This is a genomic window from Acinetobacter sp. BIGb0102 (assembly GCF_003815055.1).
Classification (GTDB): domain Bacteria; phylum Pseudomonadota; class Gammaproteobacteria; order Pseudomonadales; family Moraxellaceae; genus Acinetobacter; species Acinetobacter vivianii.
Genome location: NZ_RKQE01000011.1, coordinates 461,371 through 519,041, shown reverse-complemented (window position 1 = coordinate 519,041; position 57,671 = coordinate 461,371). Strand labels below are relative to the sequence as shown.

The window sequence follows — 57,671 nt, the reverse complement described above, 5'->3', positions numbered from 1 at the left end:
CATAAAGCCTGAATTGACCCCACCATTGGCAACCAAGAACGGTGGCAGCTGTGACATGTGACGGTCCATCATCATTGAAATACGGCGTTCAGACAGTGAACCAATTTCTGCAATTGCCAATGCCAAGTTATCCGCTGCCATTGCAACAGGTTCCGCATGGAAGTTACCACCTGAAATCACGTCGCCTTCTGCTGCAAATACCAATGGGTTATCTGACACTGCATTTGATTCAATTTCCAGCACTTCTGCCGCTTGACGGATTTGCGTCAAGCAAGCGCCCATGACCTGTGGTTGGCAACGCAGTGAGTACGGATCTTGAACCTTGCTGCAATCTTCATGTGAATGTGAAATTTCACTTGATTCAGTCAATAAGTCACGATAAGCAGCAGCCACATCAATTTGGCCACGTTGACCACGCACTTCATGGATACGGGCATCGAATGGCGCACGAGAACCCAACATGGCTTCAACGCTTAATCCACCGCATACTGTTGCAGCAGCAAATAAATCTTCTGCTTCAAACAAACCACGTAAAGCGTATGCTGTTGAAACTTGAGTACCATTTAACAGTGCTAAACCTTCTTTCGCCGCTAAAGAAATAGGTTCTAAGCCTGCAATTTTAAGTGCTTCAACGGCTGGCAACCATTCACCTTTATAGCGTGCTTTACTTTCACCTAGTAATACCAAAGACATATGTGCAAGTGGTGCCAAATCACCTGAAGCACCCACAGAACCTTTTAATGGAATATGTGGATAAACTTCCGCATTAATCAATGCCAGAATGGCATCAATCACATTACGGCGAATACCTGAAAAACCACGTGCCAAACTGTTTGCTTTGAGCAACATAATCAGACGCACCATCGCATCATCAAGCGGCTCACCTACGCCAGCAGCGTGGGAAAGTACCAATGAACGCTGTAATTGCTCTAGATCTTCCGGTGCAATTTTAGTTGAAGCAAGTAAACCAAAACCTGTATTAATACCGTAGGCTGTACGGCCTTCATTGACGATTTTTTCGACACAAGCAACACTTGCATTGATGCCAGCAGAAGCGCTGTCATCGAGTTTCACTTTGATTGGATTTAAATAAGCGTGGCGGAGATCTGCTAAGGTAAGTTTGCCGGGTTGAATTAGAAGTTCCATTGTTGGTGTCCTGTTTTGCACTCTATTGTTCTCTTACGATGCTGTTTACACAATTGCAAAAAGCATCGTAATGTCCTTGTCTGTTTATTGCGTGATCATTGGCAAGTTCAAGCCTTGCTCTTTGGCACAGTCAATTGCGATGTCATAACCCGCATCGGCATGACGCATCACCCCTGTTGCAGGGTCATTGGTCAGTACACGTGCAATACGTGCTGCTGCTTCATCTGTACCATCACACACAATCACCACGCCTGAATGTTGAGAGAAGCCCATACCGACACCACCACCATGGTGCAATGACACCCAAGTCGCACCGCCTGCTGTATTGAGCAAGGCATTCAATAACGGCCAGTCAGATACGGCATCAGAACCATCTTTCATTGATTCGGTTTCACGGTTCGGACTAGAGACTGAACCTGAATCCAGATGGTCACGGCCAATCACGATTGGTGCTGACAACTCACCACTACGTACCATTTCGTTAAATGCCAAGCCTAGTTTTGCACGTAGACCTAAACCCACCCAGCAAATACGTGCCGGCAAACCTTGGAAGCTGATGCGTTCACGCGCCATATCTAACCAGCGATGTAAATGTTCATCATCTGGAATGAGTTCTTTTACCTTAGCATCTGTTTTATAGATATCTTCTGGATCACCTGAAAGTGCAGCCCAACGGAATGGACCAACACCGCGACAGAACAATGGACGGATATAGGCAGGAACGAAGCCTGGGAAATCAAAGGCATTTTCTACGCCTTCATCTTGCGCCATTTGACGGATGTTGTTGCCATAGTCAAAAGTTGGCACACCCATTTTCTGGAAATCCAACATCGCTTGAACATGCTGCGCCATCGATTGTTTCGCTGCTTTCACTACAACTTCTGGCTCAGTTTTCGCACGTTGACGGTATTCTTCCCATGTCCAGCCAATTGGCAAATAACCATTTAATGGATCATGTGCACTGGTTTGGTCAGTCACCATATCTGGATGTACACCACGGCGAACCAATTCAGGTAAAATCTCAGCGGCATTGCCATGCAGTGCAATCGAAACCGCCTTGCCTTCTTTGGTATATTTTTCAATACGTGCTAACGCATCATCCAAATCAGTTGCTTGCTCGTCGACATAACGGGTACGTAAGCGGAAATCGATACTGGTTTGCTGGCATTCGATATTGAGTGAACATGCACCTGCCAGTGTTGCAGCCAAAGGTTGCGCACCGCCCATACCGCCTAAACCAGCCGTTAAGACCCAACGACCTGTTAAATCACCATTGTAGTGTTGGCGACCTGCTTCTACGAAAGTTTCATAAGTACCTTGTACAATACCTTGGCTACCAATATAGATCCAAGAACCAGCCGTCATCTGACCGTACATTGCCAAACCTTTGGCATCCAGTTCATTGAAATGTTCCCAAGTTCCCCAATGTGGTACAAGATTCGAGTTTGCAATCAAAACACGTGGTGCATCTTTATGAGTTTTGAATACACCTACTGGCTTACCCGATTGAACCAATAAAGTTTCATCTGTTTCTAAGTTCTTTAGCGTTTCAACGATCTTGTCGAAACATTCCCAGTTACGTGCAGCACGACCGATACCACCGTAAACAACGAGTTCTTTTGGATTTTCTGCGACATCTGGATCTAGGTTATTCATCAACATACGCAGTGGTGCTTCTGTTAACCAGCTTTTGGCATTGAGCTGTGTACCACGTGGTGCGCGAATTTCTACATCACGAAATTTTGTTGTCGTTGTTGTCACAATCGGACTCCTTCCATTGAGTTTGAACCAGCAAATTAATCTGCTTTTACTGTATAGCAATGTATCAACTTGTATATACATCCATATACTACACAAAACTTTTTTATTGAAAAGATGCTTTTCAAATCTTTTATGAAAATAAATCACAAGCTAATGAAATAAATCGATTTATTTTTTATAGACAATAAAAAAACACATACAACCTAAGACTGTATGTGTTCTCAAAAATACAAGAAAACTAGATTTTTATGAGTTCAATGAGACAAGTTTGCTTTAAAATCTGTGGATTCAGAACCACCTTTTTGAGTGATTTTTCCTGCTCAATGTGAAGACTTTCCTGATGCTGCAATTGAAAAATCTGCCCATCAATTTCAATCTCTAATGGCTCTGTACTCTGGTTAAATATAAAAATCAGATCAGCCGAACTAAAAACCTCGGACCTTGTCGGTTCAAAATACCATTGCAAACGCGCATGAAACTGCTTGGGATCATAAATCAGATTAAAATCCCGAATCGGGCCATCAATCAACTCACAACGGGTCGCACGATCACCGCTAAACTGCACCGATTGCAAAGTCGTTAGAGATTCATGCTTATCCTCAATATAAAGCTCGATGCCCTGACCTTCCAGCACGGTTAAGATACGCTGCATCCCGTTAAATCTGGAAAAATCGCCTGCGCTTTTGACATCAGCCATGGAAATACGCCAGTCAAAAGTATCCAGATTTTCACCCGCACTACGCGCCAGTTCAACCGTATAACCTGCACCATTTTTCCATAGCATCTGCCGATAATCAGCGCTGGTAAACTGCTTGATCATTGGGTAAATTTACCTTCTAGATAATAACGGCTACCCGGATAAATCAAACGTGCGCTGGAAATCAGTTGTTTATTCGACCAAGTTCTACGACGAATCAATAAACACGGTTCGGTCTTGTTAATTTTCAGCCATTTACATTCTTGCGCTGAGGCTAGAATTGCGGTCACTACATGTTCGCCTTCGGTCACAGGTGCTTTCGACATTAGATACGCATTGGGTGTAATGGATTTAAAATCCTGTGCCAAGTAATCTGGGATCAACATTGGATCGACCAAACGATCTTCAATCTGTACAGGCACATCATTTTCATAATGCACAATGATCGAGTGAAACAATTTTTGGCCTTCCCGAATCTGCATCAACATGCTTTGTTCAGCATTGGCCTGAATCTGTTCCAAAACCAACACTTCGGCATGATGTTTATGATTTCGGGCAATAATTTCTTCGGCAATATTATTGACATGGAATAAAGCCGTTCGACCTTGTCCTTCGGCCACAAAAGAACCGACACCTTGGATACGCACCAACAAACCTTCGCTGGTGAGTTCACGTAAAGCACGGTTCACGGTCATGCGACTACAACCGAGTAAATTGACCAGTTCACTTTCAGAAGGAATCTTTTTATTAACAGTCCATGTTCCTTCATAAATCTTTTGCGAAATCATTTGTTTCACACGTAAGTACAAAGGAACTGGACTATCTTCTTCTAGAGACAAATCCAAATCATTTTGCTTTGTCACTCTTGACATTGGCTAAAACTCATACTAAATATTCTAAGTCATTGTATATTGAATTAATGCAAATTGTATATACAAGCCTATACAAATAAACATTTTAGCTTAAACCCTCTTCTAATCCTCCAAATTTATATTTAAAAAAATCCCTCTTTCACTTATACCGTATAGCGTTTACTTAAACCCCATTCCGCCAAGATACGACGGTACATGGTCGAAGAACGATCCGCTTCAAAATGTGCCTCCATACCAATATCTAAAGGCAATTCTTCGGGTTTCTGTGCCTCTACCATCTCTTGATCTTCGGCGAAAATCTGCGCATTAAAATCATAGACGGCCTGTAAATCCCCCGTAGTATCGAAATTACGGGTTAAAGGTACAAACAAACGGGTCTTGTTATGTGAGATTGGGCAGCAGGCATTTAAAATCTTGAGCACGCCATCATTTGGAAAATGGATCGTCAGTAGCGCTGAAAATGGTGGATAAACATCAAAAATCCGCTCCCACACAAAATCATCTGGCGCGAGATGCTGCATCCCATGCGGATAATTGCTGACATTGCTGGTGTAGTTTGTATGTAAGCCATAATCAGTACGTTCAGTCGAGTATTTGGGTACGACTGGATTATCTCGGTCTGCAAAAGCCTGATGATGTACCCAAGCAAAATGTGCCACATCAATAAAGCCCTCTAATTGACGACCACTTGAGCCAGCAATATCCACGGATGGCGGCAAAATGGCTTGATGCTCCTCCTGTTCCCACGTGTCCAACACAGGAAAATTAGCCAAACTTTCATCTCTGCCAAGAATACTGGTCCAGACCAATCCATATTTTAAAACCACAGGAAATTTGGTCAGAGAAAAACGCTCTGAGATTTTCGTTAAATCAGGTTGAGCTGGGATTTTGATACATTTGCCATCTTCATTAAAATGTAGGCCATGATAAGGACAGATAATGGTTTCACCTTCCACCCAACCTTTACTCAACGGCACACCTCGGTGCGGGCAAATATCCCGAGCCAGATGAATCTGTCCTGTTTCAGTTTTATACAAGGCCAAATTCATATCCAATAAAGTGACTTGCTGTGGTTTGTGAGTTACGTCTTTAATGCGTGCGACCGGATACCAATGCTGCGCAAGAATTTGCCAATCCTGATCATCAAATTGGCTGTGACATGGCTTATTTGGAAGATTGATGAATGGAATTGCGTTCATATCCTGTGCTCATTTTTAATGTTTTCTCTGTTATTTGCAGTGTGGAATAGATCATTATTTTCGTCTATTAGAATGAATTACATGCATCATTCTAAAAATTAGAACAGTATCGGCATTAAAATTGCTTTTGTATTTGCACCAGTTTTTTATATTGAGAGCACGTAATGGCCCTGCCATTTTCACGTTTTGCAGAATATTTTATGGCTGTAGCCAAAACAGGAAGCTTGAGAAAAGCAGCCGATCAACTTTTCATTTCTGTATCCGCAGTCCATCGGCAAATTGTTCTGGCAGAAGAAGAACTTGGCGTGAGTCTATTCGAACGGCGACCCAATGGATTAAAACTGACCTTGGCTGGTGAGCTGCTCTACGCCGATTTACGTACTTGGCAAAAAGGCTTTCAAATCACGCAAAAACGTTTAGGTGAAATTCAGGGCTTGCAGCGAGGCTCGATTGAGTTTGGAATGATTTCTGCATTGAGCGAAAGCTTTGTCAGCACCGTTATTCAGTCGATTCACCAACAATATCCATGGATTAATTTTCAGATTCGTGTATTGGACAGTGACAATGTGGCTGATCTAGTGATGAATGCAGATCTCGACTTTGGCTTGATTCTTAATCCCAAACATCAGCATCAGTTACAGATCAGTGCATTCATAGAAATGCCCTTAGGCTTTGTGGTTCCAAAGCAACATCATTTAGCCCATAAAGAAAAAATCTATTTCTCGGATACACTGGAGTTCAATCATATCCTGCCTGCCGAACCTTTGATTATTCATGATCATGTTACGGCCCTATATAAAAAACAGGACTTTCATCCACAGCATAAAATTGAATGCAATGATATTCGTATGATGATTGCCTTACTCAGACAAAACTTGGGTATTGGCCTGATGAGTTATCTGGATGCCGCGCCATACATTGAAAATGGTGAATGTGTATTTAGAACAATTGACGATAATGGACTGCATCCGATTACGGTTGCATTATGTGTTGCACCAAAACGGCAACTTTCCCGGATTGCGCAAATCATGATGAATCAAATCATTGCAGAAATGGAAGCACTAAAATTGCGCATGTATAAACATATTTAGCAAATAAAATTGTATTTTTGCACCAAAACAAATCAATCAAGCTATTGATTTTAATAAATATAATATTTGACACCCGATTATTCTATCGAGTAACTTGATGTGAAGATTCAATGATTTCACAATTCAGGCATTGCTATGGTTCAGTCCAATACAGACATTGATTTTACGACCAATTATCCTCGAGATATGATTGGTTATGCTGATCGCCCTCCACACGCCAAATGGCCTAATCAGGCAAAAATCGCTGTCCAGTTTGTGCTGAATTATGAGGAAGGTGGAGAAAAACATATTCTGCATGGCGATGAAGGTTCAGAACAGTTTTTGTCTGAAATCAGTGGTGCCGAAAGTTATCCTGCACGACACCTTTCAATGGACTCAATCTATGAATATGGTTCACGAGTAGGTTTCTGGCGGATTCAGCAAGAATTTGCCAAACGTCAATTGCCCATGACTATTTTTGCTGTTGCGATGGCGTTGCAACGAAATCCACTGGTGGTCGAGACGATTAAACAGCACAACTATGATGTGGTCTCACATGGCTTACGCTGGATTCATTATCAAAATATTGATCTTGAAACCGAGAAGCAACATATGGCTGAAGCCATGTACATCCTCAAAGACCTGTTTGGTAAAATGCCAACGGGCTGGTACACAGGTCGCGATAGTCCGAATACGCGTCAATTACTAGCTGAATATGATCATGTGCAATATGACAGTGATTATTACGGCGATGACTTACCTTTTTGGACAACACTCAGTAATGAAACGGGCACAACACGTCCGCATTTAATTATTCCCTATACGCTCGATACCAACGATATGAAGTTTGCTTCACCGACTGGTTTTAACCGTAGTGAGGATTTCTTTGAATATTTAAAAGATGCTTTTGATGTCCTGTATGCAGAAGGTGCAACGAGTCCGAAGATGCTTTCGATTGGCATGCATTGCCGGATTTTAGGACGGCCTGCCCGCTTCAAGGCGTTACAACGTTTTCTAGACTATGTACAAAATCATGATCGGGTCTGGATTTGTACCCGTCAACAAATTGCTGAGCATTGGTATACGCATCATCCTTATAAAGCTTTGATTTATTAAAGCGACACTCAGTGTCGCTTATGCGACTTAAAAAATTTATCTAAATAAACATCCGTTTTAAGATACTCCTTTATATAAAGGAGATGATCAGGATGAAAGTACAATATTTTGCAGCGAGTAGCCTAGACGGATTTATTGCTACTGAAAATGATTCTTTAGAATGGTTATTTACTTTAGGTGAACTGGATAACTCAAGTTATCCGTCATTTATTAAAAATGTTGGTGCTTTAGTGATGGGATCAGCAACTTATGAATGGATATTAAATAATTCTGAAGAGGTTGCTGCTGAAACAGGTTCATCTTGGCCTTATACTCAGCCAGCTTGGGTGTTTTCCAGTCGTGAACTACCCTTAATTGAAGGGGCAAATATCCATTTTGTGCAAGGAGACATCACTCCCGTTTATGCTGAAATACAATCCATAATCGGAGACAAGAATATCTGGATTGTAGGTGGTGGAGAATTGGCTGGACAGTTCTACGATGCAAATTTACTTGATGAACTCATTATACAAATTGGTTCAGTCACCCTTGCACAAGGTAAGCCCTTATTTCCCCGCAGAGTGTTTGCCCCGACACTTAAATTGATCTCTGTTCATCAAATGGGTGAAGGCATGGTTGAACTGCATTATACCGTTGAGCGTAGTACAACGATTTGATGGGTAGAATTTTGAACCCTTTAAACAGCCTGTTTTACCTACGATGTAGATCGCACTAGTCAATCGAAGAACACACCTCAACCCAATCTAAATAACCCATTCTGTTAAATAAAATGGGTTGTTCGGAAGATTTTTCCAATTTTTTAGCTGATACAATTTTATGACCTGATTGCAAATTGATGAAATGCGTTTATACGACATTTCTTAATACCCAAATGGAAAATAACTAAACACGATAAAACTAAAATTTAAATCCATACCATTATTTAATGATAAGTAATGATGATTTTTTTGGAGATTTGAATCATGAAATATGATGATGCTTCTTTATAATGAATTAGAGGTGTTTAGTGTCTTTATATCAAAAAGGAAAATATTGGTATGGTATAAATCGAGATGATTTACGTTTAGAGATGATTCGTTATAGCCGCCTAAATGGCTATGAAACAAAAGAATTTGCATCAAGTTTTTGTCGATGTGGAAACTATATTTTCTATTTAGAAAGTGATGAAAATGAAGGTGTTGCTAGGCGGATCTGTACTCAATGTCACCACTCACATTTAATGGGAGATAGCGTTAAATATATTGAGGATGCTGAGCTAGAAGAACATATTTGTATTTGTGACAATCAACAATTTGAACTGGAATCTGCTGTTGCACTTTATGATGGATCAAATGATGTCCGCTGGTACTACATAGGCGGTCGCTGTACAATTTGCTCACTTATTGGTGTATTTGCAGATTGGAAATGCGAAGGCGGAAATGCAACCGAATTTTTAGTTAAAATATAGACACTCTGATTTTAACTCTTGGATAGTTACTATTTAAGAAAAAGTACTATCCAATTTCATAAGGTAATCCATTATTTTAGCTTAGGCTATTTTTGCCATTTCCATACTCCGCTGTTGTAAGAGTTTCACCGCTTGCTTTGCTTGCCAAGCCAACTCCCTCATGTCTAGATCAGGAATCTGATCATTCTCCATCACCATTTTCCCAGCAACAAACATGGCCTTGATATGCGCCCGTCCAGCACTTGCCACAGGCCCTATCGCCATGTCATGTAAACCGAAATAACGTGGATCGTCCAATTGATACACTACCAAGTCGGCCTGTTGCCCCACCTCAATTGTACCCACTTGATCAAGCCCTAAAATATTGGCACCACCCGCCGTTCCCCAACGGGTCACATCCTCAATACTGGCAGCATCTGCACCCCCTTCAAATTGCCCGCCCTCATATTGTGGTGTCGCCAACATGCCCTTTCTGGCCCGTTGCAACAACCATGCTGCATGGGTTTCAGACAACATATCTGCGGCTTCGTTAGAACCTGCACCATCGACGCCAATCGAAATCGTCATGCCTGCCTGTTCCAGTGCAACAAGATCAGCAATGCCACTACCCAAACGTGCATTACTCTGCGGACAATGCGCGATTCCTGTTTGAGTTTGCCCCAACAACTGAATTTCTTCAGGCAATAATTTCACCAGATGCGCAAACCAGACATCATTTCCGATCCAGTCCTGTTCAGCACAAAACTGGACGGGGGTCATACCAAACTTGGCTTTGGCGGCATCTAGATAGTCCACCGTTTCAGATAAATGACTATGCATCCGAATCCCCAATTGTCTGGCGATTTTGGCACTTTCCCGCAATTGTGCCGCTGTGGTCGAATGCAGGGTTGAAGTCGGTGCCATCACAATTTTTCGAAATGCATCTGAACCTGATTGATGATATTGCTGCACCAAACGCTCAATATCCATCATATAATCTTCAAACTTTTCAGGACGCAATGCTTGTGGCAATTCACTTTCCAAACCGCGCGTGAGCGTTGCGCCACCACGACACAACACAAAACGCATGCCTAACTTTTCGGCTTCATCAAATAAAATTGCTGCACCATCGAACGGCATCTTTGGCCAATACAAATAATGGTGATCCGCCACTGTTGCGCAGCCTGAACGCAATAACTCGATTAAGCCAATCCGTACCGCAACCCTGAAAGTGTTTTCATCAAATGCACCACGAAACCGATACGGCGTACTGGCAAGCCATGAGGTCAGGTTTTGATTCAGTCCTTGTGGCTCGCCCTTCAATAAAGATTGGAATAAATGATGATGTGTATTCACCCACGCAGGATAAATTACACATTCTTTGGCATCAATCACCTGTTCATTCGGCTGGGCAGTTAACTGGCCGAGTTCAGTGATTTTACCTGCCTGAATACGAATATCACTGAATGAGCAACGCGCTGCATTGCCAGATAACCCTGTCAAAATGGCATGTGCATTTTTAATTAAATAACTATGATTCAGAGACATTAGACTCATACTTGCTCACTCTCATGCCATTTGTTTAAAAAAAACTGACTTAATAAGGACATCAGAACAAATAAGCCTAAACCTGTGCAGGTAATCAGGAATAATGCAGCAAACATCAGAGGTAAATCTAACTGAAAGCCTGCTTGCAAGATTTGATAAGCCAAACCTGCACTGGTTCCACCCGCTCCAGCAACAAATTCGGACACCACAGCACCGATCAGTGCCAAGCCACAGGAAATACGTAAGCCACCAAAGAAATAAGGCAAAGCGTTCGGTACACGTAAGCGCATCAGAATTTGCCAGCGACTGGCTTTATTGATTTGAAAAAGATTGAGCAAGCCTTTATTGACACTACGCAAGCCCAAAGTGGTATTGGTCAGTATCGGGAAAACCGCAACCAGCATGGCGCACACCACCAATGCCAAAGTTGTATTTTGAATCCAGATAATAACCAATGGCGCAATCGCAACAATCGGCGTGACCTGAAATAAAATGGCATAAGGCATAAAGCAGGCTTCGACCACACGACTTTGTACAAACACAAAAGCGACCAATGTGCCGATAATCACCGCACAGACAAAAGCCAATAAGGTGATTTTTAGCGTGACCCATAAACTGCCAAATAACACACTGGACTGATTGACCATCGCCATAACGATATCACTCGGCTTTGGCACCACATAAATAGGCACTTCTAGCTGTTGAAAACTCAACTGCCAAAACAACAGGAAGATCAAACCAAGCCCAAGTGGCGCAGCAATACGTTGTACAGTTGGATGTTGTATCAAAGGTTTAATCATGGTGATGTCCTCCACTTGCCTCAGCCAATAATTGCGATAGATGCGAACATTGTTGAATAAAGATGTCTGAACTTCTAAAGGCTTCGTCACGCAAATAAGGCCCTTCAATTTCCAGATCGGCGACCACCCGCCCAGGTCGCGCGCCCATAACAATCACGCGCGAAGATAAATAAACCGCTTCATAAATACTATGCGTGACAAAAACTACGGTTAAATCACGTTCAGACCATAATTGGCGAATATCGCTATCCAGTTTATGGCGGGTAAACTCATCCAATGCGCCAAAAGGTTCATCCATTAACAATAAATCTGGTTCCGTCACCAGTGCCCGAGCCAATGAAGCGCGCATTTGCATCCCCCCTGAAAGTTCACGTGGATAAGCTTTGCTAAACTTCTCTAAACCCACTGCTGCTAAAGCCGCGATCACTTTCGGGGTACTAATCGATTTTGAAATATGTTGTAAATCGAGTGGCAAACGAACATTGTCTTCAATATTGCTCCACGGCATGAGCGTTGCTTCCTGAAACACCATAGCCATTTTGCATTGGGATTGAATATCAGCTTTACCATTCCAGCGCACTACTCCGGCAGATGGGTGCTCCAGATCAGCAAACATTTTGAGTAAGGTACTTTTACCGCAACCTGATGGCCCGAGTAATGAAACAATCTCACCACGTGCAATATTTAAATCTAAACGCTGTAATGCATTGGTGCCATTCGGATAAGTTTTCTCTACGCCTCTGGCCATGATCATTGGCGTGACAAAGCTTGAAGATTCATGGATTGGCGTATCCATTGGTAAAGCAGAATTCATATGGTTTCCCCTTTGTGCCAGTGCCCTATTTTTTAACCCTAAAAAATCCTGATCGACATTCCAGATTATTTGGCTGGTTTAATAAATTGCGTGGTATAAGCGGTTTTCCAATTGGTTTTAGTGTTCAGCAACCCTGCACTCACCATAAAATCTCGCGTTGCTTTCCAACGTGCATCCGTCATGACGCCAATGCCTTGAGTCTTGGCATCGCCACCATCAATCAATTTCAATTTCCGCATTTGCCCTACAGCAAACGTGAGTAACTCATCATTCATATTCGGATTTTCTTTTTTAATGATGCTATTGCCCAAACGTGGATCAGCTAAATAGTTTTTCCATCCCTCCATCGAAGCTTGGACAAAACGGCGCAGCACATCAGGTTTGTTTTGAATCACATCATTTCGTGTCACTAAAATACCGCCATAAGCTGGATAGCCAGCATCAGCAAATAAAAAGAAATTACTCGATGGTTCTGCTTTTTTGGCCTGAAAGACTTCAGAGGTCGCATAGGCTTGTTGTGCGACATTTTTGCCCGCTAAAAAAGGCTGCATATTGAAGGTATACGGGCGAGCTTGTGCTGCATCTAATTTATATTTGCCTTTTAACCAAGGCCACCAGCTTGCTTGTCCACTGGTCGAGACCAGAATCGTTTTTCCTTTCAGATCGGCCAAAGACTTTACATCGCTATGGGTCAATACACCTTGCGGATCAAACTGAAATGGCGCTGCAACCGCTTTAATCGGAAAATTGCTTTCAATGCCTTTTAAGACCTGTAGGTCATAATTAATAATAATGTCAGCGCGTTTTGATAATAACAAAGTCATGTTGTTGACTTGTGGCCCACCAATTTTAATATCGACATCAAGGCCGTATTTTTTATAAATTCCTTGTGCTAGTGCCTGATAATATCCACCTTGCTCAGCTTGCGCATACCATGTGGTTTGTAACACAAGTTTATCTGCTGCATAACTGGTTGAGCTGAGAACGGTGATAAAGCCCAATAACGCGCGCGCGATAACAGTACGACGTCCTTTGCCTACATAGTGTTGAATATTCATAAGTAACACCCCTAAATCTGTATGGATTCATCTTGCTATTCTTTTTAGGGGGTCAATCAATGTATAAGCTACACATTTCTCTCAAAGCCAAACCCAATTGGCTTTGTCCCCGAAAGAGGAACAGCAAACGCTGTAGAGCAATGTCCCGCGTGTTTGGTACACACTGACCGCTTATACTCAGTAATGATTTAGCAAGCTCTGTGCCAAGATTGGTTTCACTTTATTTTTCATAGGCATAATCTAGTTTGAATTTATTTTTGATTATTTTTAGATGAATAAACAGTATTCATTATCTTGTTTTGTAGGCCATAAAAAATAAGACTGTATTAAAAATGCACTATTTTAAAACAGCTCAATGCGCAGAAATGAATCACTGACGCTGACGATTTAAATCCATATAAATATTTCAATGCAATCTTTTATAGATTGCTTGTTCATCTCGACGCAACTGTTCAACCAAACAAATCTTTATCAGTTTCCCGATATTTCATGCTCAAGCCCATTGTATAAATTGCTTGTGCTGATTGCCCTCCACGAGCTGCTTTATAAACTGGTATAAAAAATGCTTATGTGTTTATGTCAGAGTAGAAGCGTTCAGCATACAGTCACACCAACTGCTATGTGGGTCATTGCTCAGAAATCAGCTCACACTCTTCATAAGAAAATATCTTTTGGAGAAAGTGCGGCTCTTTTTTGAATGTGACCCCGTCTCTTTCAATTGATTGGATTGGGTCACGGTTTATCCAAAAGATGAGGTTGAAATATGAATAGCGCTAACATGACTCCAATCGCTGAAAATGACTACAGCTTAGAAGAACTACAAAAAGAAGCCCGTATGGGTGCTTTGGGACAAGAAACCTTTGAACGTGAAGTTCGGGTGATTGATTTATCCAACTTTGAACAACGAAAGTATGAGATTGCAGAACAGCTTTGGGCAGCAGCAACGGATATCGGTTTTTTTCAGGTCGCAAATCATGGTATCCCATTGGAACAGATTCAAACAGCTTTCGAGATGACACAGCAATTTTTTGCTTTGCCCGAACCTGTCAAAGCGCGTTATCCACTGAATCGCAATGCGGGTTGGGAAAGTAAGGCACAAGTTCGTCCTTCGACCAGTACGCCAGATCAAAAAGAATCCTACCAAATCACTCGTCCCCGGATGGAAGGACTTTACCCAAGTGAGCAGGAATTACCGAACTTTAAAAAGACCATGCTGGAATTTGAACAGGCATGCTGGCAAGTCGGTATGAAAATACTGTCCTGCTTTGCTTATAAACTGGGTTTTGCCGATAACTTCTTTGCACTGGCGCATGATCCTGAGCAGGACAGCTATCAAAGTACCTTAAGAATGCTACATTACTACGCAATTGATCCAGCGCTTAAAGATCAATTGGGACTATGGCGTGCGGGTGCACATACCGATTTTGACTGTTTAACCCTGCTGTTCCAACGTCAAGGACAAGGTGGTTTGCAAGTCTGTCCTGGCAAGGATATGGAACAACAGCAATGGACCAGCATCGAACCCCTTGATCATGTGATTACCTGTAATATTGGTGATATGCTGATGCGTTGGAGTGATGACCAGTTACCTTCTAATTTCCACCGTGTTAAAAACCCAGAAGCCAATGAATATCAAGGGCCACGTTATAGTCTGGCGTTCTTCTGCCAAGCCAATGAAGATGTGATCATTGAAAGCCCACAAAAGAAATATCCTGCAATCACCGCGAAAGAATATTTAAAACAACGCATCAGCGCCAACTTCAAAGGGAAATATTAATCCTCTATTCTTTACAGACAGAGATAGATCGTCTCTGTCTGTTATTTCAGCTTTAGTTTATTTATTTTTATCATCTATAGTCGTGTTTATGATATTTTGTGTGATCTCTTCTGATTTCTTTTCTTGGTTTTTTTTTGAGGGATAATGATTTTTCCCGTACCTAAACCTCGGAAGAAATAATTAAAAAGATAAATAAATAAAAAACCAAAATAAAAAAACGGGAATATAGTAAAGACACTAAACGTACTTTCCCAAAAAAGCACACCAATCCGATAATTATAACCGAACTGGATAAGTGCACCTCTACGACTACCATCCTGAAAGGAGATATTCTCTAAAAGAAAATGACTCATCCCCATGATAAAGCAGAATAAAAATATCCCTGAAACAATTGTTTTTTTAATCAATGGCTTCTCCAGCCACGGGTGTTTCTTCGATGCCTCAAACTCAGCTTGAAAGAATTTACGATAAATTTTTTCCTGAAACGCCTTGCTTACGCCTACTTTCTTAATAAATAACAGGCACATGTAACAACCCAAAACAAAGGCTAAAACAGTACAATAAATACTTGAAAGAATAGTAAAAAATGGCAATGGACCTTTAGTCCCCACCGTAATCAACATCTGCTCTGTGATATAACGATAAACCTCATACTGCCAATGATTGCGTGGATATGCGGGAAATAAAAATAGCGGTAAAACGAATACAATAATCAAAAGGGCAATATGTATTTTGGCCTGTCTTTTTTCTTTAGCTTGTTGTTCAAGCGCCAAACGTCTTTGTTCTAATTTTTCTTGCTTCTTTTGCTTTGTATGCTGTTCAAGCAACTCTCTTGCTACATAGCGTTTTGTTGACATAAAAAATAGAAATAAATATTTAGGTTATATACAAAAAATCTTAATTAAAAAATAAAAAGATTCGAATATTAATATGCTTTAGGATTCTAAATTAAAATGAATCTCCTTCCAATATTCTAAAGTCAATATATTTTTCAATATATAGTCAGAGATTGATGATCTCTGACTGTGCTAAAGCTTCAGTAATCCATAAAGGTTGAGATAAATGATGCACATCGCAATTACTGCCGCCACCAATCCGATCTACCACTAAAAAATCACTGTTTGCTTCTAAGGTAATTAAAGGATGGTGCCATACCCCTTGATGATAGGTAATTCCCTGCTGTCCATTGCTGATAAAAGCATAAATTAGCTGTTCATCAGGTCGTGTTTTGTCAAATGGTAACGCCACAACAATAATAAATTTCTGCTGCTGTAAAGGAATAAAAGACTGCGAACCATACGGATGCCGTTCTAACATCTCAATTTGGAATGGAATTGATGTCGCAAACAGATTATGAAAAATGCTCATCCCAACAGCAACATGATCACCTGAACATTGTGCCAGTGATACTGCGTGATAACGTTCAGTGAGTCCCTGATTAATTGGAATAAAGTCTTTACCACTTTTTTCAATCACATCGCCAAAAGGAGCAAAACTGTCCTGAGTTAAAGGTTGAATCTCAATATTTTTTTCATGCATATGTTTATTCTCTGCCATTTCTTATCGCCCCATTGAATCACAATGAGGCGATTACTCATGAGAAATTACTAAACCACTTTTCCCCATAAACGAATCCGGCTAATGCCACCATCAGGAATCATATTGACGCGGATATAGTTCACTTTTTGATGTTGAATGACTTCTGCTAGATATTCATGAATATTGTCCATTGTTAAAGGTTGCTGTTCCAATAAAAATGGCCAGAACATACTCTGTGGAATCAGTTGTGCATCGGTTGTATCTTCAATATAAGTCGCTTGTATTGAACAAAATGCTGGGAAATTACCTTTAAAATATGCGGTATCGACTTCAATTTTTTCAACTAATCCAGCTTGTCCCAAAGCAATAATGCACCAATCAAAACCAGGTGCACGACGGCGTTTGGTTTCCCAGCCATCACCCATGTTTAAACCACGATCAGGATTGAGCAAATTATTTGGATGCCCGAAATGTGCATCACTAAAAGCCACAATACGTCCGCCATTTTTTAAACCAATCAGGTCGATCTGCTGGGATGTATCTACATTTTCGACCACCACACGACCATACACCCTTAAACGGGCAATCCCGCCATCCGGGAAAATGTTAATGCGAATATGCGTGATTTTCTGTGCACTACAATCAAAAAAATGATGCTGGTCTGGAGATAAAACCGAATTTTCTAATAAGGGTATCCATTCAATATTGTCTAATTGATTGTCTGGTGCATAACATCCTTCTACCGAGGCAGAAGCTGGATAATTTCCTGTAAAGAAAGAAGTATCAATATCAAATCCAGATACCAGCCCTGCCACACCTAGACGGACAATACACCAATCATAACCAGCTTCACGCTTGCGTCGGGTTTCCCATCCGTCCATCCATTTACCATTGTCATCATATTTTCCCTCAACAAATTGAGCTGGCGTGCTTTGCAACATTCTTTCTGCCTGTGCAAAGAACTCGTCTGAACAGCTCACAATCGTTGCACCAATTCGGGCATCAGCAAGATTAGTTAACGCTTGAAAATGGCTCGGTAAAGTTACTGTTTTGGCAATATGCACTGTCATCGATCAATCCTGAACATTTCATTTCTATTCTGTTATGCAAAAACCAGTCCAACTGGTCTGACCTGTTATCAAAATATAGCGATTTTTTATCAGGAACAACAACAAAAATAGAAATTTTGTGTAGAATCAAATTGTTCATTTTAAAGATAAGGTACGTGGCTTATGAGTCCACAAGCAATGCTCAATGGAAAATCATCTCAGGTGACTGAGCAAGCTGTGGAAGTGATTCATCAACGCATTCAGCAAGGTACTTACCCTGTCGATTCAACACTCCCTTCGCAACGCGATCTTGCCGTCCAGTTAGGCATCAGTCGGGCTTCATTGCGTGAAGCTTTAACACGTCTTGCTGCCTTGGGATTATTGGAAATCAAGGCTGGCAAAGGTGTTTACGTTATTTCAAAACATAGTCAGGCTGCTGAGCAATGGGAAGGTGAACACCGCGTTTCACTCAAAGATTTCTATCAATTACGCTATGTACTGGAAGGTTTTTGTGCCCTACTGGCTTGTGAATATTTAACTGAAAATGATAAATCGACCTTAGAGCAACATTACCAATCGCTTGCCGCTGCAATCAAACAACAAGACTGGACAACAGCTTCTGAGGCAGATTATGCTTTTCACCAGCACATTATTGAATTGAGCCATAATCAATCTATTATTCAAACACTTAAAATGCATACCGAATGGATTAAAAAGAGTCAGATTCTGCCTTTTGTTCAGCCGAATCTGGCATTTAAAACCATTCAGGAACATGAGCTGATTCTACAAGCCTTGTTTAGACAAGATGCAGAAGCGGCTGAAAAAGCCATGCAAGCGCATATTATTGGTGCGGCACAACGTGCGGGCGTATATTTCTCTCGACATCCCAATTGAATGTCACCAAACCACTCAAATTAATTGCTTAAATCATTACCCCGCACCACTTTGCATCATGTCCCGAACCACATCAATGCAAGCTCAATAATTATGTATTTTAATAAAGCAAACCATCTGGTATGACCAGTAAAACCAGTTGTTAAAATTGGCACACTTCTCGCTTAGAACTGTTTAGAAACTTTTTAAATATTTAGGATCTGAACAATGAATATTGCAATTGTTGGTGCTGGTATGGGTGGTCTAACTGCGGGTATCGCTTTAAAAAAATTTGGGCATCAAGTTACCATCTATGAACAAGCGGCCGAGATCTTACCTGTAGGTGCAGCGATTTCACTTTGGTCAAATGGAGTGAAGTGTCTTAATTATTTAGGTTTAACCGACCAGATTCAGGCCTTAGGCGGTCAAATGGAATCTTTGGCCTATGTTGATGGTCTCAGTCAGCAAACCATGACGCAATTCAGCTTGTCGCCTTTATACAAGGAAGTTGGACAACGTGCCTATCCTGTTGCCCGAGCCGATCTACAGCATTTATTAATGCAGCAATTTGGTCTGGAAGATATCAAACTGGGCATGAAAATGACCGCGATTGAAACGCATCAAGATGAGGTGACCATTCATTTTCAGGATGATTCTCAGATTAAAGCTGATTTACTGATTGGTGCAGATGGTACACATTCCCTCACCCGACAATTTGTACTCGGCTATCAAGTCGAACGTCGTTATGCAGGTTATGTGAACTGGAACGGATTGGTCGAAATTGATGAAACCATTGCACCTGCCATGCAATGGACAACCTATATTGGTGAAGGTAAACGCGTATCGCTGATGCCTGTTGCACAAAACCGTTTCTATTTCTTTTTTGATGTGCCATTAGATGCAGGGCTAACTAATGACCGTGCCTATTATAAACAAGAGCTAAAGGCCCATTTTAAAGGTTGGTGTGAACCTGTACAAAAACTCATTGACCGTTTAGATGCACATAAAACCAACCGTGTTGAAATCCACGATATTGAACCGTTTATGGACTTCTACAAAGGACGTGTCGTGTTATTAGGCGATGCAGCACATAGCACTACGCCTGATATTGGACAAGGCGGCTGTCAGGCCATGGAAGATGCGATTTATCTTGCTCGTGCCCTGCAAATTAATACCTTTGGTCTGGAAGATGCATTGGCACGTTATCAAAACAAACGTAATGATCGTACTAAGGAAATGGTCTTAAGAGCGCGTAAACGCTGTGATGTCACTCATATGAAAGACCCTCAAGTGACCCAAGAATGGTATCAGTCTCTCTATCAGGAACAGGGTTCACATATTATGCAAGGGATTATAAGCAATATCGTTGGTAACCCACTCGATTAGAACTTTTTTAATGGTCGCCCCCTATTAAGGGGGCTTTTTTTCAACTGCCTTTTAGGCTTGTAGGAAATAAAAAATGCATATCTCTATTGAAATATGCATTGATTGAACAGCTGACACCTTAGAATTTATAAGTCAATGCAAAACGGTTCTGTAAGAAATTCTTGTCATAACGTGGAGAGGTTTGGATACCCGCAAAATTACTGACACTAAAACCTTTTAAAGCTCCTGTAAAATTATAAATCCCAAACAGCATATATTCAGATTGGTTTCGGCTGGCAACATGCTCTGCTTCCTTTAAATCCATAAAAGAATAACGCGCTCCAGCAATCACCTGATCAGACACTTTGCCTTCCAAAGACAACATAAAGGCATTACCCGCACCTAAATCCTGAGTACTGGTAAAAAATGGCTGAGCAAAAATTTCACCTGAAGAGGTTTTGGCAGCATAAGGCGTTAAAAGTGCGCCATTCAAATACCCCTCCCGATCCGGTTTAATGTAGTTATATGCAACTTTTAAAGTCGCCTTAGGTAATAGCTTAACTGCCGCCTGTGCACCAAAAATCTGACTATTTACCTCACCAGCTAAAGCTTTGCCTTGATCTTTACCTGAAATATATTGCAGTGAAAATTCAGGAGCATATTTAATCTTCGGTATTGCCAAATCAGCTTGTGTATAGATCAAACGGGTATAGTCATCATAACTTTGATACCATAACTGCGTTTTTAGACTCCGATCTTCGGCTAAGTTGAACCCCTTCCCGACACCCACTGACCAGACACCATCGGTTTCCAGATTCGAGTTTTGACGAGCGCTTTTTGTGAACTCATCTTCGCCATAACTTTTATATTTATTAACTTTGGTCAGACGCAAGAAATCGTCATTGTTTCCAATCTGAACATCGGCTGCCTGATATAAAAACATCAAAACACGACGGTCTGCATAATCTCCCATAAACGGTAAATTGAGACGCTGATTACCAATGGTCACTCTGGCTAAATCATTCTTCCAACTTAAATAAGCTTCTGCCAGACCATCTCGATCCTCTTGCAGTTCAGGTACTTCGTCATTTTTATTTTTCTCATCTAATCGGCGTTGTATATCATATCCAACACCTGCCTGTATGCCATAAAAAGGCGCTGTTTCATATTTAATATAGCCGCCGATGACAGCCGTATCCTGATTCAGATTATCCACAAAATAAGCATTATTGAGTGAGTAATAGGTCGATTTCACTGCGCCATGAACACTTCCACAGGCAAATGCCGCTACCAGTCCATCACCCGCCTGACAATCTTGTTGCAGATTCAACAGATGATTTAGACTGGTATCAGCCGCCCATGCCTGCATAGCTGAAGTCATAGCGAACATAAGCATTGCTGATTTTAATTTAAAATTTCTCATAAAATTCCCCATAAGATTTCATTTAAAAATCGCTTTAGGTCTTTAAAATCTTGTTTTTGGCTTTTTCAAGACAAAAACTCCTCTAGACCTATTCAGTGTTGAATAAGCAACTTTTAAATTTTTCGAATAAAAAGTGTGGTTAGATTAAAACAACAGTCTCAAATCAATCTCGATCAATGCCCTGAATTTAGAGGCACCGTAGCGACATCAACAGACTTTTTACTTAATGGTAAGTGGTTAAAAATGATGTTAAGCAAAATGGCTGTGATACAAGCCGAGCTAATGCCTGAATGTAATAAGGTTTTTACCCAAGTTGGGAATTGTGCATAGAACTCCTGATTAACGATGGGTATCATGCCAATTGCCAGTGAAGTCGCCACAATAATCAGGTTTTTGTGATCGTTATAATCAACTTTGGCTAAGGTTCGTATACCACTTGCGGCAACTGTACCAAATAACACAATGCCAGCACCGCCCAAAACAGGCATGGGAATCGAGGCAACCAGACGCCCCACGATCGGCAATAATCCCAGAATAATTAAAATGCCACCCGCAGTCGCCACCACAAAACGGCTTTTCACTCCTGTAATGGCAACCAGCCCGACATTTTGAGCAAAAGCTGTTTGCATAAATGAACCAAAGATCGGAGAAATTGCACTTGATAACATATCCGCGCGCAAACCATCACCAATACGTTTCGAATCCACTTTAGTTCCAACAATTTCACCAATCGCAATAATATCGGCCGTGGTTTCCGTCATGATCACCAAGGTCACAATTGTCATGGAAAGAATGGCAGAAAACTCAAATACAGGAGAACCGAAATGAAAGAAGCTAGGAAATGCAAAAATAGAACCTGCAGCAACCTTTGAAAAATCAGTAAATCCAGCAATATAAGCAAGCACAGTCCCTAGAATAATTGCCGCCAAAATTGCGAGCCGACGTAGAATCTGGCTACGCAACATACTAAAAATAATCACAATCGCCAGCGTCATCACCGCTAAACCGACATTGGCTGGATCACCCCAGTTTTCAGCTTTAGGATTACCGCCCATAATCCAGCGGATCGCAACAGGCATCAGGGAAATACCAATCATAGTAATCACACAACCCGTCACTACAGGTGGAAAGAAGCGAATGATTTTTGCGAAAAATGGCGTCAGCAATAAACCAATTAAAGAGGCGACGATCACAGCACCAAAGGCAGATGCTAATCCTCCACCCGTACTCACAATAGCCAGAATGGTCGCAACGCCTGCAAAAGAAACACCCTGTACAATCGGTAATTTTGCCCCGAAATGTTTAAAACCTATGGTTTGTATAACCGTCGCCAGACCACCTACAAATAAGGCAGCAGCGACCAGTAATCCAATTTCTGAAGCTTCGAGACCTGCTGCGGCTCCAATAATCAATGGCGGTGCAATGATTCCACCATACATAGTCAACACATGTTGTAAACCATATAAGATGTTTTTATTCATGCCTAAATATTGATGTTCTGCCGAGATAAGTTCATCTCGTTCTGGATGTGTGTTGTCTTGATGCATGGTTAATTCCTCAAATTAAATTCATAAGGTCCACATTGCTTGCGTTGATTTAGCTACCACGATAAGTTGAATATGAAAAAGGACTGATCAATAGAGGCACGTGATAATGCTGTTGCGTATCCACGACCTTAAAATCGATACAGACGCTTGGATAAAAACTGTCTGTGTTCAAAGCCTGAAAATAATCCCCCACTTCAAAAATCAATTGATAATTGGCTTGGATGAATGAGTCGATTTTGAATGCAGGAATACGACCATCTGCATCTGTGAACTGTTCATCCAGCAAAATATATTGATGATTGATTTCCTGACGTAATTTCACCAATACCTGACGAGCTGGCTGACCAAGTGATGCATTTAAAATATGTGTGCTAATACCCGCCATTATTGAATCTCCTGTTTTAAACGAATCAAGGCAATTTCAGCCAACTGTTGTTTTACTTCGGCTTGCTCTTGTTCAACCGTATTGAGCAATCGACGTTGTAGTTCAGACAAGATCTGTTGCCCCGAACGACCCGCAGCGCGAATCAGGAAAATATGTCCAAATTTGTGCTCATAATCTAAATTGCCCTGATATAGCGCGAGTTGTACGACAGCGTCTGTTTCAACTTGGGCTTGTTCACGTTGAGAAAATTGCTGTTCTTTTTCAGACAAAACCGATGCTGCTTTTTTCTCACCAATGCGCGGATGTTGTGCCAAAGCTTCTGCAATATCAGACCATGACCATGTCTGGGCTTGTGCATCAGCAATTTGATAAAGCTGGTCTATAGACAGATAAGGACGTTGTTGTACCAGTTCAGAACCCCAAGTCGGGATATGTACACACGCTTGTAACACACGCCCTGCTTCCACTGAGTCCAGTTGATTGAATGTTTCTAGCTGCATCGCTGCTCCAATTTAACGCATTGTCTGACTGGTCAGACCAGATGTATTAAATTAAGCAATGACTATGCCAATTATTATGCGTGAAGCTTTCAATAGCATTTATTAAAAATGAGCTGGATATCTAAATAAAAAAACGGCAATCACTGGGGATTGCCGTTTTATGTTTTTAACGGTAAATAAGGATTTAGTTCAAGCTATACGCAATCACATAATCCCCATGATCAGGCGATTGACGCGCGCCACCCGCAGTAATCAATACATATTGCTTACCTGATTTCGGTGACACATAACTGATTGGTGTACCTTGGCTGCCCACTGGTAAGCGTGATTTCCAAAGCTCTTTGCCCGAAGATGAATCCAGTGCGCGCAAGTAATAATCTTGAGTTGCAGCAAAGAACACTAAACCACCTTGAGTTGCCATTGGACCACCAATGGTTGGCATACCAATCGGAACAGGCAAGCCCATTTTGATTCCCATCGGGCCAGTATCCTGTACAGTTCCCATTGGCACTTGCCATGCAACCTGACGGGTTTTCATATCCACGGCGGTCATGGTGCCATACGGTGGTTTTTGGCAAGGGATCATCAATTTCGACCAGAAACGATCTTTATTGACTTTGTACGGCGTACCTTTCATAGGTACCGCGCCCATACCTGTATTGACTTTTTCACCGCCATTGGCCTGAACAGCCAGATCTTCAGGTGTTTGTTCAATCAACTGAATCCACAGGCCTAAGCGCATGTCATTGACGAACATATATTGATGGCTTGGATCAAAGGCAATACTGCCCCAGTTCATGCCGCCTAGAGAACCTGGGAAGCTTAATGATTTATCCGTACCCGGTGCGGTAAACAAGCCTTCATAACGCATTGATTTGAAGTTGATACGGCACATCAATTGGTCAAACGGTGTAGTCCCCCACATATCAGACTCAGTTAAGGTCTGGTTACCAATCTGTGGCATTTCTACCGAACGTGGTTGTGTCGGGCTGTATTGTTCTCCCGGAATATCTGCAGGCTTCACCGCTTGCTCAACCACTTTGGTTAATGGCTGTCCTGTTACGCGATCCAATACAAAGAACTGGCCTGATTTAGTACCAATCACCACAGCAGGCTTATTACTACCATCCTTCATTGGGAAATCCACCAAGCTTGGTTGCATTGGCAAATCGAAATCCCAGAGGTCATTATGCACCGTTTGATAGACCCACTTTTCCTTACCTGTAGTTGCATCTAAAGCAAGAACGGATGAGTTGTATTTGTGATCCAGTGGTTGACGATTACCGCCCCAGACATCGACAGATGAGCTACCCATTGGCAAGAATACCGTGTTCATCTGCGGATCATAAGACATCGCTGCCCATGAGTTTGCTGAACTACGTTTATAAGTTTCTCCATCCTTCAACACATAGTTTGGATCAGGGTTGCGAGGATCAAAAGCCCAACGTAATTCACCTGTAATGACATCGTATGCACGAATTACACCACCCGGCATATCGGCAGCAAAGTTATCGGCAATACGACTACCCACTACAATCACCGTACCCGCAATGGTTGGTGCTGAAGTGACTTCAAAACGTGGTGCTGTGGTTCCCTCACCCAAGCCTTTGAGCAAGTCAACGGTGCCTTCTACACCAAAGTCTTTACAACGTTCGCCCGTATCTGCATTGACTGCAATTAAGCGACCATCTGGTGTATTGGTATAAACACGACGTAGGCATGAGGTATTGTTTGCCACCGCTTTTACAGGTGTCGCTCCCGCTAGAGTCGGCTGAACCAGTGCTTGCGTTGAGTCAAAATAAGCAACACCACGACAACGCTCCCATGCATCCGATTTGGAATTGACTTCCGCTTTCCAGAGTTGTTTACCTGAATCAGCTTCTAACGCAAAAATGTTGTTATGCGGGGTACATAGGAAAATCTTATTGCCCACTTGTAGCGGCGTCATCTGATCTTCTGCACCATTTCCCGAACCTGTGGTGAAATCACCCGTACGGAAACGCCAGACTTCTTTCAACTGGTGCACATTATCGCGTGTGATCTGATCCAGTGCAGCAAAACGGCTCCCCCCTGAATCCTGACCATAATTCGCCCAGTTGGTCTGCTTCATATCCGTTTTTACAGGAATCAGTGGTAATGCCTCACCAGAAGCCGTCACGGTTGGATGTGGCTGGAACATCTGATAAAGGCCAATCACCATACCAATAACCGTCAATATTCCGAGACCATAAGCAGGTAAATCTGCACTTGGTTGAAATTGATAACGACGAATGGCAGGTAAAGTAAACATCAGGGCCGCAAATAAGCCTGCGGGAAACATCAGTCGAGAAAATAAAGGCCAGAACTCCAAGCCAGCATCAAACAACGACCAGACTATTGTTCCCGCAAATACCAATGTAAATAACCAGATACCTAGCGCTTTTTTCTTAAAAATAAAAAGTGCCGCGATCAGTGTTAATATACCTGAAATCACGAAATACCATGATCCGCCTAAGGTCGCCAGCTTTACGCCACCGACTGTAAAAAACAGTCCTGTCAGCAATAAAACCAGACCTAAAATAAAACACCATATTTTCAATATGGTATGCGAGCTTGAAGATTCAGACATCTGTCATACTCCTGTATTAGAAATTCACGCGCATGCTCAAACCTGCAACCCATGCATCATCGACTTCTTTAACACCAGCAGGTTGATGAATATATTGCAGGTTCGGTCTTAACATGACCGCAGGTGACCACTGATAAGTGTAATTCAGCTCAACATTAAGCTCATCACGCTGAACGGGTACATAATCTGCAGCAAGCGCATCGTATTGGTCATAACCACGACTCTGGTTAATTTCAATCTGACGATCTTTATAACGATCATTTACGAGGTAATTGGCAATACCAAAGCCAATTGAGTCATTTGGACGACCATCAAAAGGCCCTTTGTACCAAAGTGCCAGTTGCTGGGTACTGTTGACTGCTGTAGTGGCTTTATCATTCACCACGGCATTGAAACTGACGTACAAACCACGTTTTGGATCGTCGCCTTTTTGGCTGAGTTGTTGTTGTGCATTGAGCCAGAAACTATGTTTACCATCATGTACCTTGCCCACGGTCGCAATATCATTTGCTTCAGCAGTTGAATACAGTGCCCCGACTTTATACTCACCAGACAAGCCATTAAAGGCAGCAAGTTTTGGTCGCCATGCCAGTTCTACAGGAATGGTCGCCCCTTTGACGTGGTCCATATCCAAATTAAAACCATCACTATTCCCATCAGTTTTAACATTGTCTGGATTGACCTCATAGACACCTACGCCCAGCGTCCATTCAGGTGCGAATTGATATTTAACATTGGCGCCCCATAATCCAACAGGTAAGTTGTACCAGATTGAACCAATCGACTTTCCAAGCTGACCGCCACACAGTAACAGGTTCTGAAATTCGCATTGCGAGCCATTAAAATCTTCTGACATGCCCATACGACCAATCTTGAACTGAACCGTATTATCAACAAAGCCCTTTTTCACCCATGCCTGACTCAAACGCCAGATTTTGCCGCGACCGTAGATTTCCTGTGAATTGCCTAGCGCACTAGAACGAGGATCTTTAATCCGATCCAGCGTTAGCGCATTACCATCACGTTTGGTGATTAAAAGACTGGCACTGGTATCTTTCCAGCCTGCAATTTTCTCTAAATCAAAATTGGCGCCTAAAGACAATTGCGCTGCATTTTTAAAAGTATTGTTATCGTCATAACCACCATCCAGATTAGTGGCACTTTGACTCATGATTGAGGCCGTAAATTTATAGCCTTCTTTTTCCAGTTGCTGACGCTGGCCATCCCAGTCACCCAGTAGCCATTGGCGATCCTGTGACCACGGCTGATCTGCAAAACTAGCTTGAGCAGCACATACCGCAACTGCCAGACAGCTCATTTTGAGCAATAATGCATTCGATTTCATATTCAGCCTCCTTGCCGTTTATTTCAGTTTCACAGCTGAACTGAGTTCAGATGTCGCACCTACACGGTCAGTGATATTTGCTGTCACTGAAGCAACTTGCGCTGTTGGTTTCCAAGTCAGCGTTGCAGTTCCTTGTGCATTGGTTGCAGCAACCGCTGAACCTAAATAAAACTCTGCTTCATTTGAATTTGCCGATGAGTTTCCAAAAAACTCGACCTGATAACGCTGATTCGGCTGCCCTTTTACTTCGACTGCAATTTGTCCTTGAGACAAGGTTAATTTTGGTGCCTGAATATTCTGGTTCGGTTGTGCATTACAGCCTTGCTCATTGGCCTGTTTACAGGTCTTCTGCAAGTTGGCAGGATCAATCTTGACGCCATGACCGCGCGAACCCACATAATGCGCATGTTCCAGTCCAGGAACATCAAAAACAATCGCGCCTACACGTTGATTCGGTACGCAGCTTCCGCCTGCTTCACAACGTTTAATCTCTTTAGCATTATTCCAGATTTGGTTTTTAGTCAATGTAATATGTGCATCCGCGTCTTTCTCGGAACGAATCGCGATGCCGACCCGATTGCCATGTACTTTATTACTATCAAAGATATTGCCATCACCGGTCAGGTTAAAGCCGTTGGAATTATTGGTTAGCTCGTTATAAGCAATATAGTTACGCTTACCCCAGTTGATCTGTAAGCCATCTGAGTAATTTTCAAATTTATTGCCGATCACCGCATTGTCATTGCCCCACAGGATCTCAATGCCCTGTGAAGGTTCAGGATTTGCTGCTGTTGAAATAAAATGATTGTTAGCCACCAGATTAAATGCGGCGCCACGAGTTAACTCAAGACCATCACCATTGTCCTGAAAATAGTTATTCAGCACTTTGTTGTTATTGGTTGTGGTCGCTGTTGGATTACCTTTGCCATCATCACCCGTCAGCATCACACCTGCGCCGCCGTAGTTATGCATGATACGGTTATTTTGAATCAGGTTATTACTGGCACGGTTCATCAGAATACCGATACAGAAATGGCGGATTTCCAGCCCTTGAATGGTTACACCATTGATATCGCGCAATACAATACCAGGCAAAGTTGTGGTACGGACATTGGTTCCGAACTGCCCTTCAACTGCACCAGGGCAGGCTTCAACACCTGTTCCTTTAATATAATTCGATCCATCGACTGCAATAAACTCACCTGTTTTTGCCCATTGCGTCCCAATGATTTTTACAGGCGCTTTGATCTCAGGTAATGGACTGTTGACCTTAATAGCATAAGGCGCCTTGCCTACTGCCTGAATCAGAATCTCGCTGGCCTCTGTCGGCTTGCTATTGGCTTGTTCAATTGCCCAACGCAAAGAACCTTTATCTTTATCATCTTGATAACGATCAACAACATAAGTTTCTGCTGCTGCCATTCCCGAAACCGCCATCGCCACAGCTAAAGTGCTTAAACGTAAGTAAATTGCTTTCATGTCTAAAAATCCTTTTTAAATCATTGTGTAGGTTGAACCGTTTTTAAAAACTGTTTCAGTTGCGTGACGTCGATCTGACCTGGTGCTGAAGCTTCACCAATCATGCCAAAACTGAAGCTGCCGCCCATATTGGCCGTCGCAATGCGGGAAATCGTCCCAAGTTTACCCATCGACATGGTAAGTAATGGCTTTTTAGATTGCTGACTGACTTTCAATGTCGCATTCATGAGTGTAAATACATCCTGTTTGCTTTGTGGCATGACTGCAATTTTAAGAATATCCGCCCCTAACTCATCTTGCTTAAGCAAGCGTTTAATGATTTCAGCCTCAGCGGGTGTTTTTTGAAAATCATGATTCGACATCACAATCAGCACTTTTTTCGCATGTGCTAATTTGACCGTATTCTTCACAATTTGCTGATCGCGGAACATTTCCACATCCAGCATATCCATAAATGGCTGCTGTAAATAAGCCTGATAGGTCTTGCCATAATCTGCATCACTAATGGTCAGTTGCCCGCCTTCATTATGAGTACGAATGGTGGCAATCATCGGCTTAGTACCGAGAATCTGTTTTAATTCATGCCCCAAGGCAATCACTTGCTTGCTATCACTGGCAAAGCTCAGTAAATCAATCCGGAATTCAGCAAGATCCGCATCAGCATTGGCGGCAATTACTTTTGCCTGTGCAATCGCCTGCTCTTTGGTTTTGGCCGTAATTGGTACAATAGTTTTCACAGGCAGTTTTGCCAGTTCAGATAATTCAACCTGTTTGTGCAGATTGTCCTGTGCTTGTACGCTTTGAACCATCAATAGAGGGCTAACAAGCAGCATCAATGTTGCCAGTGTTTTCATTTTCATCTGTATCGTCCTTAATAATAGATTTGCTCATTCAGCGGGGTCTTAGCGAATTTTGATTAAATGATAGGATAAGCTTTCGGCTGGACTTACTTTGGTTCCGCCCTGAGAAGCGCTTGAAGCTTCGTAAGGGCAAAAGCATTGTCATCCGTAAGGTTCACTTCCGATACCACATTCGTAGCATAGCTACTCGTTTTACGCTCAGACAAAGCGTTGCTTTGTTTATCTTCGCTCAGATTGCAGATGACATTCCCGAGTAGCTAATTTCTACATATGTTTCTTTAATATATTTAAATATCAAAGAATACGGTTTCATCATCACCTTGAATACGAATATCAAAGCGATAAACCACTTCACCATCCACTTCGCTGCGTTTGGCGATTAAAGTCTGACGACGTACTGCCCATTCAATACTGTTTAGCACTGGATCATTGGCATTGGCATCCACTTCATCTTCAAAATAAACACGAGTGTGTAAGCCGATATTGATGCCGCGCGCAAACACTGCCACAGCAATATGCGGCGCCTGAATTGAACCTTTACGTCCAGCAACAGCGCCTGGTTTTACCGTATTAAAGCTCCAGAAACCTGTTTCAAAATTGGCACCTGTACGGCCCCATCCAAGAAAATGTGGATCGGCAGTTTTACCTTGAGTATCCGCCTGACTTGGATAAACACCATTTGCATCCGCCTGCCAGATTTCCAGTAATACATCTCTTAATGGCAAACCAAGACCATCAAACACCTGACCTTCGAGACGAATACGTTGTCCTTGAGTTTGGTCATTAACTAACTGGTTATCAAAGTTATGCTCAAATACTTCAATATTGGCTTGTTGCGGCAATAAACCGATATGAACATAAGGACCACCTGTTTGTGATGGGGTTTCCTTTAATTCCTGAAAATTCCATGCATTCATCGTATGTCTCCCTTAAGTCAAATCATTTTCAAAATAAGTCGCACGACGACCACGAAGATGAATATCAAAGCGGTAACAACGACTATCTGCTTCGATGAAGTTGTTTTTATCTTCCAGTGCGATCAAGGCACGACGCTGATCTTCCGAAGGAATAGTTTTCAAAATCGGGCAAGTATCAATCAAGGTATCGCCTTCAAAATAGAACTGCGAAATCAGACGCTGTGCCCAACCATCTGCAAGTAAGGAGAAATGAATATGCGCTGGACGCCATTCATTAATACGGTTACGCCACGGATATGGACCCGGTTTGATAGTACGGAAAATATAAAAACCATTTTCATCGGTTAAAGTACGACCACAGCCACCAAAGTTAGGATCCATCGCACCAATGAATTTGTCATTCGGATGACGATAACGACCAGATGCATTGGCTTGCCATACTTCAAGCAAGGCATTTTTTACAGGGCGGCCAAACTGATCACGTACATAACCATGCACAATGATACGTTCACCAACAGGTAGACCTTCTTTGGCATAGTTCAAGATCAGATCATTATCTTTAGGGCCAAAGATATTCGGTGAAAAATGCGGTGAAGTGACTTCAGTCAACGTCTCATTAATAGAAATCAATGCATTCTTTGGCGAGCGTAATACACTGGTCTTATAACCGGGTGTATATGCTGGCGGATGATCATCAGTATTACGTTGTGGGTATGCACCTAATGTATGCTTTAACATGCCTGTCTCCTTAATCCTGTGGTTGTGCCGCAACGGGTTGCACGTCGATGCCAAGTTCTTTAAAGACTTCTTCTGCCATATGCATCGCCGCATTTGCTGCTGGCAAACCTGCATATAAAGAACTATGTAAAATCAATTCTTTCAGTTCATCCTTAGTGACACCGTTGTTGAAGCAGGCACGTAAATGCATTCTGAGTTCGTCTTCACGGCCCAATGCCAATAAGATGGCAATCGTGACCAGACTACGGGTATGACGTGGCAAGCCTTCACGCGACCACACTTCACCCCATGCAAAACGACTAATAAAATTCTGGAAATCCTGATTGAAATCATTAAGGTTCGCTAAAGAGCGGCCGACATGTTTTTCACCCAGTACTTCGGTACGGACTTTCAGTCCTTGCTGATAACGCTGTTCATCATTCATGAACGTTGCTCCTCATCTTGAAAATATGAGCCTTAGGTTGCATCGGTATGAGCAACTAGAGATTTAACAAAAATTGCGATGGCTGCTGCCGTAGCAGGAATCATCAACAAGCTGAGAATGGCGGTAAATGACCAGTCATTACCCAATAGCACTGCGCCAATCCATGCACCAAATACGGCACCAAAACGGCCAATACCTGTCATCCATGCCACACCTGTTGCACGACATTGCGTTGGATAGAAACGAGCGCTTAATGCCGGCATTGAAGATTGTGCTCCGTTAATCGCAACGCCTGCACATAACACAAGAATCGCCAATAACGTTGGATTGCTGAGACTTTGCCCAACCGCAATTGCAAACAGACCAGCGAGGAAATAGAAACCTGAAATAATACGGTTTGGATTGAAACGATCCATTGCCCAGCCAATGAATAAGGCACTGAGCACCCCGCCAAACTGGAACAAGCCGCCGATGAATGCTGCGCGTTCCATGGTTGCACCAGTCTCACGCATCAAGGTTGGTAACCAGCTGGTGAGCAGGTAAACCACCACTAAACCCATGAAATAAGTGGTCCACAATAAAACCGTACCTTTGGCATATTGTTTAGAGAACAGCATGCCAAACACATTTTTCTTTTCTGCCACAGCAGATTTTTCTTCCGGGATATGGAAGCTCTCAGCAGCCTGTGCTTTTTCAGGCGAAATATGGGTTAAAATGGTACGAATTTTTGCTGAATCTCGACCTTTGACAATCAGAAAACGATAAGACTCAGGCAAGAACAAAATCACCAGAACCATTAGAATCAAAGGCGTCCAGCCACCCAATAAAAATAAGCTGTGCCATCCAAATGCGGGAATCAACCAGCTACTGATAAAACCACCTGTCGCCATACCGAGGTTATAACCACAGAACATACAGGTCACCATCAATGAACGTACCCGTGTCGGGCAATATTCAGAGAATAAGGTCGCTGCATTCGGCATCGCCGCACCAAGACCGATCCCCGTTAAAAAACGTAATACGACCAATTGATTCAGGTTGTCAGCATAAGCAGATGCCAAGGTAAAACCACCAAAAATCAACATTGCAACGGTTAAAACAATCTTGCGCCCGAAACGGTCAGCTGTTGGACCCGAAACCAGCGCACCAATGATCATGCCACCCAATGCCGCACTCATTACTGGCCCAAGCTGGGAACGGTCAATGCCCCAGTCCTGAGTCAATGCAGGTGCAATAAATCCCATTGCAGCGGTATCAATACCGTCAACAAATACAATGAGAAAACAAACAATTGCGATCATCCACTGATATTTACTAATTGGCGCATTATCAATTAATGCTTGTGCATCTACGCTATTTTTCGATGCAGCAAATTCCTGTGCCATAACTGCCTCCTTGTAGGCGAATTCCTTTCTAACCCTTGCGGTTATATGTTTTGAATAAACTTGGACAATGCCTGTTTGAACACTTGTGGCTGTTCAATATTTGACAAATGAGAAGCTGCCAATATTTCAAGCTGACTGTTTGCAATGTGTTGATGCATAAACTCTGCATCCTGTACCGTTGTAATCGGGTCGTATTGCCCTGCGATAATTAAAGTAGGAAGCTGAATCTGACCGAGTTGCTCCCGAACATCGGCATCGGCTAAGGCACGGCATGCATTGGCATAGCCTTGTGCAGATGTCACAGCCAGACTCTGAATAGTTTTTTGTGCCAGCACATCGTGCGCATAATCAAAATGTTCGCTGAACCAACGGGTATGCGTGGTTTTCACAAGTTCAGCCAAACCGTTTTGCTCTACGCTATCCGCGCGAGTATTCCATGCCGCAGCGTTTCCGATTTTTGCTGCCGAGTTTGCAACAGTAATGCTGTGAAAACGTTCAGCGTGATCAATTGCCAAAGCCAAAGCCGTGATTCCGCCCATCGAAATGCCACAAAAATGTACTTTTTCAATGGCTAAAGCATCAAGAATATCCACAACATCTTCGGCCAGATTTTGCAAGGTCGTATCAGCTATCACTGTGCTGGTACCATGTCCACGTGTGTCATAGGTAATGACCTGATAGTGCTCAGCCAAAGCTGTCACTTGCGCCTGCCACATACCATGATCGGTTCCCAAAGAGTTAGAGAACATGATCACAGGTGCATCTTTGCGCCCTTGAACCTGAACAGCCAGCGGATGTCCCTGACGATTATTGATATGAGTGACCATGTGCTTACTCTCCTTGTGCTGCATGTAGTACTGCATCGATTTGTGCCTGAATATTGCCTAGGTAAGATGCAGGATTGAACAGATCATCTAATGCCTGATCATTGAAATGGGCATTCACTTGCTCCATGTTGGATAACACGGTTTTTAAATGCTGATGCTGGACAACCGCTTGCTGGCAAGCCTGCTCAACCAGATGATGTGCATTCAACCGTCCAAGTTTTGGTGCAAGCGCCATCATCACAGCCTCCGCCATGATGAGGCCATTTGTACATTCAAGATTACGTTGCATCGCGTCTGCGTTGACCTGCATGTGCTCAAGCACTTCACTGCTTCGTTCTAAAGCACCTGCACATAGCTGGAAAATTTCTGGAATCGCAAGCCATTCCGCATGCCATGCACCTAAAGCACGTTCATGCTCTTGCACCATGCTTTGATAAACACTTGCCATTAAGGCTGGCACACGATTGGCTGCAGCAAGAATTGAAGCTGCTGCCACAGGATTACGCTTATGTGGCATGGTCGATGATCCACCACGCCCTTTTGCTGCGGGTTCAAAAACTTCTGCGATTTCGGTTTGCATCAGCAGTGACCAGTCTTTCGCCATCTTGCCAACATTTCCAACAATCAAAGCAAGCGTACTGGCAATCTCAACCATACGGTCGCGCTCACCATGCCATGTGCATGCTGGAACTGTTAAATTGAGTTGCGCGGCAAAAGCCTGAACCACAGCCGAACCTTGGTCTTGTAAAGATGCCAATGAGCCTGCTGCGCCACCGAGTTGTGCAGTCAATACGCGTTCTTTCATTGCATGCAGACGATCAAGATCACGCTTAAAAGCACCTGCCCAACGAGCAAATTTATGACCTAAAGTAATCGGTAAAGCTTGCTGTAGCCAAGTCCGCCCAATCATGACCTGATCACGATATTGTTGTGCTTGCTTTAAGCTCACCTGATAGGCCTGTTGCACTTGCTGTTCGATCAATGCCAAGGCATCACGACACTGCAAAATCGTTGCTGTATCAATAATATCCTGACTAGTCGCACCCCAATGCACATAGCGAGATGCATCTTCATCCTGCTGTTTCACCAAAGCGGTCAGTTGCTTTACAAATGGAATTGCAATATTGCCAGCCAAGCCCGTTGCTGTAGCCAAAGCATCCATATCGATTTGCGCTACAGCATTTTGACCAACCTGTTCAATGATCATTGCCGCTGAAGCAGGAATGACGTTGACCTGTGCCTGAGCTTTAGCTAAAGCAACTTCGGCCTGCACCATATATCCCAATAAAGCATGATCACTAAAAATTGCAGTGACATCAGGCTGATAAAATAAGCTGGCGTATAACTGGCTCATAGCAAACCTCACTCAACACGTTGAATAATCAGTGCAATCCCTTGACCAACACCGATACACATCGAACACAAGGCATATTCACCCTTGATCTGTTCAAGCTGGTTTAAAGCTGTGGTCACCAGACGCGCACCTGAAGCACCTAATGGATGACCTAGGGCAATTGCACCACCATTCGGATTGACGCGTGTATCATCATCTGCCAAACCTAAATCACGGGTGACTGCCAAAGCTTGTGCGGCAAAGGCTTCGTTTAACTCAATCACATCCATTTGCGCTAAAGAGAGATTGGCTTGTTTAAGTAGTTTCTTGATCGCAGGTGCAGGTGCAAAACCCATAATGCGGGGTTCAACACCCACTGTGGTGGCTGCAATAATTTTGGCACGAGGTTTGAGTTGATATTTTTCCACCGCTTCATCCGAAGCAATCAACACCGCAGCAGCACCATCATTAATTCCAGAAGCATTACCTGCGGTCACAGTCCCTTCTGCTTTGACCACACCTTTAAGTTTGGTTAAAGCTTCTAAAGTTGTTGATGCACGTGGATGCTCATCCGTATCCACCACAATGGCATCGCCCTTACGCTGTGGAATGGTCACAGGGATGATTTCACGGGCAAAGAAGCCTTTGGCTTGTGCAGTTGCAGTACGTTGTTGGCTATTGAGGGCAAACTGATCTTGATCGGCACGGTTAATGTTGAACTGTTCTGCTACGTTTTCCGCAGTTTGTGGCATGGTGTCCACACCATACATTGCTTTGAGCTTTGGATTGATAAAACGCCATCCCATGGTGGTGTCTTCAATCTTTTGGCTCCGTCCAAAGGCACTGTCTGATTTTCCCATCACATAAGGCGCACGGCTCATGCTTTCCACACCGCCCGCAATAATCAGGTCAGCTTCATTGGCTTTAATGGCACGGGCAGCCATAGCAATGGCATCCAGTGAAGAACCACATAAACGGTTAACGGTGGTTGCAGGCACTTGATAAGGTAAGCCTGCTAATAATGCTGACATACGTCCAACATTACGGTTGTCTTCACCTGCCTGATTGGCACAGCCATAGATCACATCATCCACTTGTTGCCAATCGACACTTGGGTTGCGTTGCATCAAGGCTTGAAGTGGAATAGCTCCCAAATCATCTGCACGTACTGGTGCAAGACCACCTGCATAACGACCAAATGGAGTACGGATGGCATCAATGATATAAGCGTTTTTCATATTCTTACATTTCCATTTCTAAATCTGTTGTGATCACTGCCACAAATTACGGGTTTAGTCTTTCTTCCTTTGCGTAGGCAATGCCTCGTTTCGCGGCGGCGGCATGGATGCCGCCCGTTGGGCTGTCTTGCGCTGCTTTCAAAGCATTGCTTTGAAATTGCTCAGGATGTACCATCAGTCCAACAAAGGATTTTTGTTACTTTTTATCCTTAAAAAGTAAGGCAATGCCTATACAAAAAGTCTCTGCTTTAACCCGTAATGAGTGGCTGTGTAAACATTATCCTTGAGTCGCATCAATCAATTGAGCACCCGTCAACGCCTGTAACTCCTCAAAGCTCAGACCATCCACTTTCTCAATCACTTTTAAACCATCTTTGGTCACATCAATCACACACAGGTCGGTATAAATCCGATCGACACATTTCAAACCTGTTGCTGGATATGAAAGCGCTTCAACAATCTTCGGCTCACCTTGTTTGGTGGTGTGATCAGTGGTGATAAACACTTTCTTGGCCCCCACAGCCAGATCCATCGCTCCACCCACCGCAGGAATCGCATCCGCTGCTCCAGTATGCCAGTTGGCTAAATCACCATTGGCTGCCACTTGGAAAGCACCGAGTACCGCAATATCCAGATGTCCGCCACGCATCATGGCAAAGGAATCCCCATGATGGAAAAAACTGCCGCCCGTCAGCATGGTGACGTATTCCTTACCTGCATTGATGAGTTCAGGATCTTCTTCACCTTTGGCAGGTGGCGGCCCGAATGCGAGTAAGCCATTTTCCGAATGCAGGAATACATCTTTGTCTGCTGGAAGATAGTTTGAAATCTTGGTTGGAAGGCCGATACCGAGATTGACATAAGCACCATCTGGAATATCTTGTGCGACACGTTCAGCAATCTGGTCACGGCTTAGTTTTTGATAGCTCATGTTTATGCTCCTGTGCCAGTCGTCGCATCAACTGCAACCACATGCTGTACAAAAATCCCAGGGGTAATAATGTGTTCAGGATCAAGCTGACCGAGTTCAGCCAGTTCAGAAACCTGCGCAATAGTGACATCCGCTGCCATCGCCATGATCGGACCAAAGTTACGGGCTGATTTGTTATAAACCAGATTGCCCCAGCGATCGCCTTTGTGTGCCTTGATCAGTGCGAAGTCTGCTTTGATTGGATATTCAAGCACATAGTCTTTACCATCGATATGACGGGTTTCCTTGCCTTCAGCCAAAAGCGTACCGAAACCTGTTGGGGTAAATACCGCACCTAAGCCCATGCCAGCAGCCTGAATACGACACGCCAGATTGCCTTGCGGCACCAGTTCCAGCTCTATCTTGCCTGCACGATACAGTTCATCGAAGACCCATGAATCAGACTGACGTGGGAAAGAACAAATGATTTTACGTACTGCGCCTGTTTTAAGCAGTTTGGCCAAACCATAATCACCGTTACCAGCATTGTTATTGACGATGACCAGATCCTTGATCCCGAGTTCGATCAGTCCATCAATCAGTTCAGCGGGTTGTCCTGCGGTGCCGAAGCCACCAATCATGATGGTTGCTCCATCCTTGATCTGTGACAGTGCCTCGGTCAATGAGGCGGTACTCTTATCAATCATCTGACTACTTCCTGTACTGTGCATCACCCATTCATCCATCTAAAAGCCGATAAAATGAAGTTGAGTGTTTTGTTCGGATTTCTTCTATTTATTCTTGATAAATTCTGCGCTGACTTCTACGTTTTAAAATGGTTTTTGTTCGATTATTATTTTTTATGTTCGATCATCGAACATTATCCAAGTAAATTAGTCGTGATTGGATTAGAATAATTTTCATCAAAGGATTTGAAATGGATAATCTAAACAATGGAAAATGATCAAGATAAAAGTCCGCGACTCATTCATCATAGTGAAAATAAAAAAACCATACGCCATGAGGATTTTATTGCGGGGATTGCCAAAGGTCTGTCCATTCTGGAATGTTTTGGGCCTGAACGCCACCGCCTGAATATGAGTACGGCGGCTGAAAAAACAGGAATGACCCGTGCTGCAGCTCGACGCCACCTACTGACGCTAGAATACTTAGGCTATTTAGATTTTGATGGTCATTATTATTATTTATCTCCAAAAATTTTAAAATTCTCAGGAGCTTATCTCGACGGCTCTTCTCTCCCTAAAATCTGTCAACCGTTGCTGAATCTCTTAACCAATCAGACTTCACTGATTTATTCAGTGATGGTACTGGATAGCTATGAAGCGATTACCATTGCCCGTAGTGCCGCCCATCAACAAACTGATCGGGTCAATCCTTATGGCTTACATTTGGGTAATCGTCTCCCCGCCCACGCCACTTCGGCTGGCAAGATTTTACTGGCACATTTAACGCCCGAACAACAAAAACGCTGGTTAGAAAAATATCCATTAAAACGTTTGACCAAATATACCCATACCGATAGTGAAGAATTTCTGGATTTACTCCATGAAATCAAGGAACAAGATTGGTGTTATTCTTGTGAAGAACATGAGTTGGGCGTACATGCAGTCGCTGTACCCATTTATGATTCCAATGCCAGCGTAGTCGCGGCACTGAATATTGTGTCCCCGACCATGCGTACCACCAAAGACTATTTAATTACCCATATTCTGCCGTTATTACAAGAAACGGCGCGTGATTTACGACAAGTGATTTAATTCAAAATCTTAAGGCAAAAAAAATGCCACATCTGGAATGTGGCGAAAGGTGTACTGTGTATACGGTTATGTCCGTCCTTTTAAATTAATTGCCCTAGCTTAAATGAATATTAATTTTAAACCTTTCACATCTACATTGATTTGAGTAGCTAAAAAACACACTGAGGCAATCAGTCAGACAGTTTACAGATCAAGTACCAATTTCTTGCCTTTGGCACGAGATACACAGATCATCATGGACTGCTGTGATGCTTTTTCATCATCACTCAGATATTGATCGAAATGCTCTGCCTCACCTTCCAGAATCATGGTTTCACAAGTCCCACACACACCTTCACGACATAAACATTCCACATCAATGTTGAGGAGTTCAATCGCCTGCAAGATCGTCTGGTTCCCTTGTACTTCCACTTCCTGATTCGACTTTGCCAGAACAACCGTAAATGCTTCACCTTCCTCTGGTACGGTAGATGCAAATTGCTCCCAATGAATATATTCATCGCGGTAACGATGGTAATTACAACGATCAATCACTGCATCAATCATCGGTTTAGGCCCACACACATAGACGTGCGTACCTTTAGGTTGAGATCCAATCAATTGATCGAGATCAAGATATTTTCCATCTGAATCAATATAGCTAACAATATGTTCGCCATGCTTTTGCTTGAGTTCTTCTAACAATGCAGCATGTTCTGGCGAACGGTAGGCATAATGCAATTCAAAGTCTGCACCACGCGCTGCCAACTCATCCATTTGCGGTACAAACGGCGTAATCCCAATTCCACCCGCAATTAAAATATGTTTCTCACCTTCTTCCGCCAACGGAAATAAATTCTTTGGTTCAGAAATTAGAATTTCACAGCCTTCATTGCACTGATCATGCATATAAACGGAGCCGCCTTTACCTTCGACATCCTTACGTACACAGACTTGGTAAGTCGAAAGATCTTGAGCACAACTCATCAGTGAATAGGCATTGGACAGTTGATCATTCATTTTGACAATGATATGACTGCCACCATTAAACTGAGGAAAATTTTGTCCGTCCTGACGTTTAAATGTGAACCGTTTAATCAATGGGGTCAGTTGCTCTACACGAGTGACCACTGATGGGAACATTTCATAATGACTAGCCATGTCTAAATCCTCTTTACCGCATGCTGCTCATCTAAGCATTTTCTAATTTTAACTGCATATTGCCTGTTGACCCTCGATGAAGAGAGTCCCAACAGGTATTGTTGCTATAATCCTAAACACATATATTTAATGGTCATGAACTCTTCTAAACCGTATTTAGAACCTTCACGCCCCACACCAGATTGTTTAACGCCACCAAATGGCACGACTTCATTGGAAATCGCGGTTGAGTTCATCCCAACCATGCCATATTCCAGCTGTTCAGCAACACGCCAGATCCGTGAAATGTTTTCGCTATAAACATAGGCCGCTAAACCAAAAATCGTATCATTGGCTTGCGCGACCACATCGGCTTCATCTGTAAAGCGAATTAAAGGCGCGACTGGGCCAAAGATTTCTTCCTGAACAATTTCCATATCACGCGATACGTCGGTTAGCACGGTCGGTTCAAAGAAAGTTTGTCCAAGTGCATGTTGTTTACCACCGCACGCCACTTGCGCACCTTTGCCACAGGCATCATCAATTAACTGTTGAGCTTTAAGCACGGCCTTTTCATTGATTAACGGTCCAATCTGTACATTCTGTTCCAAACCATTACCAATTTTGAATTTCTGTACTTCTTGTACAAACTTCTCGGTAAATGCCTGATAAATTTTGTCATGTACATAAATTCGATTGGCACAGACACAGGTTTGTCCTGCATTACGGAACTTGGCAAAGATTGCACCTTGAACCGCTTTATCCAGATCAGCATCATCAAAGATGATGAGTGGTGCATTGCCACCCAATTCAAGTGCCAGTTTTTTGATGGTATCTGAACATTGCTGCATCAATAAACGACCGACAGGCGTAGAACCTGTAAAAGTCAGTTTTTTGACTTTTTCATGGTTGGTAAATACCGAACCAATTTCTTGCGATTTACCGGTCACCACATTGATGACGCCTGCTGGAATGCCTGACATTTCAGCCAATTTAGCAATTGCAAGCGCACAGTATGGGGTTTCATTGGCAGGTTTAATCACAATGGTACAACCCGCTGCCAAAGCAGGTGCCGCTTTACGGGTAATCATGGCAATCGGGAAATTCCACGGCGTAATCGCCGCAACCACGCCGACTGGTTCTTTGGTCACAATAAAACGCTGCTGGCTATTGATGGTCGGAATCACATCACCATAAACGCGTTTGCCCTCTTCCGCAAACCATTGAATAAATGAAGCAGCATATTTCACTTCACCCAATGCTTCGGCTAAAGGTTTCCCCTGCTCAATAGTCATAATGCGTGCCAGTTCATCGGCATGGGCCAGAACCAGTTGATACCAAGCCAATAACAGGTCTGCACGCTTTTGTGCCGTTAATCCTTTCCATGCTGCTAAAGCCTGATACGCCACTTCAACCGCTTCAGTGGCTTCCGCAGCACCCATATTCGGAATCAAGCCAATTTCTTCACCCGTGGCTGGATTGGTCACAGGAATGGTGGCATTGGTTTGCGCATTGACCCACTGGCCATTAATCAATCCGCGTTGTTGAAATAATTGACTTCCTTGCAAACTTGACATGTCATCATCCTATCGATTGAAAGCAAGGTACGGCTTTATCGTCCACCGTACCCTTAATGAGCCTGATACAAAATTACTTGTGATACTGCGCAACAAGATTCTGGAAATAAGCAATACCATGCTCACTGATGCCTGAACGTTGCTTATCGGTCATGATACGGCCCTGACCGCGATAACCACGTGATTTCAAGCCACGTTGTACACTTTCAACCAATTCAAGGTCTTCAGGACGGAAGACATTGCGATACCATTCAATCAAATCTTTCTGATCTTGAGTCAACTCTTCATTGGTGAAGAAAATATCGTAATGCTGCAAAGTTGTTTCCGCATCCATCGGAAACTCATAGATCACCGTCATGAAGTTGGCACCTGGCGGCACGTTAAACATGGTGCACGGCCAAGTCCAGAAACCGCTAAAAGTTGGATCTTTGACTGATGGATCAAGCTTGAAGGACTTCTCTGAAGAACGTGCATAACCATATTGCAGCGTCCAGTTTTGATGCGTAGTGTGCCAGTATTTATCGACCTGTACCGAGTCTGCAAAACCAGGATGCGCTGGGCCACAGTGATAACATTCTAAATAGTTATCAACGATCACTTTCCAGTTTGCAGGTGTTTCTGTTACGAAACGTGCAGCCAGTTTCAAGTCTTTGATTACGGCACAAGCTTCATTGAGTTTCTGTGCAAATTCAGGCAATTGATCTTCAACACAAGTGGCATTTTCATCCATATTGATAAAGACAAAACCACCATATTCTTCAACTTTTAACGGCACCATGCTTGAGTTTTGCTTGTCGAAAGATTCAACATGATCACAGTTACGCGCCAATGCCAAACTACCATCCAGCTTAAATGTCCATGCATGATACGGACAGGTAATCACATTTTTCGCTTTGCCACTGCCACTCAACAACTCATGACCACGATGCGGGCAGACATTATAAAATGCACGTAATACGCTGTCTTTGCCACGAATCACGATAATATTTTCACCAATCACCTTACGGGTAATATAGTCATTGGCTTGGGCAACTTCACTGCCATGTGCCACGCAAATCCAGCTTTTCGCAAAAATTTCTTCTTTTTCACGTTCAAAAACCTGAGAAGATGTGTAGAACACTTTTGGAAATGTCCACGCCACATTTGGGTTTGAACAGAAATCTTCTGGTAATTTTTCAACTGCATTCATGGTTTTACTCCATTAAACTCTTTTGTCCTAACGACCGTTTTATCAAAATTGGCTGATGTTCAAATCACTTGAACATTTGCTTTAACGAACTCAGCATGTGCTGATATAAATCCTGCACTACAGGACAATCACGTACTAAACGTAAACTGCCATGCAGTAATCCTTTGCCGAGATAAAACTCGGCGGCAATATTGGCTTGTTTTAACTTGTCCACGAAAATACGTCCGTCGTCACTCAGTGGATCATATTCAGCCACCGCAACAAAGCTATGGGGCATGTCAGAAAAATCCTGTGCATTCAGTGGCGCTAAACGTGTATCTTTCCAGTCAGTTTCATTCGGAGCATATTGTTTTAGGTAATAATGCATTTCCTCTAACGTGAGTAACGGCGCATGTGCATGCTGCTGGCAAGACGCTGTATCAAAACTGCTGCTCAAACATGGATAGATCAAGGCCAAACCACAGGCCTGATTGCCTGTATGCTGTAGCTGAACCGCCAGTGCCGCAGCTAAATTGCCGCCTGCACTGTCGCCTGCTAACACAATCTGTGCTGGGTTAATGTTCCAGTCTGTGCCATGCGCACGGAGCCACTGATAAACCGTTTCACAATCCTCATAAGCGGCTGGAAAATGATGTTCTGGCACCAAACGATAATCGACACTTAGTACCGCAACATTCAGATCACGACATAAATAACGGGTAATAAATTCATGTGAATCCAGATTACCCAGCATCCAGCCACCACCATGGATAAACAGAATACAAGGCCAACCCGCTTGAGGGGCCTCGCCCCGTGGTGAATACAACCGAACATTGACGGGATGAGTGGTATGCGCAACGGTTTTATCTTCAATATTGACCGCACCATCGCGTGGCAAGGTGTAATGCATACACATGGCATCGTAGGCTGCACGAATTGAATCAATATCATTATCCGCTGCTGAATAAATGCTGCTCCAATACACCAGACTTTGCATTTCTTCGCTTAACTCATAGCGCGTGTTCGGTTGCTGTGTCATGACAATTCCTTTTGACTACTTTTATGTGCAACTGCTGTTGCCGCGATATCAATCTGCATTTGTTGATTTGAATCCGTATGCTCAAGCGCTTCCAAGTCATTAAAGCTATTCTGCTCGATCAAATGCGATGGCACCTTGGAATAATCCTCAATCAGCCACTTCACCAGCCCATAGGTCTGCACCAGAATAATCACAATAAACGGCAAGGCAGTCACAATGGTCGCAGTTTTCATGGTGTCTAACGGCGCCTTCGAGAAAATCATCGCAATCGGCACTAGAGTTAACATCACACACCAGAATAAACGTGCATTTGGAGACGGATCCTGCCCTTCACGCAAACCGCGAGTACAGGTTGCAGAGACGGCATAACCGACCGCATCCATATGTGCTGCAAGGAAAATCACCATAATGCCAAGGAATAACCACATCATCAGCTTGCCTGCTGGCAATAAACCGAGCAGTTGACCGATCGCCACTTCACCGCCTTGCTGACTCAAGACTTGCGGGACATTGACCATACCGTGAATAAAGCTATAGACACTGTAGTTCTCAAATACCCCAAAGATGAACCATAAACCAACGCTACCACCGATGACCATGGCAAGAATCACTTCTTTAATGGTGCGGCCTTTGGATACACGAGTCACAAATAAGGCCACACCCGGTGCATAAGAAATCCACCATAACCAATAGAACACAGTCCATTCACGTGTGAATTTTCCATCCCCCATCGGGTCAGTAAACAAACTCATATCGACAAAATTGGTCGCCATGAGGCCAAAACTCATTAATGAATTATTCATAATGAATTGCGTTGGGCCAAAGCACAGCACATAGATCGCGAACAGCACCACACCCAAACACACCATATGACTTAAGCGTTGCATCCCCTTATCCATACCGACATAAGAGCTCAGTGCAAATAAGATGGATACCGCTAAAATAATGATGACTTTGGTCATGAAGGTATTTGGAATACCGGTTAGTTGCGAAAGAATGTTGGTAAAGGTAACGGCTGTCAAAACCAGTGAAATGGTCAAGGCACCAAACATACACAATAAGAACATCAGATCAACCACACGACCGACTGGACCCGTTGCTTTAAAGCCTGTCACCGCTTCAATCACAGATGCGAGACTCAGACCTTTATTCTTTCTAACATGGTAGCTGTAGCACAGTGAAATCGATGCCAAGGCATAGATTGACCATGCACTCAAACCCGAGTGAAAGAAGGAATAAGCCACGCTGTATTTCAGCGCTGCTGCCGATTCAGGTGCTAAATTTAAACCTGGAGTTTGGTAATAATAAGCCCAGTCCAAAAAGCCCCAGTACAAGGTGGAAGACCCAATCCCAGATAGAATGAACATGAAAATCCATGACATGGTGCTGTATTGGGGCTTGCCTTCACCGAGTTTGATTTTGCCGTATTTACTAAAAGCCAAACCAAAGGTAAAAATAATTGATAAAAAAGCAAATAAAAGTACTGGCGTAGTAAACACTGACGTGGTCCACTGCATCCATTTTGCAGCCAGTTGTATTGATTCAGATGAGTAGATTGCCAAACCAGCCACCGATGTAAACACAACGGCAAGACTGGTGATCGCAAGCGTCTTATCTGTATAAGGTTTTGTAATTTGATTATCCATATCTATTCAATCCATCTCGGATAGTGACTATTCCCTAAGAGATACTTACTCCATCGCGAATAAATCCATTTTTTGCTCAGTCACACAGGATGCAATTGCATCGCCTACTTCATAAGTCTTGGCAGTTCCACCGACATCTGGCGTTTTAGGGCCATGCACCAAAATATGCTCAATCGCCTGCATGATTTCCTGTCCAGCCTGAATCACCTGTTCATCACCGTCTGCCAAGAAATCTAACATCATCGCACCCGACCAAATTGCAGCAATCGGATTGGCAATCTGTTGTCCATAAATATCAGGTGCTGATCCATGTACAGGTTCAAACAAGGATGGAAACTTACGTTCGGGGTTTAAGTTTGCCGAAGCCGCCAAACCAATCGTGCCCGTACATGCAGGTCCCAAATCCGATAAAATGTCACCAAATAAATTCGATGCCACCACCACATCAAAACGCTCAGGTTGCAATACAAACCGTGCCGCTAAAATATCGACATGCTGTTTATCTGCCTTGATTTGCGGATAGCGTTTAGCCATTTCATCGACACGTTCGTCCCAGTACGGCATGCTCACCGCAATCCCGTTAGACTTGGTTGCAGCCGTGATTTTTTTCGCCTCACGCTGATCTGCAAATTCAAACGCATATTTCAAAATGCGATCTACACCATGACGGGTAAAAACTGCTTCCTGTAAAACAAACTCACGATCTGTGCCTTCAAAGGCTTTACCACCAATCGCAGAGTATTCACCTTCACTATTTTCACGAACCACATAAAAATCGATATCCCCCGGTTGCTTGCCCGCCAGTGGACATTTCACTCCGGGCATTAACCGAACTGGACGCAAGTTTACATACTGGTCAAAACGACGACGGAACTGCAGCAATGATCCCCACAGTGAAATGTGATCAGGTACCTTTTCAGGCCAACCCACCGCACCAAAGAAAATTGCATCATATTCCTGTAGAACTTCAAACCAGTTATCCGGCATCATTTTGCCGTGTTCTAGGTAGTAATCACAACTGGCCCAATCAAAGCTATCCATTTGAAGTTGAATGCCATATTTGTCTGCCGCTGCCTTTACAACCTTGATGCCTTCTGGTAGAACTTCTAAGCCAATTCCATCGCCCGCAATCGTGGCAACTTTATACTTTTTTGCCATAACGCTCCCTTACACCTTTGGTTAATATCCTTAGCTGTAAACATGCTGTTTTCGGCAACAATGATCAATAAGAAAACTATCACCCCAATGGACACGGATCGTGAATAATCTACCTAACCTATCGGATTTAAAGGTTTTTTGCACAGTCGCCAAACGCAAGAGTTTTGTCGATTCAGCTGAGGAGCTGGGCGTTTCACCTGCATTTATCAGTAAACGCATCAATATTTTAGAAACCAACCTGAACTGCAAATTGTTCCATCGCAGCACCCGCCATGTCAGTTTGACCGAAGATGGCAAACTGATTCTGGATCGGGTCTCCAATATTCTGGATGAATTCGATGAAATCAGTGAGCTGGTCAATAACCCCTTAAGCACGCCAACGGGTCATCTCGACATTGTCAGCAGCTTTGGTTTTGGCCGAAAACATGTTGCGCCGATTCTGTCTAAACTATTGACCATGTATCCAAAACTTGAGATCCAGTTCGATACCATCGACAACACTAAAGACCTGATTCAGCACAGCATTGATTTGGATATTCGGATTGGCAATGATATTGCCCCGAATATGATTGCCAAAAAACTGGTTTCAAATTTTCGGATTTTTTGTGCAGCACCCAGTTATTTGTTGAAACATGGCATGCCTGAAAATCTGGAAGATTTACGCAGCCACGATTGCCTAACTATCAGTGAACGTGATCAGTCCTCAGTCTTATGGAAATTGCGCCATACCTCGGAAGATATGTCCGTCCATGTCACACCGCGCTTCATTTCCAATAATGGCGAGATTATTCACCAGTTAGCCATTGAAGGACATGGCATTATCTTACGTTCGATCTGGGATGTGGCAGATGAATTGATTAGCGGTGAATTGCAGCACATTTTGCCTGAATACTGGCAAGATGCCGATGTCTGGGCGGTTTATCCTTCGCGTTTAAAAAGCTCGTCAAAATTACAGACCTGTATTCTGTTTATTCAAAATGAACTGATTAACCGTTTACAACATATCCAGAATCTGACGCGTGGAAAGCTGATTCAACCAGTTGAGCCAATCAATCCAAATACTGAAAAAGTATTTCTATAATCGCGATAAGCTGCGTGCTTTCTTTTTTCAGCAATATCATGCACATTAGCGAGATCATGAATCAGCAGGCAGCCTATGAGCACGGCAATATTTGTCCTTATTTTAATTGCAGCAGCATGCCACGCCACCTGGAATGCCATTGTAAAGGCAGGGACAAATAAGTTTTTAACCACGGTACTGGTCACTGCCTCAGCAGCAGTTTTAGCCGCGATCCTGTTACCCTTTTTTCCAATACCACACAGTGATAGCTGGCCTTATATTCTGGCTTCAACGGCAATACAAATTCTGTATTTTGGACTGGTTGCCAAAATCTATCGTGTCGCAGATATGGGTCTGACCTATCCCCTCATGCGCGGTACGGCACCCCTCATTGTGGCAATTTTCGGTACGTTTTTGCTACATGAGCAACTGGAATTTAATGCGTGGATTGGCATTATTACCATCTCCATCGGTATCTTATCCATGATCTTGGCTGCTCCTAAAACGGGACGTAAAGGCATCGGGCTGGCCTTGCTGAATGCAGTGCTGATCGCAGGTTATACTTTGCTCGATGGTCATGGGATCCGCCTGTCTGGCTCACCGATTTCCTATATCTTATGGAGCTTTGTTCTGTCAGGCCTGATTTTTTTGATGTTCGCCTTGAGAATGCAATATCGACAGATGGGTGCATATTTCCGCCTGAATTGGCATTTAGGCTTAATCGGTGGCATTGGTTCATTTTTTTCTTATGGCTTAGCACTGTGGGCAATGACCTTTGCACCCGTTGCCGTTGTCGCCGCATTGCGTGAAACCTCAATTTTATTTGCCACACTAATCTCGATTTTTATTCTGAAAGAACGCATCAATGCAGTACGAATTATGTCCTCATGTCTCATTTTAATTGGCGCTTTGATCCTAAGAATCGCCTAAATAAAAAAGCCAGTCCATGACGAATAGACTGGCTTATTTTCGATATCGAATTTAGAAATAATAACCCAGCGATAAATAGAACAATTTATTCCATTGATTGCTGTCACCTTGAGCAAGGCCATCTGCACCACTGCCCGTCATCGGGTCATTGCGACTCCAGATATATTCGCCCTGTATGCCAATTTTTTTATAGTTAAAATACAGACCTGCGATTAAGCGATCCGAATCTTGATAGCCCGATTCATCTTTATAAAAACGGCTATAAGATACGTAAGGTTTAATATTTTCTAACTGATGGAATGGCTTGGCAAAGGTGTAATTAATTTCATTGGCCATATATTTGCCTTTATTGGCCACCTGATAGGGATAATCAAATGCCCCAATCGTCGAACTTTTCGGTAAAAGATCATCTGCATTTTTAACGTCCTGCTCGCCTGCCAAGAACAACCATTGCCATGCCTGATAATTGGTGGTGCTAAAGACACTCCAGGTACTACGATGTCCATCTCGATTGGTGCGATTATTTTCCAGTTCCGAATACCAGTAAGAGCCGCCAATTTCCGTCGAGAAATTCTGCGATTGATCGATATCAAATTTTCTAGATAAGCGCGTCACCCACATATTCTTTTCATCAATATCGGTGCCTTGAGTCAAATCATCAGCTCGAACAAAGTTACCACTATAACGACTGGAATCCTTGGATGTTCCTTTATAATTTCCACCATCTGTTGGATAAAAACCGAGAATGAAATTATATAAGTTGTCCTTAAACTGGTACTTCACTCCAAGGTTTTGAATATCTTCCAGTCCAACGGTATTGAGCAAAGTTTCATAATAGCTATTGCCCCACAGTCGTCCAAAGCCAAAATCAACCGATTGCAAACCGACTGTCACGCGTTGCTGATCTGAAAATTTATAGCCTGCCCAAGCATCTTTTAGAAATAAAGCATCACATAAGCGATCATACTGATAGCAACGCAAATCCATTGAGGCAATCCAATTTGGATTTTCATAACTCAATACCGCTTTGATATCCGCTAGTCGCCAGTCATCGTTCTTGGAACCTTCATTGGCCTCAACAACATAATCTTTATGAATATAACGGGTACGGATTGCACCTGTAAGTTTCAGTTCACCAGATTGTGTTTTCGGGTCACCGATACTTAAATCGGCTGCCAAGACAGGCATATTTGCCAAGACACCCATTGAACCTAAGAGAAGCAGTGCTTTTTTCATTGTTGTACGTCCTTGTTTAACCTTATATGAAAATGAAGAAATTCATGCTCACAAACAATGGTTAAACTATAAAGTCGGTCTTTACGGAGTGTGTTTAATGATGAATCATTCATAAAGCTTTTGAAGCTACTTGCATCCCAATTAAATCGTTTGATTAATGGAACACATAGCTTCAGCTTTTTCATGGTTTAAAAATTTACGGTAGAAATCTCTTCTACAACCTTTAATCCTTGCTGCGTTTTTTTAACTGAATACATGTTCAAATTAATGGATGAAGCTAGACCAAATTGAAACCGTGTACTTAAAAGTAATGAAATTTTATTGTCTTCATTTATCAACTGCGGCTTAAATCTTTGTAGGTTGTCTACGAACTCTTGTGCGAAAAATGAATTATTCAGTTTTGACAAATCATTGATCTGAACATCAAACAAAATGAATTGAGTCTCTGATTCATCTTCAATTTCTGAAATTTGTTTTACATGAATAATTTCAGGTTGAATGTGTTTAAACTGTTTAATTTCAACAAAATCTTCCCGATCAAATACATTGAAAGAAGATGCCCCAATTCCTAAACACACCAGAGTGATGAGCGATGCAAAAATTGTATGCTTAGGCCACATCTCAGGGACGGGCTGTTCTTGATCATTTTTTTGTAAGTTAACAACCATTGAACCCGCAATAAAATCATGGACAGAACGACGATTGCGACGGTTAAAGATATAAAAATAAACAATCAGGATTTGTAAGCAGACCAGTAATAAGTTGAATACTTCAGACAAAAATAAAATAGGAAAATAGTCACTTAATGACATCAAGCATGATGGAGCAAATAAGATGGCTGAACGCAGCAATGATGGAATGACAGCAAGATCATCTCCATGTTTGTCTGCCACTTTAATTTTTAAAAGCTGCTTTCCGAAAGTTTGCCCAGAATTTAAATGACTATTTAATAAGCCAAAATATAAAATAACGAAAAAATAGCCAAGCAAGATAGATATAATTGGAAATTGATACAAAACGTTAGAGAGAAGCTGAGTCACACTCCAACAGAAACCACCTACCAGTAATAAATCAATAAGAAAAGCGAATGATCGACGCCAGAAACCAGCGATATAAGAAGATTTTACAGAAGACAAAACTTACCCTTTATAATTAATCAAAAATCAACATCTATACTTTAATTACTTAAACAGTAATTTAGGATTATATAATGAATCATAATAAAATACATTAATGAAGCATCTCACCCAAGGCTTTTATATTCAACCATTCTTCATCAGTATATTTCATCTTATCCAATAACTTTTGGTCAGTCATTTTTAGCTTATATTGCTTGTAAATATTGACATTATTTTTCGTTAAAAATTCAATATACTCACCACCATTTTCATTGCGATGGAATTCAGCAAAAAATAAAGTTATATAAAAATCTTGTTTTTGAGTTTCATTCAAATCTGCCAGTAACACATCTATATGATTATAAAACTCAGTATAAGTTAGGTTTCCACAAAAAGTTTTATTCTCTATACGATTGATCGCCTGCTGTACCTTTAGATCATGGCTTAGTTCAATCACTCTCTTATTAAAATTATGGATACATGTTTTTTGCTCAAGTAAAGAGCAACTCAAAAGAGGTACTACTATTAAAGAAATGAGTGATTTGTTAAAGTGGTTTGTCATTTCCTTCATAGCCATAAATAACTTATAAAATAAATTAAAAAAAATTCTATCATATTTAACTTTTACTTCTCACATAACATTCGTTTAAAGTACTATTAGCAGTATGTCTAAGAAAAATATTCCAATCCTTCTTAAGTTGTCTATCAATATTTTCCTGACCTAGTTCATTATTACTAAAAAGAACTTGTGGAGGAATTATTTCTAATTAGCGAGAACTTTGGCAAAATATATAGCCTTCATTAACTTTTGATCTAAAAAACCAACCTTTTTCAGGTAATATCTGATCTTTGTAGGAGATAAACTGTTCCATACTTAAATTTCTAGCACTAATTTTATAAACTACATCATTTGAAGAAAATGATTGATAACTTCTCTCGCTTTCTAGCTTATCTCCAAAAATATCTTTAGCCTCCCTTTTCAACTCTATATTAATTGGATGATTACTCCTTCCGATCTCTAGATTTTCATCTTCTGCACAGGAAGTTAACAATATGAGAATTAAAAAATATTTATATATTTTTTAATTATATACAAATACACATTCTGTCCAAAAAAATAAAATACAATTTAAAATATAGAAATTATTTCTTGTAGTCATAACAAACATATCGTTCAGTATTATTTGGCGACATAAATATAACATGCCAAAAATCATCCAACTGCATACCAGCAGAACCTTTAACTAAAACTTCATTTTTAGAAACAATTCTAGGTGATATTATCTCTAATTGTCTTTCCTCATCACAAAAAATATAACTTTCATTATACTTTTTAAAGAAAAACCATCCCATTTTTTTTAAATCTTTACTCTCTTCTTTCATAAAAACATTAATATCAAATTTATCTGCTTTAATTTTATATGCTACAGTGTTATCAGTATATGAAGAATAAGCACTTAAGTCTTCAACAGTACCATTAAATAAAACTTCTGCCTCATCAACAAATCTTTGATTAACCTGATCTAAATAAGGCTTTTTTACTGTTTCATTATCACATCCGACTAACAGAAATGAGAGGATTAAAATAGTTTTTTTCACACAAACCAAATCAAAGTAAAAAAACATACAAAATAATCACTTACTATAATACTCCATACAATTATTAATGCCTAGTTTATTGTAATAAAGTGCAAAATACCAATAATCTTTGCTTTTAAAATTAACTTCTTCACCATCTCGTGTATAATGCTTATCATAAATCGGATTCAATATATCCACCGAGTAATAACTAGTTTTACAAAAATTATAATAACTATTATAAGAGTCTACCAAATCCCACTTCCTCTTTAGCAGATCATTTTTTACACCCTCATAATCTTTGCTAGAAAAATCTTGTTTTTTTATTTTCACTACTAAAAGTTGAGTTGAGCTCTTTTCTCTGTCAGTATCATATTCATATTTATATCCCTTAAATATTTCATTAGAAAGTTCTTTTAAGTCAATTTTCTCAGGTACATCATTCTCACTTACAGAATTACAGCTTATAATAAGACAAGAGAGAAATATATAATATAATGCTTTTTCCATTCTATAACCTTTAATCTTGTGTACGAACTAAAGTCGGTTTACTATCACTTACGCTTATATCAACTCCTGGCGTACCAATACCGACTTCCACACCTACAGGGCCATTCCGATCAAAAAAGGATCCCGCAGGAGTTGTTACTCCAAATCTAGCTCCCCACCAACCAACACTTTGGGTAACTCCCATACCAGTTAAAAACTCATCTGTGGCTTTGGAGTTTGTTAAGCCTGATGGCTTGTTAAGGATATAACCAGCCATACAGCTTCCACTAAACATTTTCTTCAGTTTATTTAAGTTTGCAGCACCAACTTTAAAACTATTATCTATACTTTTTTTAGCAATATCACCAACTGTTTTAGCATGATCTTTTGCATCTTTCATACCAGTTAATGAGATTCCGCCAGCATTATAGACATTACCATTATGCAAATTATAAATTTTAGAACCTCCTAATACTGAAAAACCGCCTGAGCATATAACATAATCAAAAAGTGGCTCTACGGCTATTTCACATTGCTTTCCTGTTTTTAGCCAACAATCGTAATTCCGTTGACCTTGATATGCTATACCCGACTGGGCACTAGCAGGAATACCAAACATTTCACCATAATTAAAACTATTCAACCCTTCTGGATCAATCCATTGATTCGGATTATTTACATAAGCGGAGGTATTCATACCGCCCTCAAGTCCTATCGGATCTTTACTCAGATACCTTGCACTATACGGCTCATAATAACGATAACGGTTATAATGCAGTCCTGTTTCATTATCGTAATACTGACCTTGGAATCTCAGATTACTCTGCTCAAATGGATTGTCCTTATTGAGCATTTGAATCTCGAGTGCAGTCCCCCACGTATCCTGAGTAATTTCCCAGACACACTCACCTGCAGCATTGCTGAGTGTTTGCGGTGTTCCGACCTGATCACAATGATAAAAAGCGGTTTGCTCTAAACCCACACGATTTTTACGTGTATCTGTACTCCAGATCGGATCTTTATAAACCGAATAAGGTTTGTTGAGGTATTCGCTATAATCAGGTGTTTCAATTAGTTGAATAAAACCTTGATACCCTGCCTGCATTAACGGTACAAAGCTGTCAGGCTCATAAACATAATGTTTGGTATAACTTTTCTCAGGATGGCTCGAATTTTGGCTTGATTCCCAAATCATCAAATCACCATCCCAGCCAAATAAAGTGAGATCTTGGTTTGATGATTTCTTATATAAACGACGTCCAAAGACATCATAACCATACTGAGTCACTTGCCCATTCAAGTTACTTTGGATCAAACGGTTATGATTGTCCCACGTCAGCTTTAAAGTTTTACCATTTTGAGTGGTTTCAATTACATTGCCTTGCACATCATATTGATAATGCTTGCCTTGATACTGTTTGATTAAATTGTTTTTGGCATGTGTTGTCTGGTTCATTGGATCAACCAGATTCCCCGCTGGATCAAACTTGAAACTTTCGTTTTTATGCTGGCTCTGGGTTGAAATCAAACGGCCAATCGGATCATATTGATAATTGAGTTGTCCTAAACGGCTATCTTCGACTTGGGTGAGCAAATAGTTTTTATCATATTGATAATGTCTATGCGCTTGATAACGGAGTCGATCTGAGGTTTCTTGCTCAGGCTCAATCTGTTGAGAAATTAATAACCCCACATCATTATAATGCTTGGTTTGCATCAAACCATTTGCCAGAAAACGTACCGTTTCACGATGTAAATCATCTCGCTGAAAAGAAACAATATCCTGTTGGTTAAACGCAATTCCATAGATATGCCCTGAACCATAGCTTAGATTTGTCTGTTCCTGTCCATCCGGACGAATGGTTTTAACCAGATTACCTAATTCATCATATTCATAACGCAGTACAGCCGTTAGATTCAACATCTTATAATGCTGATGTTCACGCACCAATTGCCCAAGCTGGTTACGATACATTTGAACTTGGCTCTCAGCATTACTGGCCGAGCTTAATTGTTGATTTAAATTATATTCAAAATGCTCTGTCTGGCTTTGGTGGGTATGCAGGTTGGTATAAGTTTTTGAAGCTATCTGTCCGTCGTCATAATAGCTAAATTCAGTCAAAATATTAGGTTGGCGAATCTGGAATAACAAACCATTTTCACTGTAGCTATAATGCTTTTCTTCTCCATCAAATGCTTGTTCGCGAACTAACTGACCAAACTTGTTATAGCCAAACTGATATTCAGCCTGATTCTGGTTAATGAGCTTTTGGATACGCCCTTGTTTATCCCATGCATAACCAACACGGTGCTGATTGGCATCAATCCGATGCTCGAGCAAACCGACATTATTGTATTGATATTGAGTAATTAGGCCATTGGTATCCGTGTGTTTAAGCAAGCGACCTTCTTCATCATGTTCAAACAGCTCTTTTAATCCATCTGGGTAAACAATCGCTTGAAGCTGGCCCTTATCTTTGCCGTGCATGCTATACAGATATTGAACTTTCTGCTCATTCGCTGCTTGCTGGGCACTTAGGTCACCTTCTTCATCATATTCCCATGTACTACTTTTGCCTGAACAATCAGTATAAGACAGCATTTGTCCTTGATCATTGTACTGGATTTTTTTGATACCACCTTTAGCATCAATCACTTCTACAACTTGATTACTGCTGTTGTATTTATATTGGGTAACATGACCTAAAGGATTAATCTCTTTGCTGACGTTGCCCTGTGCATCATATTCACGTTTCCAGATATTTCCTTCTGGATCTTTGGTTTCAGTTAAATTTCCTTGTTCATCATAAGCAAAGCGAATCACACCACCATTAGGCTGTACAATTTTCGCCAGTTGACCCTGATCATTATATTCTTGTTGAGTTTCTCGACCTTCAAAATCAATTTGTCGGGTGATGCGTTTTTCACCGTCACGAGAATACCAAGACTCTCGACCATCGGCTAAGCGGGTACGATAAGTAAAGCCATCCAGATCGAAATAATAGTAGGTTGGCACATCATAAGCATCGTAAACTGCAACTTGACGTAAACGCGGATGCCATTTGAGTTTGGTATGAAAGCTGCCATCATCTGCCCATTCTTCAATGGCTTTGGCATTTGGCAACGTCGATTCATAACGAATATTTTGTCCACGACCTGTACGATCGGTATAGCGCGTTAATTGGTGCGCCTGATTATATTCGTATTGACGTGCATGCCCATTTTGATCAAAAGCTGTAATCAAATTACCTTGAGCATCATAATCATAGCGTGCCCACGGCTCAATCTGCTCATCCACAAATACAGCTATAATCTTAACTTGCTCATTAAAAGCAAATTTTAGTTGATGCTGTGCCTGTTCAAACTGGAAATCAATTGCTTGTAAATATGCAATACCATCAGATAAAAGATAGCTTAGGCTAATTTTTTCATTGGTATCTTCATTAAATTGTTGAACTAAATGATAAGGCTGACCAAGATTAAATTGGTGGAAATGAAAGTTCCAGTCACCACCAAAATTTAATAGCAAATCACCATTTTCAATTGGGTAAACCGTCATTCCTTCATAAGGTACAGTATAAGCTTGCTGCAAAATCGTAGATGGCAATGCATGTTTACGACCTTTAGCATCAATAAAGATATAGCCTTGTTCTTTTGGTAGGATCACATTGGAAAATGGCATCATCCAACGCGCACCCATCATCCCCTGATCAAACTCATCCATTTGTGAGTTATATTGGCGACTA

Annotated in this window: 52 protein-coding genes (2 of these 52 only partly in view); 10 read left to right on the top strand and 42 right to left on the bottom strand. The window is 42.0% G+C overall.

Features of this window, described 5'->3' with window-relative positions; translation table 11 throughout:
* The 5 genes from hutH to EC846_RS08625 all read right to left on the bottom strand — a co-directional run.
* Window positions 1-1,146 carry the 5' portion of a histidine ammonia-lyase gene (gene hutH / locus EC846_RS08645; RefSeq protein ID WP_123774889.1) on the bottom strand. 393 nt of this gene lie to the left of the window's left edge, so 1,146 of the gene's 1,539 nt are visible here — the first part of the coding sequence; it begins with the start codon at window positions 1,144-1,146; its stop codon lies beyond the left edge, outside the window.
* Window positions 1,147-1,230: 84 nt separating this feature from the next.
* Window positions 1,231-2,907: a urocanate hydratase gene (gene hutU, locus EC846_RS08640; protein WP_004772775.1), complete on the bottom strand. Its 1,677-nt coding sequence runs from the start codon at window positions 2,905-2,907 to the stop codon at window positions 1,231-1,233.
* Window positions 2,908-3,145: 238 nt separating this feature from the next.
* Window positions 3,146-3,727: a HutD family protein gene (locus EC846_RS08635; protein WP_123774888.1), complete on the bottom strand. Its 582-nt coding sequence runs from the start codon at window positions 3,725-3,727 to the stop codon at window positions 3,146-3,148.
* Window positions 3,724-4,476: a histidine utilization repressor gene (gene hutC / locus EC846_RS08630; protein ID WP_005258179.1), complete on the bottom strand. Its 753-nt coding sequence runs from the start codon at window positions 4,474-4,476 to the stop codon at window positions 3,724-3,726. Before hutC ends, EC846_RS08635 begins: the two co-directional genes overlap by 4 nt.
* A gap of 143 nt (window positions 4,477-4,619) precedes the next feature.
* Window positions 4,620-5,675 (bottom strand): aromatic ring-hydroxylating oxygenase subunit alpha, encoded by a 1,056-nt coding sequence (locus tag EC846_RS08625; protein ID WP_123774887.1) that lies wholly within the window; start codon window positions 5,673-5,675, stop codon window positions 4,620-4,622.
* Between the two features lie 164 nt (window positions 5,676-5,839).
* Here EC846_RS08625 and EC846_RS08620 point away from each other — a divergent pair, with 164 nt between their 5' ends.
* The 4 genes from EC846_RS08620 (at window position 5,840) to EC846_RS08605 (ending at window position 9,308) form a co-directional block, all read left to right on the top strand.
* Window positions 5,840-6,766: a LysR family transcriptional regulator gene (locus EC846_RS08620; protein WP_123774886.1), complete on the top strand. Its 927-nt coding sequence runs from the start codon at window positions 5,840-5,842 to the stop codon at window positions 6,764-6,766.
* A gap of 135 nt (window positions 6,767-6,901) precedes the next feature.
* Window positions 6,902-7,861, top strand: coding sequence for an allantoinase PuuE (puuE, locus tag EC846_RS08615; protein ID WP_123774885.1), 960 nt, complete (start codon window positions 6,902-6,904; stop codon window positions 7,859-7,861).
* Window positions 7,862-7,953: 92 nt separating this feature from the next.
* Window positions 7,954-8,517: a dihydrofolate reductase family protein gene (locus EC846_RS08610; RefSeq protein WP_123774884.1), complete on the top strand. Its 564-nt coding sequence runs from the start codon at window positions 7,954-7,956 to the stop codon at window positions 8,515-8,517.
* Window positions 8,518-8,867: 350 nt separating this feature from the next.
* Window positions 8,868-9,308 (top strand): hypothetical protein, encoded by a 441-nt coding sequence (locus EC846_RS08605; RefSeq protein WP_123774883.1) that lies wholly within the window; start codon window positions 8,868-8,870, stop codon window positions 9,306-9,308.
* 81 nt (window positions 9,309-9,389) lie between these two features.
* On the opposite strand, the gene EC846_RS08600 is transcribed toward EC846_RS08605, so the two are convergent.
* The 4 genes from EC846_RS08600 to EC846_RS08585 form a co-directional block, all read right to left on the bottom strand.
* Complete coding sequence (locus EC846_RS08600) at window positions 9,390-10,844, bottom strand: amidohydrolase family protein (RefSeq protein ID WP_123774882.1); 1,455 nt, start codon at window positions 10,842-10,844, stop codon at window positions 9,390-9,392.
* Window positions 10,841-11,635 carry an ABC transporter permease gene (locus tag EC846_RS08595; RefSeq protein ID WP_069579255.1) on the bottom strand — a complete coding sequence of 265 codons (795 nt, stop codon included), beginning with the start codon at window positions 11,633-11,635 and terminating at the stop codon, window positions 10,841-10,843. Before EC846_RS08595 ends, EC846_RS08600 begins: the two co-directional genes overlap by 4 nt.
* Complete coding sequence (locus EC846_RS08590; protein WP_123774881.1) at window positions 11,628-12,449, bottom strand: ABC transporter ATP-binding protein; 822 nt, start codon at window positions 12,447-12,449, stop codon at window positions 11,628-11,630. The genes EC846_RS08595 and EC846_RS08590 overlap by 8 nt, the downstream gene beginning before the upstream one ends.
* 65 nt (window positions 12,450-12,514) lie before the next feature.
* Complete coding sequence (locus EC846_RS08585; protein ID WP_123774880.1) at window positions 12,515-13,507, bottom strand: ABC transporter substrate-binding protein; 993 nt, start codon at window positions 13,505-13,507, stop codon at window positions 12,515-12,517.
* A 763-nt stretch (window positions 13,508-14,270) separates the two neighbouring features.
* Between EC846_RS08585 and EC846_RS08575 the strand changes: the two genes are divergently transcribed.
* Entirely contained in the window at window positions 14,271-15,284 is a 1,014-nt protein-coding gene (locus EC846_RS08575; RefSeq protein WP_069579249.1) for an isopenicillin N synthase family dioxygenase, read from the top strand.
* Between the two features lie 86 nt (window positions 15,285-15,370).
* Here EC846_RS08575 and EC846_RS08570 read toward each other — a convergent pair whose 3' ends face one another.
* The 3 genes from EC846_RS08570 to alc all read right to left on the bottom strand — a co-directional run bounded on the left by EC846_RS08570 (window position 15,371) and on the right by alc (window position 17,893).
* A complete protein-coding gene (locus EC846_RS08570) occupies window positions 15,371-16,141 on the bottom strand; it encodes a hypothetical protein (RefSeq protein ID WP_123774879.1) in 771 nt (256 codons plus the stop codon).
* A 145-nt stretch (window positions 16,142-16,286) separates the two neighbouring features.
* A complete protein-coding gene (locus EC846_RS08565) occupies window positions 16,287-16,823 on the bottom strand; it encodes an ureidoglycolate lyase (protein ID WP_123774944.1) in 537 nt (178 codons plus the stop codon).
* A 68-nt stretch (window positions 16,824-16,891) separates the two neighbouring features.
* Window positions 16,892-17,893 (bottom strand): allantoicase, encoded by a 1,002-nt coding sequence (gene alc, locus EC846_RS08560; protein ID WP_123774878.1) that lies wholly within the window; start codon window positions 17,891-17,893, stop codon window positions 16,892-16,894.
* A gap of 162 nt (window positions 17,894-18,055) precedes the next feature.
* On the opposite strand from alc, the gene EC846_RS08555 reads away from it, so the two are divergent.
* Both EC846_RS08555 and hpxO read left to right on the top strand, forming a co-directional pair.
* Window positions 18,056-18,766 carry a FadR/GntR family transcriptional regulator gene (locus EC846_RS08555; protein WP_005258192.1) on the top strand — a complete coding sequence of 237 codons (711 nt, stop codon included), beginning with the start codon at window positions 18,056-18,058 and terminating at the stop codon, window positions 18,764-18,766.
* A 207-nt stretch (window positions 18,767-18,973) separates the two neighbouring features.
* On the top strand, window positions 18,974-20,131 hold the full coding sequence (gene hpxO / locus EC846_RS08550) for an FAD-dependent urate hydroxylase HpxO (RefSeq protein WP_047428273.1): 1,158 nt from the start codon (window positions 18,974-18,976) through the stop codon (window positions 20,129-20,131).
* A 118-nt stretch (window positions 20,132-20,249) separates the two neighbouring features.
* On the opposite strand, the gene EC846_RS08545 is transcribed toward hpxO, so the two are convergent.
* From EC846_RS08545 to EC846_RS08465, 17 genes are all read right to left on the bottom strand, one after another.
* Window positions 20,250-21,533 (bottom strand): OprD family outer membrane porin, encoded by a 1,284-nt coding sequence (locus tag EC846_RS08545; RefSeq protein ID WP_123774877.1) that lies wholly within the window; start codon window positions 21,531-21,533, stop codon window positions 20,250-20,252.
* A gap of 173 nt (window positions 21,534-21,706) precedes the next feature.
* On the bottom strand, window positions 21,707-23,080 hold the full coding sequence (locus tag EC846_RS08540) for a nucleobase:cation symporter-2 family protein (RefSeq protein ID WP_047428279.1): 1,374 nt from the start codon (window positions 23,078-23,080) through the stop codon (window positions 21,707-21,709).
* Window positions 23,081-23,129: 49 nt separating this feature from the next.
* The gene (uraH, locus tag EC846_RS08535; RefSeq protein WP_047428280.1) at window positions 23,130-23,465 is read right to left on the bottom strand and encodes a hydroxyisourate hydrolase; all 336 of its coding nucleotides are present in this window, start codon (window positions 23,463-23,465) and stop codon (window positions 23,130-23,132) included.
* Complete coding sequence (uraD, locus tag EC846_RS08530; protein ID WP_069579239.1) at window positions 23,465-23,965, bottom strand: 2-oxo-4-hydroxy-4-carboxy-5-ureidoimidazoline decarboxylase; 501 nt, start codon at window positions 23,963-23,965, stop codon at window positions 23,465-23,467. The genes uraH and uraD overlap by 1 nt, the downstream gene beginning before the upstream one ends.
* A gap of 184 nt (window positions 23,966-24,149) precedes the next feature.
* The gene (locus EC846_RS08525; RefSeq protein ID WP_123774876.1) at window positions 24,150-26,573 is read right to left on the bottom strand and encodes a glucose/quinate/shikimate family membrane-bound PQQ-dependent dehydrogenase; all 2,424 of its coding nucleotides are present in this window, start codon (window positions 26,571-26,573) and stop codon (window positions 24,150-24,152) included.
* Window positions 26,574-26,589: 16 nt separating this feature from the next.
* Complete coding sequence (locus EC846_RS08520; protein WP_123774875.1) at window positions 26,590-27,918, bottom strand: carbohydrate porin; 1,329 nt, start codon at window positions 27,916-27,918, stop codon at window positions 26,590-26,592.
* 18 nt (window positions 27,919-27,936) lie between these two features.
* A complete protein-coding gene (locus tag EC846_RS08515) occupies window positions 27,937-29,397 on the bottom strand; it encodes a right-handed parallel beta-helix repeat-containing protein (RefSeq protein ID WP_123774874.1) in 1,461 nt (486 codons plus the stop codon).
* 20 nt (window positions 29,398-29,417) lie between these two features.
* Window positions 29,418-30,257: a type I 3-dehydroquinate dehydratase gene (aroD, locus tag EC846_RS08510; RefSeq protein WP_005258201.1), complete on the bottom strand. Its 840-nt coding sequence runs from the start codon at window positions 30,255-30,257 to the stop codon at window positions 29,418-29,420.
* 287 nt (window positions 30,258-30,544) lie between these two features.
* A complete protein-coding gene (gene pcaG, locus EC846_RS08505; protein WP_004772811.1) occupies window positions 30,545-31,174 on the bottom strand; it encodes a protocatechuate 3,4-dioxygenase subunit alpha in 630 nt (209 codons plus the stop codon).
* Between the two features lie 12 nt (window positions 31,175-31,186).
* Complete coding sequence (gene pcaH / locus EC846_RS08500; protein ID WP_004772812.1) at window positions 31,187-31,912, bottom strand: protocatechuate 3,4-dioxygenase subunit beta; 726 nt, start codon at window positions 31,910-31,912, stop codon at window positions 31,187-31,189.
* 10 nt (window positions 31,913-31,922) lie between these two features.
* Window positions 31,923-32,336 (bottom strand): 4-carboxymuconolactone decarboxylase, encoded by a 414-nt coding sequence (pcaC, locus tag EC846_RS08495; RefSeq protein WP_004772813.1) that lies wholly within the window; start codon window positions 32,334-32,336, stop codon window positions 31,923-31,925.
* 32 nt (window positions 32,337-32,368) lie between these two features.
* Window positions 32,369-33,721, bottom strand: a complete 1,353-nt coding sequence (locus tag EC846_RS08490; protein ID WP_004772814.1) for an MFS transporter — start codon at window positions 33,719-33,721, stop codon at window positions 32,369-32,371.
* A 41-nt stretch (window positions 33,722-33,762) separates the two neighbouring features.
* Complete coding sequence (gene pcaD / locus EC846_RS08485) at window positions 33,763-34,548, bottom strand: 3-oxoadipate enol-lactonase (RefSeq protein ID WP_123774873.1); 786 nt, start codon at window positions 34,546-34,548, stop codon at window positions 33,763-33,765.
* Window positions 34,549-34,552: 4 nt separating this feature from the next.
* Window positions 34,553-35,902, bottom strand: a complete 1,350-nt coding sequence (locus tag EC846_RS08480) for a 3-carboxy-cis,cis-muconate cycloisomerase (protein WP_123774872.1) — start codon at window positions 35,900-35,902, stop codon at window positions 34,553-34,555.
* An 8-nt stretch (window positions 35,903-35,910) separates the two neighbouring features.
* Window positions 35,911-37,119, bottom strand: coding sequence for a 3-oxoadipyl-CoA thiolase (gene pcaF, locus EC846_RS08475; protein ID WP_123774871.1), 1,209 nt, complete (start codon window positions 37,117-37,119; stop codon window positions 35,911-35,913).
* Window positions 37,120-37,396: 277 nt separating this feature from the next.
* Window positions 37,397-38,050, bottom strand: a complete 654-nt coding sequence (locus EC846_RS08470) for a 3-oxoacid CoA-transferase subunit B (protein ID WP_123774870.1) — start codon at window positions 38,048-38,050, stop codon at window positions 37,397-37,399.
* Window positions 38,051-38,052: 2 nt separating this feature from the next.
* The gene (locus EC846_RS08465; RefSeq protein WP_004772821.1) at window positions 38,053-38,736 is read right to left on the bottom strand and encodes a 3-oxoacid CoA-transferase subunit A; all 684 of its coding nucleotides are present in this window, start codon (window positions 38,734-38,736) and stop codon (window positions 38,053-38,055) included.
* A 246-nt stretch (window positions 38,737-38,982) separates the two neighbouring features.
* Here EC846_RS08465 and pcaU point away from each other — a divergent pair, with 246 nt between their 5' ends.
* Window positions 38,983-39,807 (top strand): IclR family transcriptional regulator PcaU, encoded by an 825-nt coding sequence (gene pcaU / locus EC846_RS08460; protein WP_004772824.1) that lies wholly within the window; start codon window positions 38,983-38,985, stop codon window positions 39,805-39,807.
* Window positions 39,808-39,990: 183 nt separating this feature from the next.
* Here pcaU and cntB read toward each other — a convergent pair whose 3' ends face one another.
* The 6 genes from cntB to EC846_RS08430 form a co-directional block, all read right to left on the bottom strand.
* Window positions 39,991-40,947 carry a carnitine monooxygenase, reductase subunit CntB gene (cntB, locus tag EC846_RS08455; RefSeq protein WP_004772825.1) on the bottom strand — a complete coding sequence of 319 codons (957 nt, stop codon included), beginning with the start codon at window positions 40,945-40,947 and terminating at the stop codon, window positions 39,991-39,993.
* A 104-nt stretch (window positions 40,948-41,051) separates the two neighbouring features.
* Entirely contained in the window at window positions 41,052-42,503 is a 1,452-nt protein-coding gene (locus EC846_RS08450; protein WP_123774869.1) for an NAD-dependent succinate-semialdehyde dehydrogenase, read from the bottom strand.
* A 73-nt stretch (window positions 42,504-42,576) separates the two neighbouring features.
* A complete protein-coding gene (cntA, locus tag EC846_RS08445) occupies window positions 42,577-43,692 on the bottom strand; it encodes a carnitine monooxygenase subunit alpha (RefSeq protein WP_004772828.1) in 1,116 nt (371 codons plus the stop codon).
* Window positions 43,693-43,756: 64 nt separating this feature from the next.
* Window positions 43,757-44,710 carry an alpha/beta hydrolase gene (locus tag EC846_RS08440; RefSeq protein WP_123774868.1) on the bottom strand — a complete coding sequence of 318 codons (954 nt, stop codon included), beginning with the start codon at window positions 44,708-44,710 and terminating at the stop codon, window positions 43,757-43,759.
* A complete protein-coding gene (locus EC846_RS08435; protein WP_171067030.1) occupies window positions 44,707-46,362 on the bottom strand; it encodes a BCCT family transporter in 1,656 nt (551 codons plus the stop codon). Before EC846_RS08435 ends, EC846_RS08440 begins: the two co-directional genes overlap by 4 nt.
* A gap of 39 nt (window positions 46,363-46,401) precedes the next feature.
* Window positions 46,402-47,514, bottom strand: a complete 1,113-nt coding sequence (locus EC846_RS08430) for a tartrate dehydrogenase (RefSeq protein WP_123774867.1) — start codon at window positions 47,512-47,514, stop codon at window positions 46,402-46,404.
* Between the two features lie 100 nt (window positions 47,515-47,614).
* Here EC846_RS08430 and EC846_RS08425 point away from each other — a divergent pair, with 100 nt between their 5' ends.
* Together EC846_RS08425 and EC846_RS08420 are read left to right on the top strand one after the other, a co-directional pair.
* On the top strand, window positions 47,615-48,595 hold the full coding sequence (locus EC846_RS08425; protein WP_004772837.1) for a LysR family transcriptional regulator: 981 nt from the start codon (window positions 47,615-47,617) through the stop codon (window positions 48,593-48,595).
* A 75-nt stretch (window positions 48,596-48,670) separates the two neighbouring features.
* Window positions 48,671-49,504 carry an EamA family transporter gene (locus EC846_RS08420; RefSeq protein ID WP_123774866.1) on the top strand — a complete coding sequence of 278 codons (834 nt, stop codon included), beginning with the start codon at window positions 48,671-48,673 and terminating at the stop codon, window positions 49,502-49,504.
* A 51-nt stretch (window positions 49,505-49,555) separates the two neighbouring features.
* Here the strand turns inward: EC846_RS08420 and EC846_RS08415 are convergent, their stop codons facing one another.
* The 7 genes from EC846_RS08415 to EC846_RS08385 form a co-directional block, all read right to left on the bottom strand.
* A complete protein-coding gene (locus EC846_RS08415) occupies window positions 49,556-50,740 on the bottom strand; it encodes a porin (protein ID WP_047428310.1) in 1,185 nt (394 codons plus the stop codon).
* Window positions 50,741-50,928: 188 nt separating this feature from the next.
* Window positions 50,929-51,876, bottom strand: coding sequence for an RDD family protein (locus tag EC846_RS08410; protein WP_123774865.1), 948 nt, complete (start codon window positions 51,874-51,876; stop codon window positions 50,929-50,931).
* Between the two features lie 94 nt (window positions 51,877-51,970).
* Window positions 51,971-52,435: a hypothetical protein gene (locus EC846_RS08405; RefSeq protein WP_123774864.1), complete on the bottom strand. Its 465-nt coding sequence runs from the start codon at window positions 52,433-52,435 to the stop codon at window positions 51,971-51,973.
* Window positions 52,436-52,625: 190 nt separating this feature from the next.
* Window positions 52,626-52,910 (bottom strand): hypothetical protein, encoded by a 285-nt coding sequence (locus EC846_RS18470; protein ID WP_228200672.1) that lies wholly within the window; start codon window positions 52,908-52,910, stop codon window positions 52,626-52,628.
* 91 nt (window positions 52,911-53,001) lie between these two features.
* Window positions 53,002-53,457, bottom strand: coding sequence for a hypothetical protein (locus tag EC846_RS08395; protein WP_171410003.1), 456 nt, complete (start codon window positions 53,455-53,457; stop codon window positions 53,002-53,004).
* Between the two features lie 36 nt (window positions 53,458-53,493).
* Complete coding sequence (locus EC846_RS08390; RefSeq protein ID WP_123774862.1) at window positions 53,494-53,946, bottom strand: hypothetical protein; 453 nt, start codon at window positions 53,944-53,946, stop codon at window positions 53,494-53,496.
* 10 nt (window positions 53,947-53,956) lie between these two features.
* Window positions 53,957-57,671: the 3' portion of an RHS repeat-associated core domain-containing protein gene (locus EC846_RS08385; RefSeq protein WP_123774861.1), read on the bottom strand. 1,079 nt of this gene lie beyond the right edge of the window; the window shows 3,715 of its 4,794 coding nt (coding positions 1,080-4,794); its start codon lies off the right edge, out of view — the gene reads right to left on this strand; it ends in the stop codon at window positions 53,957-53,959.

Coding starts and splice junctions, on each gene's coding strand:
- EC846_RS08545 (WP_123774877.1), bottom strand. CDS start 21,533: ATGAGAAATTTTAAATTAAAATCAGCAATGCTTATGTTCGCTATGACT.
- EC846_RS08480 (WP_123774872.1), bottom strand. CDS start 35,902: ATGAGCCAGTTATACGCCAGCTTATTTTATCAGCCTGATGTCACTGCA.
- uraD (WP_069579239.1), bottom strand. CDS start 23,965: ATGCAGCTAGAAACATTCAATCAACTGGACTCAGTGGAAGCAGGGCGT.
- uraH (WP_047428280.1), bottom strand. CDS start 23,465: ATGGCGGGTATTAGCACACATATTTTAAATGCATCACTTGGTCAGCCA.
- hpxO (WP_047428273.1), top strand. CDS start 18,974: ATGAATATTGCAATTGTTGGTGCTGGTATGGGTGGTCTAACTGCGGGT.
- EC846_RS08540 (WP_047428279.1), bottom strand. CDS start 23,080: ATGCATCAAGACAACACACATCCAGAACGAGATGAACTTATCTCGGCA.
- EC846_RS08625 (WP_123774887.1), bottom strand. CDS start 5,675: ATGAACGCAATTCCATTCATCAATCTTCCAAATAAGCCATGTCACAGC.
- EC846_RS08390 (WP_123774862.1), bottom strand. CDS start 53,946: ATGGAAAAAGCATTATATTATATATTTCTCTCTTGTCTTATTATAAGC.
- puuE (WP_123774885.1), top strand. CDS start 6,902: ATGGTTCAGTCCAATACAGACATTGATTTTACGACCAATTATCCTCGA.
- cntA (WP_004772828.1), bottom strand. CDS start 43,692: ATGAATGCAGTTGAAAAATTACCAGAAGATTTCTGTTCAAACCCAAAT.
- EC846_RS08470 (WP_123774870.1), bottom strand. CDS start 38,050: ATGAGCTATCAAAAACTAAGCCGTGACCAGATTGCTGAACGTGTCGCA.
- pcaC (WP_004772813.1), bottom strand. CDS start 32,336: ATGAATGATGAACAGCGTTATCAGCAAGGACTGAAAGTCCGTACCGAA.
- EC846_RS08430 (WP_123774867.1), bottom strand. CDS start 47,514: ATGGCAAAAAAGTATAAAGTTGCCACGATTGCGGGCGATGGAATTGGC.
- pcaU (WP_004772824.1), top strand. CDS start 38,983: ATGGAAAATGATCAAGATAAAAGTCCGCGACTCATTCATCATAGTGAA.
- EC846_RS08610 (WP_123774884.1), top strand. CDS start 7,954: ATGAAAGTACAATATTTTGCAGCGAGTAGCCTAGACGGATTTATTGCT.
- aroD (WP_005258201.1), bottom strand. CDS start 30,257: ATGAAAATGAAAACACTGGCAACATTGATGCTGCTTGTTAGCCCTCTA.
- EC846_RS08585 (WP_123774880.1), bottom strand. CDS start 13,507: ATGAATATTCAACACTATGTAGGCAAAGGACGTCGTACTGTTATCGCG.
- EC846_RS08520 (WP_123774875.1), bottom strand. CDS start 27,918: ATGAAATCGAATGCATTATTGCTCAAAATGAGCTGTCTGGCAGTTGCG.
- EC846_RS08595 (WP_069579255.1), bottom strand. CDS start 11,635: ATGATTAAACCTTTGATACAACATCCAACTGTACAACGTATTGCTGCG.
- EC846_RS08420 (WP_123774866.1), top strand. CDS start 48,671: ATGAGCACGGCAATATTTGTCCTTATTTTAATTGCAGCAGCATGCCAC.
- alc (WP_123774878.1), bottom strand. CDS start 17,893: ATGACAGTGCATATTGCCAAAACAGTAACTTTACCGAGCCATTTTCAA.
- EC846_RS08415 (WP_047428310.1), bottom strand. CDS start 50,740: ATGAAAAAAGCACTGCTTCTCTTAGGTTCAATGGGTGTCTTGGCAAAT.
- EC846_RS08570 (WP_123774879.1), bottom strand. CDS start 16,141: ATGTCAACAAAACGCTATGTAGCAAGAGAGTTGCTTGAACAGCATACA.
- pcaD (WP_123774873.1), bottom strand. CDS start 34,548: ATGGTCACTCATATCAATAATCGTCAGGGACATCCGCTGGCTGTTCAG.
- EC846_RS08465 (WP_004772821.1), bottom strand. CDS start 38,736: ATGATTGATAAGAGTACCGCCTCATTGACCGAGGCACTGTCACAGATC.
- EC846_RS08575 (WP_069579249.1), top strand. CDS start 14,271: ATGAATAGCGCTAACATGACTCCAATCGCTGAAAATGACTACAGCTTA.
- EC846_RS08600 (WP_123774882.1), bottom strand. CDS start 10,844: ATGAGTCTAATGTCTCTGAATCATAGTTATTTAATTAAAAATGCACAT.
- EC846_RS08565 (WP_123774944.1), bottom strand. CDS start 16,823: ATGCATGAAAAAAATATTGAGATTCAACCTTTAACTCAGGACAGTTTT.
- EC846_RS08555 (WP_005258192.1), top strand. CDS start 18,056: ATGAGTCCACAAGCAATGCTCAATGGAAAATCATCTCAGGTGACTGAG.
- EC846_RS08635 (WP_123774888.1), bottom strand. CDS start 3,727: ATGATCAAGCAGTTTACCAGCGCTGATTATCGGCAGATGCTATGGAAA.
- EC846_RS08440 (WP_123774868.1), bottom strand. CDS start 44,710: ATGACACAGCAACCGAACACGCGCTATGAGTTAAGCGAAGAAATGCAA.
- EC846_RS08515 (WP_123774874.1), bottom strand. CDS start 29,397: ATGAAAGCAATTTACTTACGTTTAAGCACTTTAGCTGTGGCGATGGCG.
- EC846_RS08620 (WP_123774886.1), top strand. CDS start 5,840: ATGGCCCTGCCATTTTCACGTTTTGCAGAATATTTTATGGCTGTAGCC.
- hutC (WP_005258179.1), bottom strand. CDS start 4,476: ATGTCAAGAGTGACAAAGCAAAATGATTTGGATTTGTCTCTAGAAGAA.
- pcaH (WP_004772812.1), bottom strand. CDS start 31,912: ATGTTAAAGCATACATTAGGTGCATACCCACAACGTAATACTGATGAT.
- EC846_RS08450 (WP_123774869.1), bottom strand. CDS start 42,503: ATGTCAAGTTTGCAAGGAAGTCAATTATTTCAACAACGCGGATTGATT.
- EC846_RS08525 (WP_123774876.1), bottom strand. CDS start 26,573: ATGTCTGAATCTTCAAGCTCGCATACCATATTGAAAATATGGTGTTTT.
- cntB (WP_004772825.1), bottom strand. CDS start 40,947: ATGGCTAGTCATTATGAAATGTTCCCATCAGTGGTCACTCGTGTAGAG.
- pcaF (WP_123774871.1), bottom strand. CDS start 37,119: ATGAAAAACGCTTATATCATTGATGCCATCCGTACTCCATTTGGTCGT.
- pcaG (WP_004772811.1), bottom strand. CDS start 31,174: ATGAATGCATGGAATTTTCAGGAATTAAAGGAAACCCCATCACAAACA.
- EC846_RS08405 (WP_123774864.1), bottom strand. CDS start 52,435: ATGGCTATGAAGGAAATGACAAACCACTTTAACAAATCACTCATTTCT.
- EC846_RS08490 (WP_004772814.1), bottom strand. CDS start 33,721: ATGGCACAGGAATTTGCTGCATCGAAAAATAGCGTAGATGCACAAGCA.
- EC846_RS08590 (WP_123774881.1), bottom strand. CDS start 12,449: ATGAATTCTGCTTTACCAATGGATACGCCAATCCATGAATCTTCAAGC.